The sequence below is a fragment of the Streptomyces sp. NPDC050422 genome (genome assembly GCF_044458665.1).
In the GTDB taxonomy this organism is placed as follows: domain Bacteria; phylum Actinomycetota; class Actinomycetes; order Streptomycetales; family Streptomycetaceae; genus Streptomyces.
This window is the reverse complement of record NZ_JBITIE010000009.1, coordinates 1-56894: the sequence shown is the minus strand read 5'-3', so window position 1 is coordinate 56894 and position 56894 is coordinate 1. Positions and strand designations below refer to the sequence as shown.

Here is a 56894-nt window from a genome sequence, read left to right as displayed (position 1 = left end):
GGAGCAGGTCGAGTTCGACCTTCTCGTCGGGGGCGTGCCAGCCGTCGGACGGTACGGAGATGCCCAGGAAGAGGACGGGTGCGCCGAGCACGTCCTGCAGGTCGGCGGCGGGTCCCGAACCTCCTTCGCGGGTGAAGAGGATCTTCTGGCCGAAGGCCCGCCCCATCGCGCGGGCCACGGCCTGCAGCGCGGGGTGGTCCAGGGGCGTGAGACAGGGGCGGGTGGCCGGAAGGAAGGTGATCCGGTGGCGGATGCCGGCCGGGATACGGGCCTCGGCCCAGGCCTGGACGGCCTTCTGGATGTGGTCCGGGTCCTGGCCCGCGACCAGACGGAAACTGATCTTGGCCAGGGCGGAGGACGGGATGATCGTCTTGCTTCCGGCACCCTGGTAGCCGCCGCCGATGCCGTTGACCTCGGCGGTGGGGCGGGCCCAGATCCGCTCCAGCGTCGAGTAGCCGGCCTCGCCGGACGCGGCGCCGGACTTGGCGGTGCGCAGCCAGGTGGCCTCGTCGAAGGGCAGCTCGGCGAAGAGGGCGCGTTCGGTGTCGGTGAGTTCGGCCACGCCGTCGTAGAAGCCCGGGACGGCGACCCGGCCGTCGGAGTCGTGGAGCGCCGCGACGAGGCGGGCGATCTCCGTGGCGGGGTTGGGGACGGCGCCGCCGAACGATCCCGAGTGGATGTCCTGCTGCGGCCCGTGCAGCTCGATCTCGCACTCGGCGAGGCCACGCATGCCGGTGCAGACGGTCGGGGTGCTCTCGTCCCACATGCCGGTGTCGGAGACGATCACGGCGTCCGCGGTGAGGCGGTCGGCCCGCTGTTCCACCAGGGCGCGGAAGTGCGGCGAACCTGACTCCTCCTCGCCCTCGACCAGGAGCTTGAGGTGGACCGCGGGGGTGGTGCGGCCAGTAGTGGCGAGGTGGGCCCGGACGCCGAGGGTGTGGAAGAACACCTGTCCCTTGTCGTCGGCCGCGCCGCGCCCGTACATCCGGCCGTCGCGGATCACCGGTTCGAAGGGGTCGGTGTCCCAGCCGTCCTCGCGGGCGGCCGGCTGCACGTCGTGGTGTCCGTACACGAGGACCGTGGGGGCGTCCGGGTCCTCGGAGGGCCACTCGGCGAAGACGGCGGGCGCGCCGTCCGTCTCCCAGATCTCGGTGACCGGGAAGCCGGTCTCCTTCAGCTTGGCGGACAGCCATGCGGCGCTGCGCCGTACGTCTCCGTCGTGCTCCGGCTGCGCGGATACGGACGGGATGCGCAGCCACTCCGCGAGGTCGTCGAGGAAGGCTTCGCGGTGCTGCTCGGTGTACGTACGGACGGCGCTGTCCGGGGTGTCGCTCATGACCTTCAGCTTATCCGTCCGTAGGAGGTGGCTCGTCCAGGAGGATCCGCTCCAGCTCCGGACGGCCCGGGAGGCGGCTGGGGCGGACGCTCTCGCCGCTGCGTACGAAGAGGAAGGTGGCCGTGACGTCGCTGAGCGGCAGCCCGTGCAGTTCGGCCCAGGCCAGCCGGTAGACGGCGAGCTGGAGGGGGTCGGCGGTGTTGGTCCGGCTGGTCTTCCAGTCGACGATCTCGTACGTGTCCCCCGTGCGGTACACCGCGTCGATGCGGCCGCGGATCACCCGTCCGGCCAGGGTGATCTGGAACGGCGCCTCGACGCGGTAGGGGGTGCGGCGGGCGTACGGGGTGCGCTCGAAGGCCTCCTTGAGGTCGGCGAGATCGCGCTCGTCGGCGATGTCGGCGTCGCTCTCGTCGCCTCCGGGCAGCTCGTCGGGGCCGAGCATGGGCAGCGGCAGCTCCTCGAAGCGGGACTCGACCCAGGCGTGGAAGCGGGTGCCCCGGCGGGCGGCGGGCTGCGGGGGGCGGGGCATGGGGCGGGCCAGCTCCTGGGCGAAGCCGTCCGGGTCGTCGGCGAGGCGCAGCAGCTGGGTGGCGGAGAGCGAGGCGGGTACGAGGACGTCGCGCACGGTGGCGCGGGCACGCCGCAGCTCCCCGGCGAGCGCGTCGAGGTCGCGGTCCCAGGAGGCCAGGGTGCGGGATTCCTCGGGGGTGAGGCGTGCGGGCACCCGCTCGGGGGCGCGGGCCGCCGGGACGTGCGGGGCGACGGGGGCCCGGGGCACGCCGTCCTCATCGGGGAAGGGTGCGTCGTCCAGGAAGGGGTCGTCCTCGGGGAACAGCTCGTCGTCGGAGTAGGCATCCGTTGACGGCGGCGGCTCCGTCGCCACGTACGCGTCAGGCACCGGGCCCGCCGTGGCCAGCGCCTCCAGGTGGGCCAGCACCGTGTCCGCGGCGGCCCGGCGGCGGGCCAGCGCGGTGTCGTCCAGCGGCAGCGGCCAGGCGTGGTCGGCCGTGGCCTCGCCGAGGGCCGGGTTCTCCTCGTCCTCGGCCGGCTCGTCCGCCCACGCCTCGATCTCGCCGTACCCGGCCGCGCAGTGCTCGTACAGCGCGTGCAGGAACGCCGACGGGCCGCGCGGCTTCTTCTGGCTCGGGCCCCACCAGTGGCCGGAGCCGAGCAGCAGGGTGCGGGGCCGGGTGAAGGTGACGTAGCCGAGGCGGAGCTCCTCGGTGTGCTGGTGCTCCTTCATCTCCGCCTTGAAGTCCTTGAGCCCCTTGGCGTCGAAGGAGTGGAGGACGGGCAGCGTGGCCGTGTCGCCGCGCAGGGCGTGCGGGAGGACCTGGGACTGGGAGGTCCAGGCGTCACGGGACTGGCCGCTGGGGAACTGGCCGGTGACCAGGCCGGGCACGGCGACGACGTCCCATTCGAGGCCCTTGGACTTGTGGGCGGTGAGGACCTTGACGGTGTTCTCGCCGCCGGGCAGCGCGTTGTCCAGGCCCTTCTCGTACTGGGCGGCGGTCCGCAGGAAGCCGAGGAAGGCGAGCAGCGTGGCCTCCCCGTCGACGGCGGCGAACCGGGCGGCGACGTCGAGGAAGTTGGCGAGGGTCTCGCGGCGGCGGGCCGCCAGGGCCTGGGGCGAGGCGGAGAGCTCGACCTCCAGGCCGGTGGTGGAAAGGACCCGGTGCAGGACGTCCATCAGCGGGTCGGAGAGCGAGCGGCGCAGCTCGCGCAGTTCGGTGGCGAGGCGGGCGAAGCGGATGCGGGCCTCGGCGGAGAACGGCAGGCGGTCGTCCTGTTCACCGCCGGAGTCGAGGAAGGTGTCCAGGGCGTCCGCGAGGGAGATCACCTCGGCCGGGTCGATGCCCTCGACGGCCTCGGCGAGCCGGCGGTCGGGGTCGAAGTCGTCGTCGTCCGCGTGGGCTGCTCGGTGGACGAGGAGTCGGGCGCGGCGGCCGAGGAGCGCCAGGTCGCGGGGGCCGATCCGCCAGCGGGGGCCGGTGAGCAGCCGGACCAGGGAGGCGTTGGCCCCCGGGTCCTGGAGGACCTCGCAGACGGCGACGAGGTCGGCCACCTCGGGGAGGTGGAGCAGCCCGGAGAGGCCGACGACCTCGACCGGGATGTCCCGGGCGACGAGCGCGGCCTGGATCTCGGGGAAGTCGCCCGCGGTGCGGCACAGGACGGCGATCTCGCCGGGGGCCTTGCCAGTGCGTACGAGGTGGGCGATCGAGTCGCCGAGCCAGTCGATCTCCTCGGCGTGGGTACGCAGCAGGGCGCAGCGGACGAGGCCGTCGCGCTCGGCGCCCGGTGCGGGGCGCAATGCCTCGACGCCCTCGTGCATGGCGCGCAGAGGGGCGGCGAGCCCGTTGGCGAGGTGGAGGAGGCGGCCGCCGCTGCGACGGTTCTCGCTGAGGGAGTAGCGGGCGGCGGGGGTGCCGTCGGCGTGCGGGAAGTGGCTCGGGAAGTCGTCGAGGTTGGCGACGGAGGCGCCGCGCCAGCCGTAGATGGCCTGGCAGGGGTCGCCGACCGCGGTGACGGCGTGGCCGGACGCCGTGCCGTCGGGGCCGCTGCCGAAGAGGGCGGAGAGCAGGAGGCGCTGGGCGACGGAGGTGTCCTGGTACTCGTCGAGCAGAACGACCCGGTACTCCTCGCGCAGGATGGCGCCGACCTCGGGGCGGGTGAGGGCGAGCCGGGCGGAGAGGGCGATCTGGTCGCCGAAGTCGAGGAGGTCGCGGCTGCGCTTCGCCTCGCGGTAGCGCCGGGTCAGCGAGAGCAGCTCGCGGCGGGCCTCGGCGGTCTCGGGGATCTTGCGCAGTTCCGCGTTGCTGAGCTTGGCCGTCTCCAGGGTGCGGAGCAGCTCGGTGTCGTACTCCGCGAGCTGTTCGGGACGTACGAGGTGTTCGGCGAGCTCGGCGTCGAGGGCGAGGAGATCACTGACCAGGGTGGGGAACGACCTGGTCAGGGCCGGGTAGGGGCCGGGCGCCTCGCGCAGCACACGGGCGGCGAGCTGGTAGCGGGTGGCGTCGGCGAGGAGACGGGCGGTGGGTTCGAGTCCTATCCGCAGCCCGTGTTCGGTGAGGAGCCGGCCGGCGAAGGCGTGGTACGTGGAGATGCCGGGTTCGCCCGGGGGGTTGTCCGGGTCGATGACGTCCGCGTCGGTGACCCCGGCGGCGATCAGGGCCTTGCGGACGCGCTCGGCGAGCTCGCCCGCGGCCTTGTTGGTGAAGGTGAGCCCGAGGACCTGCTCGGGGGCGACCTGGCCGGTCCCGACCAGCCACACCACGCGGGCCGCCATCACCGTGGTCTTCCCCGACCCGGCTCCGGCGACGATCACCTGTGGGGCGGGCGGCGCGATGATGCACGCCGTCTGCTCCGGGGTGAAGGGGATCCCCAGCAGCTCCTTGAGCTGCTCGGGATCGGTGATACGTGAGGACACTCCACAGAGGCTAACCGGAGGCACCGACAACCCGCGAAGCCGTGAGGGGGCGGTGTGCGGGACCGCAGGAAAGCCGGGAAGTGCCTCGCCCCGGGCCCGATGACCGGTCTAGGTTGAAGCCGGTCACCACTGAACACATGAACAGCCTTACGAGGACGGTCACATGAGCGCCGACGCACCCGCCCCTGACGCCGCCGAGCTCAGGAAGCGCATCGACACCACGAGGGCGCACCCGGCCCGGGTCTACGACGTCTTCCTCGGGGGGAAGGACAACTACCCGGCCGACCGCGAGGCCGCGGCCATGGCCCTGGCCGCCAATCCGCGCGGGTACCTCACCGTGCGGCACAACCGGGACTTCATGCGGCGGGCGGTCACGCTCGCCGCGAAGAACGGCATCCGGCAGTTCCTGGATGTCGGGACCGGGCTGCCGACCCAGCAGAACGTGCACCAGATCGCCCAGGCGATCGCCCCCGACGCGCGTGTGGTGTACGTCGACAACGACCCGGTCGTCCTCGTCCACGCGCAGGCCCTGCTCACCAGCGGCCCCGAGGGCCACACCGCCTACATCGAGGCGGACCTGCGCGACCCCGCCAAGATCCTTGAAGCCGCCCGCCGCACCCTCGACCTCGACCGCCCCGTCGCCCTCGTCCTCGCCGCCGTCCTCCATTTCATCGAGGACGACGAGGCCTACCCCATCGTCGAGCAGCTCCTCGACGCGCTGGCGCCCGGCAGCTTCCTCGTACTGAGCAATGTCAGCTCGGACCTCAACCCCGAGCAGGTGGGCCAGGTGACGAAGGCGTTCAAGGAGCGCGGTTTCGCCATGGTCCGCCGCTCGCACGCGCAGGTCGAGCGATTCGTGACGGACAACGGTCTGGAGATGCTCGACCCCGGCGTCGTGGCGGTGCATCGTTGGCGGCCCGAGCCGGTCGTCGATCTGCCCGAGTCCAGGAACCCGGATCCGGAGTTCGTGGCGGGGCTGGACGAGCTGGACCGGACGCGCTACCAGGGGATCAACGACGTCACCGACGCCGACGTCAGCGTGTACGGAGTGATGGCCCGCAAGCCCTGACAGCTCCGGCGGACCGGGCAGCCCCGGCGGACCGGCTCACTCCAGGACGTGCCGCCCCTCCGGCTGTGCGCTGCACGAGGCCCTGAAGGTGCAGTGGGTGCAGTGCTGGCCGGTCGAGGGCGTGAACCGTTCGTCCAGGACCCTGCCCGCGGCGGTCGCCAGCAGATCGGAGACCCACTCGGTCTCCGGCGGCTGCTGGGCCTGCACCTTGGGGACGGCGTCGCCACCCTCCTTCTTGGGGGCGGGCTGGCGCAGCTGTACGAGTTCGGCGCCCCCGGATTCGGGGCGCGTGCCGTCGAAGACCTCGTCGACCGCGCCCTCCCGGACCGCCAGCTGGTACACGGCGAGCTGGGGGTGGCGGGCGACCTCGTCCTTCGTCGGGGACTGCTTGCCGGTCTTGAAGTCGACGACGTAGGCCCGGCCGTCGGCGTCGCGTTCGACGCGGTCCATGGAGCCGCGGATGCGCACCTCGTACTCACCCGCCTCCAGCGTCACGTCGAAGTCGTGCTCGCTGGCGGCCGGGGTGCGGCCGGTGCGGTCCATGACGTGCCAGCGCAGGAAGCGTTCGAGGGCGATGCGGGCCTGCTGCTTCTCCTGCTGCGACTTCCAGGGCGCGTCGAAGACCAGCCCGTCCCAGACCGAGTCGAGCCGCTCCATGAGGACGGCCAGATCGGCGGGCGTCCGGCCGGAGGCCACCTCGTCGGCCAGGACGTGGACTACATTGCCGAAGCCCTGGGCCGCGGTCGCCGGGGCATCGGCCTTCACCTCGCGGCCCAGGAACCACTGGAGCGCGCAGGTGTTGGCGAGCTGGTCGAGCGCGCTGCCGGACAGGGCGACGGGCTGGTCCCGGTCGCGCAGCGGGACGGCCGAGCGCGTCGGCTCGTACAGGCCCCACCACCGGAAGGGGTGGGCCGACGGTACGAGCGGCTGCCCCTCGTCGTCACTGAGGGCCGCCAGGCGGGCGAGGCGGTGGGCGGCCTCCTCCCGCAGCACGTCGGAGGCGCCGGGGTCGACGGTGGTGGCGCGCAGTTCGGCGACGAGGGCGGCGACGGCCAGGGGGCGGCGCGGGCGGCCGGTGACGTCGCGGGGTTCGACGCCGAGCTCGGCGAGGAAGCGCGACGGCTGGTCGCCGTCGTCGGCGGGCGCCTTGACCGCGGTGACGATCAGGCGTTCGCGGGCGCGGGTCGCCGCCACGTAGAAGAGCCGGCGCTCCTCGGCGAGGAGGGCGCCGGGCGTGAGGGGTTCGGCGAGGCCGTCGCGGCCGATCCGGTCCGCCTCGAGCAGCGAGCCGCGCCGGCGCAGGTCGGGCCAGAGGCCTTCCTGGACCCCGGCGACGACGACCAGGCGCCACTCCAGGCCCTTGGAACGGTGGGCGGTCATCAGACGTACGGCGTCGGGCCGCACGGAGCGCCGGGAGAGGGTGTCGGCGGCGATGTCCTGGGCGTCGACCTCCTCCAGGAAGTTGAGCGCGCCCCGGCCTCCGGTGCGCTCCTCCGCGCGGGCCGCGGTGTCGAAGAGGGCGCAGACGGCGTCGAGGTCGCGGTCGGCGTTGCGGCCACCCGCGCCTCCGCGCAGCGCGGCACGCTCCAGCCTGGCCGGCCAGGGGGTGCCGGACCACAGCGCCCACAGGGCCTCCTCGGCGGTGCCGCCGGCTTCGAGGAGCTCGCGCGCCGTGCGCAGCAGCGCGCCGAGGCGCTGGGCGCCGCGGGCGTACGCCGGATCGTGCGCCACCAGCCGCTCCGGCTCGGCGAGAGCACGGGCGAGCAGTTCGCCGGAGGGCGCGGGCACCCGGTTGCCGGCGGCGCGCTCCTCGTCGCGCAGGGCCCGGCCGAGCCGGCGCAGGTCGGCCGCGTCCATGGACCCGAGGGGGGAGGCGAGGAGGGTGAGCGCTGTCTCGGTGTCGAGCCAGGGGGCGGTGGCCAGGGTCTCGGGTTCCGCCTCGTCCTCGGCCGCCGCGTCCGCCACCCGGCGGAGCGCCGCCGCGGCCACCGTGCGCAGGGCGGTCAGCAGCGGGGCCACCGCCGGTTCGTGGCGCAGGGGCAGGTCGTCGCCGTCGACCTCCAGCGGCACCCCCGCCGAGGTCAGGGCCCGGCGCACCGCCGGGATCGTACGACCGCCGGCGCGGACCAGGACCGCCATCTCGTGCCATGGCACCCCGTCCTCCAGATGCGCCCGGCGCAGCAGGTCGGCGATGTTGTCGAGCTCGGTGGACGCGGTCGGGTAGGTGTACGTCTCGACGCTGCCGCCCTCGCGGACCGCGCCGAGTTCCCGGTGGGCGCGCACCTTCGCCGACGGCAGCCGGGTCAGCGGCATCCGGCGGGTGAGGAGACGGGTCGCGGCCAGCAGCCCTTCGCCGGAGCGGCGTGAGGTGGTGAGGACGCCGACCGGGGCCGGGTCGCCGTCAGCGCGCCGGAACACGTCCGGGAAGTCGAGGATGCCGTTCACATCGGCGCCGCGGAAGGCATAGATCGACTGGTCCGGGTCACCGAACGCGATCAGGTTCCGGCCCCCGCCGCCGCCCGGGGCGCTCCCCCGGTTCCCGGCCAGCGCGTGCAGCAGCCGCACCTGCGCCGGGTCGGTGTCCTGGTACTCGTCGACGAACACGGTGTCGTAGCTGCCGGCCAGCAGCCCCGACACCTCGGGGCGCTCCGCGAGCAGCACGGCGCGGTGGACCAGTTCCGCGTAGTCCAGCACGCCCTGGGCATCCAGGACGTCGAGGTACTCGGCGAGGAACGCGGCGGCCGCACCCCAGTCGGGCCGGCCGGTGCGCCGGGCGAAGTCGGCCAGGGCATCCGGGCCGAGGCCCAGCTCACGGCTGCGGGCGAGCACGGCGCGCACCTCGTCGGCGAAGCCGCGGGTGGTCAGGCAGGCCCGCAGTTCGTCGGGCCAGCGGATGTGGTCGTGGCCCTCCTTCTCCAGGTCGAGCTGGCCCGCCAGCAGATCGCGGACCGTGACGTCCTGCTCCGGTCCGGACAGCAGCCGCAGCGGGTCCGCGAAGAGGTCGGCGTCCTGATGGGCGCGCACCAGGGCGTAACAGAAGGAGTGGAACGTGGTGGCCTGCGGCCCTCTCACGGCCCCGAGCCGGGCGGCCATCCGGTCGCGCAGCTCGACGGCGGCCTTGCGGCTGAAAGTGAGGATCAGCATGCGGGCCGGGTCGGCGCCCCGGGCCACACGGGCGGCGACCGCCTCGACGAGCGTGGTGGTCTTGCCCGTCCCGGGCCCCGCGAGCACCAGCAGCGGCCCGCCGGCGTGGTCAACCACAGCCCGCTGCGCGGCGTCCAGGAGAGGGGGGTCCACGGAGCCCGGCAGGGTACGCACCAGCCGGTACGCGCCTGTGGTCCGACGCCGTGCCTGACGGTGCGGACTGTTCCGGGTGGTGAAGGAGGAGCTCACGTGGGGATCGCCGGTCCTGGTGGGTGTGCTGGAGGTGCTGCGGTGAAGGTGCGGCGCGGGCCGCGAACTGACGACGCTACTCCGGCGGGGCCGCCGATCGGGGCGGGACGGCTGCGTGGATCGTCACGTTCCGCCGGGCGGAAGAACCAAGCACGAGGGAAGGACCGGGCTCGGCGGAAGGACCGGGCGCGGCGGAAGGGCCGGGCTCGAGCGGAAGGCCGGGCTCGACGGAAGGGCCGGGCACGACCCCTTCACGCTTCCTGTACGTCGTACGGGCCCGGCTCCGCCCGATGTGCCGCCGGATGGCCGAAGCTGTCAGGTGTGAGATCCCCCGCCGTCGTCGCCCCCCGTGCCCGGCCCGCCGTCCGCCACGCCGTCCCACCGTGCGCGTCGCATGTCCAGCCGCGGGACATGTCCCTCCGCGGACCGCGAGACCTCGCGCAGCGGGGTGTTCTCCTCGCGGTAGTGATCCAGCGCACGCAGTTCGTGGCCGGGCAGCAGCGCACCGTCGGCGCGCACCACACGCCACCACGGCGCTGCTCCCCCGTACAAGGCCATGACCCGGCCGACCTGACGCGGTCCGCCGTCCCCCAGCCACTCCGCGATGTCGCCGTAGGTCATGACGCGGCCGGGCGGGATCAGGTCGGCGACGTCGAGCACGCGCTCCGCGTACTCCGGCAACGCGTCGCTCGTCGGGTGTTCGCTCATCCAGCCCATCCTGCCGTACGCCACCGACAGTCCGGTCCGTTGCGTGTTCATGCGCACACGGCGTGTGCGCACGAGGGGAAGGGGGCGTATCTTGCGCACCGCGCACTCCCGCATCGCACCCTGATGCCCCCCTCCGCCCGTCGGCCGTGCCACCATCATGCGGGCGGTGACCGGTGATACGAGAACACGAAGACCAATCAGAGGCGACGAAGGAGCAGGGCGTGCAGCCACCGAAGGCGGCCGACGCCTCTGATGCCGAGCCGCGCCCCGAGGGGGACGGGCAGCAGCCGGGCCCGGACCCCCAGACCCCTTCGGACCGTTTGGCCGGCTCGACGCTCTCGACCTCCGACGAGGCCCTGTCCGACCGCGTCTCGGGTGACGAACCCCTGCTCCCCGCCCGGGTGCACCGCCCTTCAGACCTGCTGCGGCTTCTCGTCGGGGTCCTGGCGATCGTCGTGGTGTTCGCCGTCGCCGCCTTCGCCCACGGCACGACGACCGGCCTCGAAGAGGACATCAACAAGGGCACCGGCCAGGCGCCCGATCTGCTCATCAAGCTCGCCGGTCTCGTCTCCAGCATCGCCGTGCTGCTCGTCCCGGTGGCCTTCGCCATCGAGCGGCTGATCAAACGCGACGGGCTGCGGATCGCGGACGGTGTCCTGGCCGCCGTGCTCGCGCACGGGGTGACGCTCGCCACGGACCTGTGGGTGTCCAATTCCGCGGCCGGCACCATTCAGGACGCCCTGACCCAGCCACAGCCCGGCAACGCGCTCACCGACCCCGTACACGGCTATCTCGCCCCGGTGATCGCCTATATGACGGCGGTCGGCATGGCGAGACGGCCGCGGTGGCGGGTCGTGCTGTGGGTGGTGCTGCTGCTCGACGCCTTCACCATGCTGGTGGGCGGGTACACGACCCCGCTCTCGATCATCCTCACGGTGCTCATCGGCTGGACGGTCGCGTACGGCACGCTGTACGCGGTCGGCTCGCCGAACGTCCGGCCGACCGGCCAGCACCTGATGGCCGGTCTGCGCCACGTCGGCTTCCGGCCGGTCACCGCGATGCGCGCCGACGACGCGCCCGACGCGGGTGGTGACCAGAGCGACCGCGGACGCCGCTACGTGGTCTCCCTGGAGGACGGACCACCGCTCGACGTGACGGTCGTGGACCGCGAACAGCAGGCGCAGGGCTTCTTCTACCGGCTGTGGCGCAGACTCACCCTGCGCGGCATCACCCAGCGGCGTTCCATCCAGTCGCTGCGCCAGGCCCTGGAGCAGGAGGCGCTGCTGGCGTACGCGGCGATCGCCGCCGGCGCCAACGCCCCCAAGCTGATCGCTACCTCCGAGCTCGGTCCGGACGCCGTGATGCTGGTGTACGAGCACATCGGCGGGCGCTCGCTCGACGCGCTGGAGGACTCCGAGATCACCGACGACCTGGTGCGGGGCGCCTGGCGTCAGGTGCGGGCGCTCCAGTCGCGGCGGATCGCGCACCGCAGGCTCACCGGTGACGCCATCCTGGTGGATCGTTCCGGCAAGGTGTTCGTCACGGATCTGCGCGGCGGCGAGATCGCGGCCGGTGACCTGGTCCTGCGGATGGACGTCGCCCAGCTGCTCACCACCACGGGCCTGCGGGTGGGGGCCGAGCGCGCGGTCGCGTCCGCGCTGGCGGTACTCGGCCCGGACGCCGTCGCGGACTGTCTGCCGCTGCTCCAGCCGATCGCGCTCAGCCGCTCCACCCGCGCCCATCTGCGCAGGCTCGCCCGGGAGCGGTCGCAGCGCCGGCGCGAGGCCGTGCTGGACGCGTCGGACGCGGCGAAGCGGGCCCGGTCGCAGGGTGCGGAGGCGGCCGACGACGCCGGCCGCAAGTCCGGCCGCAAGTCGCAGCGCACCGAGAAGCAGGCCGAGAAGCGAGCCATGGACGACGCGCTCGACGTCGCCCGCGAGGAGGACCTGCTCTCCCAGATCCGCCAGGAGGTGCTGCTGATCCGGCCGCAGGCCCCGGTCGAGCCGGTCCGTCTGGAGCGCATCAAACCGCGTACCCTGCTCAGCTTCATCGCCGGTGCCATCGCCGCGTACTTCCTGATCTCGCAGGTCACCGAGGCCGACTTCGGTGCGGTGGTCGAGCAGGCGGAGTGGGGCTGGGTGGCGGCCGCGCTCGGTTTCTCGGCACTCAGTTACATCGCGGCCGCGATGAGCCTGCTGGGCTTCGTGCCCGAGCGGGTGCCGTTCGGCAAGACGGTGCTGGCGCAGGTCGCCGGCTCGTTCGTGAAGATCGTGGCCCCGGCCGCGGTGGGCGGTGTCGCGCTGAACACCCGCTTCCTCCAGCGCTCCGGCGTACGCCCGGGGCTCGCGGTCGCGAGTGTCGGCGCCTCGCAGCTGTTCGGGCTGGGGTGCCACATCCTGCTGCTGGCCGCGTTCGGCTATCTGACCGGTACGGAGAAGACACCGTCCTCGCTCACCCCGTCCAGGACCGTGATCGCGGGACTGCTGACGGTCGCCGTGCTGGTGTTGGTGGTGACGGCGATCCCGTTCCTGCGCAAGTTCGTGGTGACCCGGGTGCGGTCGCTGTTCGCCGGGGTCGTCCCGCGCATGCTCGACGTCGTGCAGCGGCCCCAGAAGCTGTTCACCGGCATCGGCGGGATGCTGCTGCTGACCGGCCTGTTCGTGATGTGTCTGGACGCGTCGGTCCGGGCGTTCAGCGGCCCGGACACACCGCACCTCAGTTACGCGAGTATCGCGGTGGTCTTCCTCGCCGGCAACGCGCTGGGGTCGGCGGCGCCGACGCCGGGCGGGATGGGCGCGGTCGAGGGTGCGCTGACTCTCGGTCTGATCGCGGTCGGCCTGCCGAAAGAGGTCGCGGCGCCCGCGGTGCTGCTGTACCGGTTGATGACGCTGTGGCTGCCGGTGCTTCCCGGCTGGCTCGCCTTCAACCACCTGACGCGCAAGGGCGAGCTCTAGGGCGTGTTTCGAAAGTCCCGCCTGCCGGGAGGCGTCTGGCCCGCCCTCCGGGTGGACGGCGCTACTTTCGAAACACGCCCTAGAACGGGCTGTCCACCCGCTTGGACCGGCGCCCCGTGCACCCCGGGGGGCGCCGCCGCACGATGGAGTGATGAGGACCTCCCCTGCCCTGCGCGCCGCGGCCCTCGCCGCCACCGTGACCGTGCTGCTTCCGCTCACCGGCTGTTCGGACGGGGGTGACACGGACACGGCCGGCCGCGCGAAGAGCACGCCGCGGGCGGCCGAGGCCGCCGCGGCCAGCACCCCTGCGGGCCTCGCCTCCCAGCGGCTGAAGTGGTCCCCGTGTCCTGCCCCTTCCCAGGCACAGGGCGGCGGGGCCTCGCCCACCCCGCTGCCCGGCGGGGCCGTCTGGGAGTGCTCCTTCATGAATGTCCCGCTCGACTACGCCGAGCCGGAGGGCGACACCATCGAGCTGGCGCTCGTCCGCGCGAAGGCTATGGACCGGAAGAAGCGGATCGGCTCGCTCATCTTCAACTTCGGCGGCCCCGGCGCCTCCGGAGTCGCGACGCTGCCCGCGTTCGGTACGGAGTACGACAAGCTCCGCACGCGATACGACCTGGTGAGCTTCGACCCGCGCGGAGTCGGCCGCAGCGCAGGCGTGGAGTGCGAGGACGACGCGCAGCTGGACGCGCGGTACGAGGGTGACGGCACGCCCGACGACGCGGCGGAGGAGAAGCAGTTCACCGAGGACACCAAGACGTACGTGGCGGCCTGCGAGAAGAACTCGGGCAAGGAACTCCCCTTCGTGGGGACGACGAACGCCGCGCGCGACATGGACCTGATGCGCCAGGTCCTCGGCGACGACAGGCTGTACTACTTCGGCATCTCGTACGGAACCGAACTGGGCGGCGTCTACGCGCACTTGTTCCCCGAGCACGTCGGCAGGTCGGTCCTGGACGCGGTGGTCGACCCGACCGAGGACGCGGAACAGTCCTCCCTCGGCCAGGCCAAGGGGTTCCAGCTCGCACTGGACAACTTCGCCAAGGGCTGCGTGGACCGGGGAGACGCCTGCAAGCTGCCCGGTTCCACCGCCGAGGAGGTCGAGCAGGGGGTGTCCGATCTCCTCGACGGGCTGGAGAAGAAACCCATCGCGGGCATCGGTTCCCGCAAACTGACGCAGACGCAGGCCACCACCGGCATCGCGGCGGCGCTCTACTCCAAGGAGACCTGGCCCCTGCTGGAGCAGGGCGTCGACGAGGCCGACGGGGGCAACGGCGGGCTGCTCCTGGCTCTCGCGGACTCCCTCAACGGGCGCTCCGAGGACGGCCACTACGACAATTCCGCCGCGGCCAACACCGCGATCAACTGTGCCGACTCCAAGGAGCGGTTCACCCTCGACCGGACCAAGGAGAAGCTCCCCGCCTTCCACGACGCCTCACCGGTCTTCGGCGACTACCTCGGCTGGGGTCTGATGGCGTGCACCGGCTGGCCGGTACAGGGTGCCTGGGACACTCCGGACGTCAGCGCCGAGGGCGCGGCCCCGATTCTGGTCATCGGCAACACGGGCGACCCCGCGACCCCGTACGCGGGCGCGAAGGCGATGGCCGAGGAGCTGGGCGAGGGCGTCGGCGTGGGGATGACGTACAAGGGCGAGGGCCACGGCGCGTACAACAGCGGCAACGCCTGCGTGCAGAAAGCGGTGGGCGGCTACCTGCTGGACGGCAAGGTACCGGCGGACGGAACCGTCTGCGGCTAGGAGTCGGCGGACGGAACCGTCTGTGGCAAGGTGCCGGCGGACGGAACCGTCTGTGGCCAGGTGCCGGCGGACGGAACCGTCTGTGGCAAGGTGCCGGCGGACGGAACCGTCTGTGGCCAGGAGTCCGGCGGTACGTGCCTACCATGGGCGAACTGCCGGACGGGCAGGCACAACGGGGAGGGACGTACACGTGGTCGCATACGTACGGGCCGGGGCGCTGGCCGCCGCCGCACTGCTGCTGACGGGGGTGCTCACGGGCTGCGAGGACGATGCGGACGCCAAGCCGGCCACGCCGGCGGGTGGCACCACGGCTTCGGGCGCCTCGGAGTCCGCCGCCCCGTCGGCCGACACGGGCGCGAAGCCCCTGCCCGCCGCCCTCACCTCGCAGCGCCTGGACTGGAAGCGCTGCAAGGCCCCCGAGGGCAACGCCGCTCCGGGCTCGTCCTGGCGCTGTACGACGGTCAGGGTTCCGCTGGACTACGCGAAGCCGGCCGGCGACACGATCGGGATCGCGCTGATCCGCAAGGAGGCCCGGGACAAAGGCCGGCGGCTCGGCTCGATGCTGTTCAACTTCGGCGGCCCAGGCGGCTCGGGCGTCTCCATACTGCCGCGCGCCGCCGGTTCGTACGGGGCGCTCAACACCCGCTACGACCTGGTGGGGTTCGACCCGCGCGGGGTGGCACAGAGCGCCGGGGTGCGATGCCGCACCGACCAGGAGCAGGACAGCACCAACAAGAACATCGACATGACGCCGGACACGACTGCGGAGGAGGCGGCCTTCATGAAGGACGGCGCCGGCTTCGGCGCCGGCTGCGAGCACCGCTCGGGCAAGGTCCTGCCGTTCGTCGGCACGACCAACGCCGCCCGGGACATGGACCTGATCCGCGAAGTCCTCGGGGACAGGAAGCTGACGTACTTCGGCATGTCGTACGGCACCGAGCTGGGCGGAACCTACGCGCACCTCTTCCCGAAGAAGGTCGGGCGCACCGTCTTCGACGCCGTCGTCGACCCGACCGCGGACTCCACCGGTCACGCCCGTAACCAGACGACCGGCTTCCAGCGGGCGCTGGAGAACTACCTCAAGGACCGCGGCCAGGACCCGAAGGCAGGCACCCGGCGCATCGCCGCCCTGCTGAAGCGGATCGACGCCAAGCCGCTGCCGACCGGTACGGGACGCGAGCTCAACGAGTCACTGGCGATCACCGGCATCGTGCTGCCGCTCTACTCCAAGGACAGCTGGCCGACGCTCACCCAGGCCCTGGACGAGGCGGAGAGCGGCACCGGCTCCATGCTGCTGCAGCTCGCCGACTCGTACAACGGCCGTGACGAGAACGGTCATTACGACACCCAGAACCATTCGCAGCGGGCCATCTCCTGCGCGGACACCAAGGCCAGGCCGACGGCGGCCGACGCGAGGGCGCTGCTGCCCGAGTTCCGGAAGCTGTCCCCGGTCTTCGGCGCGTTCCTGGCCTGGGACACCGCCGGCTGGTGCTCCGACTGGCCGGTGGCGGGCGAGCACGACACCCCGGAGGCGAGCGCGCCGGGCGCCGGTCCGATCCTGGTCGTGGGGACGACCGGCGACCCGGCGACACCGTACGAGGGTGCGCGGAAGATGGCGGACGAACTGGGCGAGGGCGTCGGTGTCCTGTTCACCAACAAGGGCGAGGGGCACGGCGCCTACGGTGGCAACGCCTGTGTGACGTCGACGGTGAACGCGTACTTCCTGGACGGGAAGGTGCCGGCCGACGGCAAGACCTGCTCGTAGCGCAGGCGCACACACGACGAAGGGGGCCGGCCCGCAATGCGGACCGGCCCCCTTCACCACACGTTCTAGTACACCGGCTTCTCGGGCTCGATCTGGTTGACCCAGCCGACCACGCCGCCGCCGAGGTGCACCGAGTCGGCGAAGCCCGCCGACTTGAGGACCGCGAGGACCTCGGCACTGCGGACACCGGTCTTGCAGTGCAGCACGATGCGCTTGTCCTGCGGGAGGTCCTGGAGGGCGTTGCCCATCAGGAACTCGTTCTTCGGGATCAGCTTCGCGCCCGGGATCGAGACGATCTCGTACTCGTTCGGCTCACGGACGTCGATGATCTCGATCTTCTCGTCCGCGTCGATCCATTCCTTGAGCTGCTTGGGAGTGATCGTGGAGCCGAGCGCCGCCTCCTGGGCCTCCTCGGACACGACGCCGCAGAAGGCCTCGTAGTCGATGAGCTCGGTGACGGTCGGGTTCTCGCCGCAGACCGCGCAGTCGGGGTCCTTGCGGACCTTGACCTGGCGGTACTGCATCTCCAGCGCGTCGTAGATCATCAGACGGCCGACCAGCGGGTCGCCGATGCCGGCGAGCAGCTTGATGGCCTCGTTGACCTGGATGGAGCCGATGGACGCGCAGAGCACGCCCAGGACACCGCCCTCGGCGCAGGACGGAACCATGCCGGGGGGCGGCGGCTCCGGGTAGAGGCAGCGGTAGCAGGGACCGTGCTCGGACCAGAAGACGGACGCCTGGCCGTCGAACCGGTAGATCGAGCCCCAGACGTACGGCTTGTTCAGCAGGACCGCGGCGTCGTTGACGAGATAGCGGGTGGCGAAGTTGTCCGTGCCGTCCACGATCAGGTCGTACTGGGCGAAGATGTCCATCACGTTGTCGGCTTCGAGCCGCTCCTCGTGAAGGACCACGTTCACCAGGGGGTTGATCCCCTGCACGGTCTCCTTGGCCGACACGGCCTTGGACTTGCCGATGTCGGCCTGGCTGTGGATGACCTGGCGCTGCAGGTTCGACTCGTCGACCTCGTCGAACTCCACGATGCCGAGCGTGCCCACACCGGCCGCGGCCATGTACATCAGAGCCGGTGAGCCGAGGCCCCCGGCGCCCACACAGAGCACCTTCGCGTTCTTCAGCCGCTTCTGTCCGTCCATCCCGACATCCGGGATGATCAGGTGGCGGGAGTACCTGCGGACCTCGTCGACGGTGAGCTCAGCAGCTGGCTCGACCAGGGGTGGCAGCGACACAGGAACCTCAACAATGCAGGTGGTCGGTTTCTACGTACTTCGGCTACGTACGGTTGTTCTTGCGGTAACACTGCCACGCCCCCTCTCATTCCGAGATAGCAGGTCCGATCCGCGAGACGATTTCGTCCCAGTACCTGGGCAGTGTCGCAAATGGATCGCTTTGCCCACGCCCGTTTCCGGGGCCGGCCTCCCCCGTGCGGTCCGTGAAGAAGATCGTCCCGGCGCCCTGCCAGCGGGCGATGCGCATCGCCTCCTCCAGATGGGTGCGCGGAACGCCGTGGACGAAGTGGGCGAATCGGCCGGGCGGGTAGGCGGCGGTCCACTCCGCCACCTGCGACCAGCGGTAGTCGCTCCACGCGCCGCGGAAGGTGACGAGCTGGTCGGCTGCCTCCGCGTAGCCCGGATACGGGTGGGTGTCATGGCCGAGCACGAGGTGTCCGCCGTGCTGTGCGCTGTCGCTGTCCGCCAGGAGCGCGGAGAGGGTGCCGGTGAGACGGCGAACGGCCGGGAGGTCCGGGCGCCCGGCCGGGCAGTGGTCGAGGTGGAAGCCGTCGACGCGGTACCAGTCCAGGTAGGACCGCGCGTCGGCGACCAGCTCGCCGAAGGAACGGTTCCCGTAGGCCAGATCGAGCCGGCCGAGCAGCCGTCCGGCCGACGCCCGCACGGAGTCGCGCGGCTCCTCGCCGTGGACGGCTCTTTCGCGGGCGTTGCGGAGCCGGCCCGCGGCTTCCAGGCAGTGCGGGTCGGGGCGGGTGCCGGGGCCGTTGTCGATGTCGAGGACGGCCCAGTGCAGCGGGGTGCCGGGGCGGGCGAGTTCGGCCCATTCGGCCGGGGCGAGCAGCGGATGCGCGCAGCCGGGGACGCCGAAGCCGAGCTGGTCGGCGCCGCTGGTCCGGCGGACGGTGCCGGTACTGGTCAGATACGGCACGCCGCCTCCATCCAGATGTCGGCGAGGGACTCCTCCAGATTGATCCGGGGGCGCCAGCCGAGCCGGTCCCTGGCGGTGCGGACATCGGCCTGCTGCCAGGCGCCGCAGCCGTCGGGGTAGGGGGACGGGGTGACCGAGAGGTGCTCCATGACCGATTCGGCGGAGGTGCGCGGTGCGCCGATGGGCAGGCGTGCGGGGGGCGTGTCCAGCTCGTGGAGCGCGCCCGCGTACCCGGCGACCTTGGCGAGGACGGCCGCGGCGTCGCGCAGGCGCACGGCCCGGCCGGTGCCGATGTTGACGACGCCCTGGGCGGCGGAGAGCGAGGCGGCGTGCACGGCGCGCGCGACGTCGCGCACGTCGACGAAGTCGCGCTGCACGCCGAGGCCGCTGAGCTTCAGCTCGCCGTCGCCCGACTGCATGGCCCGGCGCATCGCCTCGGCGAGCCGGCCGAGCGGGGAGCCCGCCGGGGTGCCGGGGCCGACCGGCGAGAAGACCCGCAGCACGACCGCGTCGAGGCCGGAACCGAGGACGAGTTCGGTGGCGGCGAGCTTGCTGACGCCGTACGGGCCGCCGGGGCGCGGGATGGCGTCCTCGGCCGTGGACGAACCGGGCTGCGAGGGCCCGTACTCCGAGGAACAGCCGACCTGGACGAGCCGGGCGGTGCAGCCGCTGCGCCGCATCGCCTCGCAGACGGTGGCGACGGCGACGGTGTTGTGACGGGTCAGGTCGCGGGCCCCGCCCCGGGTGGCCCCGGCGCAGTTGACGACGACTCCGGGGTGGACGGCGTCCAGGAAGCGGGTGAGCGCTCCCGGGCTGCCGCCGGCGAGGTCGAACCGTACGTCGGCGTCGTCGCCGCGGCCGAGCGCCGTGAGGTGGACGGCGGGGTCGGCGAGCAGCCGGTCGGCCACGAACCGGCCGAGGAATCCGTTGGCTCCGAGCAGCAGCACCCTCATCGCGCGCCCCCTGAGTGCCGACGGCGGGCTGCCGGTGCGGGGGATTGGGGGGTCATGTCCGGTGTCTCCTTGAGGCAGTTGCGTACGGTGCGGGACGGGACCCGCGGCGTCGGCTCCGCGGGGCTGTGGAGTGCGTCAGGCGGCGGTGTGGGCGGATGCCCGGGAGAGAGCGACGGTGGCGGTGGTCAGCAGGCCGAGCGCGGCCGCGCCGCACGCGACGGCGGGTACGGCCCCGGTGCCGCCCGCCTCGATGAGCGCGTCGACGGGGCGGGCGAGGGCGTCGAGGCCGGGCAGCCGGCCGGCCAGGATGAGGGCGGGGGCGGCGACCTCGACGGCGCAGGCGGCGGCGAGGCCGGTGGCGGCCGGTTCGGGGAAGCCGTGGACGGTGAGGAGTCGCGCCAGCAGGAGGAGTACGCCGAGGGTGGCGGCCCCGAGCTCGGAGCCCCCCGGCCCGGCCCCGAGCCCTGCCAGGTACAACAGCCCGCCGAGGACGCAGACGAAGACCGCGACCGCGGCGAACAGCAGGGGGCGCACGCCCGCGGCGAACTCCTCCAGCGCGCGGCTGCCGTTGAGTTTGCGGTGCGCGTGTACGGAGAAGAGGTGGGCGCACCAGGCCGCGGGGGCGACCGCCACGGCGAGCCCGAGCAGGGGCGCCGGGGTGATGTCCCAGGGGCCTTCGGGGCCACCGCTGAGGAGCTGGTGGAGCAGGGCGTCGCCGTACAGGACGTAGCCGAGCAGCCAGCAGCCGAAGAGACCGGCGGCGCCGGATGAGCGGCCGTCGGCGCAGAGGGGGCCGGTACGAAGGGCGAGCGCGAGCCCGAGGAGCGCGAGGAGACCGCCACCGGTGCCGATGGCGAGCCGGGAGCCGCCGTCGAGCACCCCCTCGGTGAGCCGCAGCGTGACGAAGGTCGCGAGACAGGCGGCGCCCGGCAGCAGCGCCCGGAGCGACCATGCGGCGCGCGTCTCGACGTCGCGCGCAGGGGCGGAGGACGCCCCCACGGGCTCCCCCGCGACACCCGGTACCCGGGCGAACAGTTCCTCGGCCAACGAGAACACGTCGCGGTGCCGGTAGCGGGCGGCGGTGCGGTCGGTGACCCCGTGGGCCTCCAGTCCGGCGGCGATCTCCAGCGGGTCGACGGCGCGCTCACAGAGTTCGCGGTGCCGGTGCATGAGCGATTTCACGGGGTCGGCGGGCCCGCGCCGCCCCGTGGTGAGCTTGCGCGCCGGAGCGGTGTGGGCAACCTCGGGGGCCCGGGGGGCGGGGTGCGGTGCGGGGTCGTCGGGGGGTGTCGGGGCGTCGGCGGATGCCGGGTTCTCGGTGGGCCGGTCCTCGGCGGATGCCAGGTTCTCGGTGGGCACCGGGTCGTCGGCCGGTGCCGGGTCCACGGCGGCGGGCGGCGTGTCCTCGTCGCCTCCGGGGGGCGCGGGGGCGGCGGCCGGCGCGAAAGCCGGAACGGGCGCGGCGGCCGAAGCCGGCGCGGAAGCCTGCGCGGAGTCGTGGTCCGGCGTGGGGGCGAGCTCCGGGCGGGGCGCGCTCCCGGCCCCGTCCATCTGCGCACCCGCCAACCCGTCCGGTGATGCGGCGGAGGACCCCCAGGCCGGTTCGGAGGCGTCCGCGAGCAGGGTCGCGGACGCCGACGCCCGTGAGCGGTGGTCCCCGTTGCTGCTGGTCATCGGTGTGCCGAGCGCCTCGGGCACTTCGGTCGGGCGGCCCATCGTCGTTCCTCCGTGCTGGTCACCGAGTGCACCGGGTGCGCCGGACGCAACGGATGCACCGGGCGGTCCCGGTCGATTCGTACGGCCCGGCGTGGCCGCCTCCTGGTCACGCATCGCCATCCCCCGCGCCGCACGCTCCCGCGCCCACTTCCTGCACGGCCCAACTGGGCGTCCGCACGGCCGGACCCGGCCCGGGTCCGTCACCCGGCTCCGGCCACAGACCGAGGACGTGGGCCTCCGGCGGGGTGGCGAAGGGACGCGGCCCGCCGTCGGCGTCCGGCGCCGGCTGCCTGCGCACCGGCGCCTGCGCGATCAGTTCCAGGTAAATGCCGCGAAATGCCGCGAGGTTCTGTTCGACGGTGAAGAGCTCCAGTGCGCGGGCACGCGCCGCGGCCCCCAGGCGCGCACGGCGCTCCGGGTCGCGCAGCAGCGCCAGGCAGGCGTCCGCGAGCGCCCGTGGATTGCGCGGCGGCACCACGAGTCCCGTACCGCCGATGACCTCGACGACCGCGCCGACGTCCGTGGACACCGTCGCCCGGCCACAGAACATCGCCTCGACCAGGCTGATCGGGAAGCCCTCGACCACGCTGGACAGCACCACGACCCCGCCCGCCGCGTACGCCTGGGCGAGATCGGGGACCTCGGCCCCGCCGATGTCCTCGAAGGAGACGGGGCTGTCGCCGACGGCGTGGGCGTCCACGGCCTCGTCGGGGAACAACTGGTCGGCGAGCGCCCGGCAGTGTGCGAGGTAGGTGGCGCCCTCCGGCCCCTGGGCGGGGGCGCCGATGATCCGCAGCCGGGCGTCGGGCTCGGCCCTGCGCACCTCGGCGAAGGCGTGCAGCAGGCCGATCAGGTCCTTGGCCGGCTCGATCCGGCCGACCCACACCAGCGTGTCCGGGCCACCGTCGCCCTCGCTCTCGCCGAGGGCCGCGAAGCGGCCGGACTCCATGCCGGGATGGACCGTGCGTACCTTGGCGGGGTCGGCGCCGCAGCGCTCCTGCCAGCGGCGGGCGTGGGTGTTGCCGGGGGTGATGAGCGCGGCCTGCCGGTACACCTCGGTGGCGAGCTGCCCGTGGAAGTTGGCGAGCAGCGCGCGTACCGGCGCACTCACCGGCGTACCGGTGTCCGCGAGGTAGTGCGCGCGCAGTTGTACGGCGTGCTCGGTGACGAGCAGCGGCACCCCGAAGAAGCGTTTGGCCAGCAGGCCCGGCAGCGCGGCGGCGCCCCCGGACGCGGCGTGGCAGAGGTCGACGGCGCCGAGGCTCTCCTCGTCGTACCAGTCGAGGGACAGCGGGCGCAGCACCCGGTCGAGCTCTGCGGCGAAGGCGAGGAGATCGGGGACGGTGGCGGTCTGGACGGTGCGTCCGGTGCCGGGTGCGCGGCAGGCGGCCTCCAGGACCCGCACCGCGGTCTCGGAACGCAGGGCGGCGGGCAGCCCACCGTGTTCGCAGGCCAGTTCGGCAAGTCCGTAGAGGCCTTCGGTGAACTGCGCGCCCGTGAGCTGCGGATCGGCGAACCGCGCACCCGCGTCGCCGTCCTCCCGCTCACCACCGGACGCGCCCCCCACGCACACCGCGGTGGCGAGCGACGTGAAGTGGGTGAGGAAGCGCCGTCGTTCGCGCCGCCCGTACGTCCGCGCGCCCCCACCGGTCAGCAGCCGTGAGAGGAACCCCCTGGGCGCGTGGAGGCCGAGGGTGTCCTCGTCGGCGGTCCACAGCGGTGCGGTCCGCACCCGGCTGACCCGGTCCGGGAGCTGAACCCAGCCCTGCGCCTCCTGCTCGGCGCTGCGGCTGAGCGCGAAGAGATCGAACTCGTGCTGCGCGAGCCCGCGCACCAGACGGTCGCACCAGAGTCTGGACTCACCGGACGCATACGGATAACCACCGTCGGTGAGCAGTCCGATCCGCACGAGCACACCCCCGATCTCCCTTGTGAGCGGCCGCCGTTGGATCGGCGACTCGCAGCGGGACGACCGTAAGCGGATACGCCGGTGATGCGACGGACGGTTGTCCGTCGCACCACCGAAAGGGGTGAACCGTCGTAACTTTCCCGCCCCAGTAGCGTTCTGTCGCGCTATAGAAGCAGTGCGTCACACACGGTCAGGCTGCGGCCAGCTCCTTGCGGGCCGCGCGGCGCACCGCCGCGAGCGCCGGATCGAGGGCGGGGACGGCCGCCAGCAGCTGTCTGGTGTACGGATCGCGGGGCTCCGCGTACACCTGCTCCACCCGGCCCTCCTCGACGATCCGGCCCCCTCGCATGACGGCGACCCGGTCGCTGACCTGCCGTACGACGGCGAGGTCGTGGGCGATGAAGACCAGGGCGAGCCCCAGTTCCCGCTGGAGCTCCGCCAGCAGGGCGGTCACCTGGGCCTGGGTCGTCACGTCGAGGGCGGAGACCGCCTCGTCGCAGACGATGAGCTCCGGTTCGGCGGCCAGCGCCCGCGCGATGCCGACCCGCTGGCGCTGTCCACCGCTGAACTCGTGCGGATAGCGGTCGTACTGCTCGGGGTCGAGTCCGACGCGCCGCAGCAGATCCCGTACGCGCGCCCTGATCACGCTCTCGTCGCGCTCCCCGCGCGCCCGCAGCGGATCGGCGACCGACTCACCGACGGAACGGCGCGGGTTGAGCGAGGAGACCGGGTCCTGGAAGACCATCTGCACCCGGGCCGCCCGGTCGATCCGGCCGGACGTGGGCTCCAGCAGACCGACGAGCATCCGCCCGAGGGTGGTCTTGCCGCTGCCGCTCTCGCCGACGATGCCGAGCGTCTCGCCGCGGCGGACCGTGAGGGAGACCCCGTCGACGGCGGTCAGGGCGGACTTCCCCCGGCCGAACACCTGGCGTACGTCCTCGGCCTCGACCAGCACCTCACCCTCGGCAACGGTCCGCTCCGCCGCCGACGCCACCTGGGGCTCGATCCGCGGCACCGCTGCCAGCAGCGCCTTCGTGTACGGCTCGCGGGGCGCGCCGAGCACCTGGGCCACCGGTCCGCGTTCCACGGCGACCCCCGACCGCATGACGAGCACGTCGTCCACCGACTCCGCCGCCACGCCCACGTCATGGGTGACGAGCAGCAGTCCCATGCCCGTCTCGCGGCGCAGATCGTGCAGCAGGTCGAGGATCTGGGCCTGCACGGTGACGTCGAGCGCGGTCGTCGGCTCGTCGGCGATCAGCAGTTCCGGCTCGCAGGCCAGCGCCATCGCGATCAGCGCGCGCTGGCGCATCCCGCCGGAGAACTCGTGCGGCCGGGACCGGGAGCGGCGTACCGCGTCCGGAATCCCGACCCGGTCCAGCACGTCCACGGCCCGGGCGCGCGCCGCCCGCCGGGAGACGCGGTGGTGGACCCGGTACACCTGGCCGATCTGGTCGCCCACCGCGTAGTACGGGTCAAGCGAGGAGAGCGGGTCCTGGAACACCATCGCGGCCTTCGCCCCGCGCAGCCCGCGCAGTTCGGCGGCACCGGCGGCCTGGACGTCCACGCCCGCGACCGAGACCGAGCCGCCGACCTTGGCGCCGGTCCCCCGGTGCAGTCCGAGCAGGGCGTACGCCGAGGCACTCTTGCCGGAGCCTGACTCACCGACGACGCCGAGCGCGCCGCCGGCCTCCAGCGAGAACGACAGTCCGCGCACCGCGTGCACGTCGCCGAAGGAGATCGAGAGATCGGTGACCTCGACGAGACTCATGACAGCACCACCCGTCGGTCGGCCATCGCCTGGAGGATGTCCGCGACGGCATTGGCAAGGACGACGAAGAAGCCGGTGACGAGCACCAGTCCGACGACGACCGGGAGGTCCACCTGCTTGACGGCCTCGACGAGTTCGCGGCCGACACCGGGGATCCCGAAGAGGGACTCGGTGAGCACGGCGCCGCCGAACATCGAGCCGACGTCGAGTGCGCCGAGCGCGATCACCGGGGCGAGCGCGCCGCGCAGGGCATGCCGTCCGACGATCGTCCGCTCGCTGACGCCGTACGCCCTGAAGGTGCGCACATGGTCCTCGGCGAGCGTCTCCAGCATCGAGGCCCGTGTCATCCGGGCGTACGGGGCGGCCGAGATGAGCGCGAGCGAGATCCAGGGCAGCAGCAGGTTCCAGGCCCACTGTTCCGGGTTCTCGGTGAGGGGGACGTAGTCGGGGAACGGCAGGATCTGGAGCGCCGTGACGCAGATGATGATCAGCAGCAGCCCGATCACGAAGACGGGCGTGGCCATGCCGGCCAGGGTGATCCCGGTGAGGATGCGTTCGGTGACGCGGCCGCGCCGCCACACCGAGAGCAGTCCGGTGCCGACGCCGAGCAGCATCCACAGCACGAAGGCGCCGACGGCGAGCGAGGCGGTGGCGGGCAGCTTGGCGACGATCAGCTGGGTGACCTGCTGACCGCTCTGGTACGAGAGCCCCAGGCACGGGGCCTGGCAGTGCACCACACCGGTACCGGTGGAGTAGTCGCGGCCCGCGACCAGGCTCTGGAGGAAGTGCGCGTACTGCACGTACACCGGGTCACCGAGGTGCAGTTGCTCGCTGACCTGGGCGACCTGCACGGGCGAGCAGCGCGGCCCGCAGGCGATCTGCGCGACGTTGCCGGGGGCGACGTAGAAGGCGGCGTAGACGACGACGCTGAGGGCGAGGAGGACGAAGAGCGCCCCACCGAGGCGGCGCAGCAGGAACCCGCTCATGCTCCGGCCTCCTTCTTGCTCCCGGTGCCGATCCGCAGCCGGGAGGCGGCGCGGGGGTCGAGCGCGGTGCGCACGCCCTCGCCGAGGACGGTGAGCGCCAGCACGGTGACGAAGAGCAGCCCGGCCGGGATCAGCAGGTACGTGGGTGCCGCCTGGTACCAGGTGTCGGCGTCGCTGAGCATCTGTCCCCAGGACGGCGTGGGCGGCTTGATGCCGACGCCGAGGAAGGACAGGGCCGCCTCGACGACGATGTTGGCGGGGAAGAGCAGGACGGCGTACGTGATGACGGGTGCGGCCAGCGCGGGGAGCAGTTCGCGGCGGGCGATCTGCCAGGAGCCCCAGCCGCTGAGCCGGGCGGCCGCGACGTGGTCGCGCGACTTGAGGGACAGGGTCTGCGCGCGCACGATCTTCGAGATGCCGGACCAGCCGACCAGGCCGACGATCACGGCGATCAGCACGGGGCGGGGGAAGCCCGCCGGGACGACGGCGAGCGCGCCGAGCGCGGTCACCATGACCGGCAGTGCGACCACGACATCGGTGAGCCGGCTGAGCGCCTGGTCGACGAAGCGGTTGCCGAGACCGGCCGAGAGGCCGATGACGCCACCGATGGCCACCTGGAGCAGGGTCGCTCCGAGCGCGACGCCGAGGGAGACCCGGGCGCCGTACGCGACGCGGGCGAACAGGTCGCGGCCGGTGAGCGGTTCGACGCCGAGCCAGTGCTCGGCGCTGATCCCGCCGAAGGAACCGAGCGGGACCCCGCCGGTGGCGGAGTCGACGAGACCGGGGTGGTACGTGGTGGGGTTCTGGCCCTCGATGCCCGTCAGCAGGGGTGCGGCGAGCGCGAGGAGGACCAGCAGGGCGACGACGACGGCCGCGACGAGCGCGGAGCGCCTGGTCCGCAGCCGGCGCCAGAACGGATGGGCCCCGGAGGCGGGGGCCGCGACAGCCCCCGCCTCCTTGACCAGCAGTGCTTCGGCCATGGTTACTTGACCGCGACCTGCGAGATGTCGAGCACGCCGGTCCAGTCGCTGATCACGACGTTCTTGACGGACTCGCCGTACAGGCGCTTGTAGACGGGGTGGAACAGCGGCACGGTCAGTGCCTGCTCACCGACCTTCTTGTCGAGCGCGCCCCAGCGCTTGGCGGCGGCGCTCAGGTCGGTCAGCTTGTTGATCCCGTCGATCTCCTTGTTGACCGCGGGGTCGTCGAACTGGGCGGAGTTGAAGTTGTACCCGGCCTTGACGATCTGACGTCCGTCGAAGATCGGGGCGAAGAACGGACCGCCGGAGGGCCAGTCGGCACCCCAGCCGCCGAGGAAGATTCCGGGCTCGGTCTTCACGTTGTAGACCGTGTCCGAGTAGGCGTTGTCCTCCAGGCCCCGGAGCTTGACGGTGATGCCGGCCTTCTTCAGCGCCTCCTGGAGCGCGGTCGCGATCTCCGGGCTGGTCTCGAAGTTCTTGGCGTTGTTGTGCGTGAGGGTGACCGTCAGGCCCTTGGGATAACCGGCTTCCTTCAGCAGTTCCTTGGCCTTGGCCGCGTTGCCGTTCTTGCCGGCCGGGAAGGCGTCGTACGGCGTGTAGCCGAAGGACTCCTGGTCGGGCAGGAAGGTGGTGGCGGGCTCGGCGAGCGAGGAGCCACCGGCCGCGTTGACCACGGACGTGCGGTCGACGGCGTACGAAATGGCCTGGCGCACCTTCGGGTTGTCGAACGGCTTCACCTTCGGGTTGAAGGCGATGTAGTTCGTGTAGCCGAAGTGTCCGGTGCCGACGCGGGCGGCGAGCTTCTTGTCGCCACTGACCTTGGCGAGTTCGGCCGGGCCGAGGTTGGTGTCGGTGGTGACGGCCGCGGCGTCGGTGCCCTGGGAGGCGGAGAGCCGCTGGTTGATGACGGCGGAGTCGAGCCCGGAGCGGACATCGATCTTGTCGGGGTATGCCTTGCGCTCCTCGTCGGTCGCGGCCGACCAGTACGTGTTGCGCTCCAGGGTGAGGCGCTCGCCGTCGCCCTCGTTCTTGACGACCTTGTACGGGCCGGAGGAGAGCGGGTGCTCCTCGTACTTCGTACCGGTGTCCTTGGCCTTCGGCACCGGGGTGGTCTGGGTCTGGGTGGCCAGGTAGGGGAACTCGCCCTCGGGCTTGTTCAGGTGGAAGACGATGGTCTTCGCGTCGGGCGTCTCGATCGAGCCGAGGCCCTTCTTGTCCTTGTACGGGCCCTGGTAGTCGGCCCCGCCGATCAGCCAGTCACGCAGGTACGGCGCGCCGCCGGAGAGCTCGGCCGCGAAGGAGCGCTCGATGCCGTACTTGATGTCGGCGCTCGTGATGGCGCTGCCGTCCTCGTACTTGAGGCCGTCCTTGAGCGTGTACGTCCAGACCGTGGCGTTCTTGCTGGGCTTGCCCAGGTCGGTCGCCAGGTCGGGGACCACCTTCGAGCCCGCGGCGCCGTTCTCCCGGTTGCGGGTGGTGAGGGTGCGGAAGACGAGGGAGGGGACGTTGCCGCCGCCGGAGGTGTAGAGCCGCGCGGGGTCGAAGTCCTCCTGCGGCTTGCTGTTGAGGACGGTGAGCGTGCCGCCCTTCTTGGGGGCGCCCGCCGCGCCGGAGGTGTCGTCGCTGCCCTTGCTGCTGTCCTCGGGGCCGCAGGCCGCGGCTCCCGCGGCCACGGCGAGGACTGCGGCGGCCGCTGCTACGCGGCGCGATATGACGGACGGATGACGCATCGGAAGATGACCTCTCGGAGTACTGCCTGAATGAGGGAAACAGAGGGTGATTCCGTGCAGGCGGCGACGAGAGGTGGGTGCACACGACCGGTCAGGACAGGTGAAGGTGACCGGAACACTGGAACTGCCGCGCCTGCGGACGGAGTACGCCCGGGCGCGGCGGTCGGGGAAGTGCGGTCCGGGCCATCAGGGCTCGGACAGGGGGCCGACGTGCGCGCGGGCGGGCGTCAGCAACAGTCGATGTCGGCGACACTGTGCCCGGTCACACCGATGAGCGCCAGCTCGATGGCTGCGCGATCGGTGGTGACGGGGCTGCGTGACATGCCGAGAAATATGGGTGACCGCCTGCACGATGTCAACGCGATGTGAGACGACGGTCTCACCATGCGGACAACGCATTTCGGAAGGGACCACCCGGGCCGACCCCCGCGGGACCGCCGGAGCGGTCACCCGACCGCTCCGGAGGCAAGGCGCCGGGATCAACCCTCCGGGTACACCCAGGCGTTGGGGCGGCACTTGATGCCGTCGATGTCGAGCGACTTGGTCTGCTGCTGCATCACCGGGGCGAGGGCGCCCTTCGTGTCACAGCTCACATGGTTGTGGCCCAGCCGGTGACCGACCTCGTGGTTGATCAGCATCTGGCGGTAGGCGAAGAGCTTGTCCGGCCCGAAGGTGGACGAGCCCTGGGCCCAGCGGTAGGCGTTGATCATCACGCGCTCGGTGGCGGCGGAGTCGCAGGAGACGTTGTCCTCCGTCGTGTCCAGCCCCGACTTCTCGCACCATTCGCCCGTGGTCCCCGGGCTGGCCAGCGTGATGACGAAATCCGGCTTCCCCGTGGAAATCCGTTCGAAGGTCATATCGCCGTCGTGGGCCCAACTGCGGTCATCATTAAGGGTTTTCTGGACCGCCTGGGCGAAGAGCGCGGAGTCGAGCCCGAGCCCGGACTCGACATCGATCCGGTAGCGGTACTTATGCCCCTTGCCCGGCGCCTTCGCCGCGCCGGCGATCGTCTGGAATTTCCCCGATCCGGCGAGTTTCGGTGCCAGCGGATAGGCCTTGGCCATTTTCTGCTCGTACGAAAGGGGCTTGACCGCCGCCGCCTCGGGGCTGGGTGTCGTCCGGACGTCCGAACGGGAGGCATCGCCCTCGCCGTCCCGGTCCACGTCGGCGGCCTGCGTGGCGCCGGACCGGCTGCCGCTGTCGTGGGCGACCTGGCCCGCCACGACCACCGCGAGCACGGTCGTCACGGCGGCTGCGGCGATACCGGTGAAGGTGCGGCCCTTGCCGCCCTTGGCCTCTTTGGTCTCCTTGCCGTCCTTGGCGCCTCCGGCGGGAGGCGCCGCGCGGTCGTCCGTCTCCGGCGGCTGCTCGTCCCACTCGGTGACGGAGCGGTATGGATCGGCCGACTCGGAAGGGCCCGAAGGAGTGATGGCCTGGCGGCGGGGTGCGGGCGGGGCGGGCCGGCTGTCGAAGGCTTCGACGAACTCGCGCCGCGGTCCCGGTATCAGCGGCCTGGCGGGGGCCCCCGCCTGCGTGTTGCGCGGCTCCTGATGGTTCTGCTGGTTCCGTGCGTCCTGCGGCCCCTGCGGTCGTCCGGGTGCCTGGGTCTGGTTACCGATGCGGCCCGGTCCCGGTGCCGCGCCGTGCGGCGGGGCCGGCCGTTCGCCGTACCGCCCGACGGGGCCGGTCCCCCAGCCGCCGCCCGGTTCGCGCTGTTCGGGATGGCCGCCGCGCACCTGGGGCGCGCCCTGGAACGGGGTGTGGCCATCGGTGCCGGGAGCCGCTTCACCCGGCCGCCTGCGCCGGCCGCTGCCCGCTGCGGGCCGGGCGCCCTCGCGCTCCGCTTCCGCGTTCGCCTCGAAGGGCCCGGTCTCGGGCGCCCTGGGCGCAGGGCCCTTTCGGCTGTGTCGTCCCACGCCCCGGATCAGCTCCCGCCGCATTCGTCGAGCAGTTCCCGGAACGCCTGGGCGACCGCCTCCGGGTACTCCATCATCGCCACGTGCCCGGCGTCGGGCAGTGTCAGCAGTCGCGCATCGCGGAAGGCCGCGGACGCCCTGCGTGCCATCCGGTACGAGACAAGCCGGTCCCGTCCGCCGTACACGAGTTGGGTCGGTGCGAGCACCCGCTCGGCCTGACGCCAGAGCCCGTGCTGCCCGCCCAGTGTGTACGCGTCGACGATGCCACGTGCCGAGCGCGCCATCGCGTCCCAGAAGTACGGCAGCGCCAGCCGCCGCTCCATCTCGGCCACCGCGTCACGGAGGCCATCGGCGGAGACACGTGCCGGATCGCCGTAACAGAGTGCCATGACTCCGCGGGTGCGTTCTTCCGCGCTCCAGTCCCGGGTCATCCGGGCGAACAGGGACACGACTCCCGGAACCGCGAGCAGTGCGGTCGGCGCGGCCGACAGCTGCACCCGGATCTCGGGAAGCGCGGGTGAGACCAGGGTGAGGGTGCGCACCATGTCGGGGCGGACCGCCGCGACGCGGGTCGCCACCGCGCCGCCCAGCGAGTTGCCGAACAGGTGAACGGGGCCGCGCCCCCCGGCGTCGAGGAAGCGGATCACCGCGCGGGCGTGGCCGGTGACCGAGTAGTTCCCGTCGTCCGGCGGCGGGGAGTCCCCGAAACCGGGCAGGTCGACCGCCTCGCACTCCAGCACGTCCTGGAGGAGCGGCATCAGCGCCGTCCAGTTCTGCGAGGAGCCGCCGAGTCCGTGCACGAAGAGCGCGGGCGGCAGCCCGGTCCGCTCGGGCGGCCTCGAACGGACGGTCAGCGTCAGCCCGGGCAGCGTGACGGAGCGGAGTCTCTCCCCCTCCGCGACCCTGACGGCGCTCACCGTGGGGGCCACCGCTGCGGCGGCGGCACGGACTCCCGGCAGCTCGGTCGAAGACATGCGGCAATGTTACGAGACGATCACACGGTGGTTCATGTGTTCGCCGTCACAGACCGCATGGCGGCTTCGGGGGGTAGCTCCTAGGCTCGGAGCAAGGAAGGGAGTCACCATGACGGTAGACCCCGGTGACCCGGACAGCTTCGAGGACGTCCAGCCGGACGATCCCAGCCAGGAGGCACCCGACGCGGACGCCGCCGAGCAGCACGCGGATCTGCGTCCGGAGGACGACGAACCGCTGACGGACGTCGACCGGGACCGCGCGAACGAGGCGGATGCGGCAGAACAGGCCCGCATTGTCCCACAGGATGAGGACGATTACCGCTGATACGCCCCGCTATGTGGCAGGGGGTGCGGAAACTGTGGCTACCGCAGTCGTCCGGTCCGTGAAATTCTGCGTCCGCGCCGCGCATACCCGGGTTACCCAAAAGTACGATGTCGGTATGGCGCAGCGTGCACGGAACTGCTGGGTCCGATCACAATTTTGGGAGGCGGCGTGACAGCCATCGAGCAGACCGAGGCGGCGCGCCCGCGGGGCACTCGTTTGCCCCGCCGCGCCCGACGCAATCAGCTTCTGGGGGCTGCGCAGGAGGTCTTCGTCGCGCAGGGTTACCACTCCGCGGCGATGGACGACATCGCGGAGCGGGCCGGGGTCAGCAAGCCGGTGCTCTACCAGCATTTCCCGGGCAAGCTGGAGCTCTATCTGGCCCTGCTCGACCAGCACTGCGAGTCGCTCCTCCTCGCGGTGCGCACGGCGCTGGCGTCGACCACCGACAACAAGCTGCGCGTCGCCGCGACGATGGACGCCTACTTCGCGTACGTCGAGGACGAGGGCGGGGCCTTCCGGCTGGTCTTCGAGTCGGACCTGACCAACGAGCCCGCCGTGCGCGAGCGGGTCGACCGGGTCTCGCTCCAGTGCGCCGAGGCGATCTCCGACGTGATCGCGGGTGACACGGGGCTGTCCAAGGACGAGTCCATGCTGCTCGCGGTCGGGCTGGGCGGGGTGTCCCAGGTGGTCGCCCGCTACTGGCTCTCCAGCCGGTCCGCCATCCCGCGCGACACGGCGGTGCAGCTCCTCACCTCCCTGGCCTGGCGGGGCATCGCGGGCTTCCCGCTGCACGGCCTCGATCAGCACTGAGCGGGGTCCGCGGCGCCCGTGTTCGCTGCGGGCGTTGCCCGCGGAGCCCTGACGGGTCCCCTCAGCGGGCTAATGTGTGCTGCGTACGGCGCGGTTCACCGCGCAGGGACTGACCGTCGGAGGGACATAGCCGTGGAGGTCAAGATCGGGGTGCAGCACACGCCCCGGGAGATCGTTCTGGAGAGCGGGCTTTCCGCCGAAGAGGTCGAGAGCGCGGTTTCCGAGGCTCTCGCCGGCAAGGCGCAGTTGCTCAGCCTCACGGACGAGAAGGGCCGCAAGGTCCTGGTGCCGGCCGACCGGATCGCCTACGTGGAGATCGGCGAGCCCAGCACGCGACGGGTGGGGTTCGGCGCGCTGTAGCGGCGCCCGGACGCAGAGACCGTGGAAGCGGCCCGGTGGGGATTCTCCCCGCCGGGCCGCTTTCCGTCGTGCCACAAGGTGCGGACGGCGAGGTGCGGGCGGTGGAGTGCCGGCAGTGGAGTTGCCGGCGGCGGGGTGCGCGGGCGTCATTCCTGTGCGGCGGCTGAGCGAAGCCTGTCCGCGGGAGGGTTGCCCTCCGTCGCCCGGGGGTAGTACCGCCTACGACCGATTTGCCCGCCCTCCCACCTGCGAGGTGATCGTCTGTGATCTTGGAAACCCTGGGCTCCGTCGTGCTGGGACTCGCCCTCGCCTGGGCGGCCCTGCACACCCTGTCGCCCCGGCTCCCGTCCCGCCGCGCCGTGCTCGGCACCGGTGCGCTGGGAGCGCTGTTCGGCGCCTACCTCACCCACTCGGTGCTGGGATCGGGCCACGCGGCGGCCACGCTGGTGGGCTCGGTGCTGATCTCCGCGGTGACCCTGTCCCTGCTGCTGAGGCCGCGCAGCCGCCGGCTCAGCCGGTCAGCGGCGGCCTGACGCGCCGCGCGGTCGAGCCCTAAGCAGCCAGCCCCAGGGCGGCCATCCGCTTGGTGTGCGCCTCGGTGATCCGGGAGAACATCCGGCCGACCTCGGCCAGGTCGAATCCGTCGGCCACGCCGCCCACCAGCATGGTCGACAGCGCGTCGCGGTCGGCCACCACCCGCTGCGCCTGCGAGAGCGCCTCGCCCATCAGACGGCGTGCCCAGAGCGCGAGCCGTCCGCCGAGCCTCGGGTCCGCCTCAATCGCGGCGCGCACCTTCTCGACCGCGAAGTTGCCGTGCCCCGTGTCGTCGAGCACGGCGAGGACCAGGGACCGGGTGTCCGAGTCGAGCCGGGCCGCGACCTCGCGGTAGAAGTCACTGGCGATCGAGTCGCCGACGTAGGCCTTGACCAGGCCTTCCAGCCAGTCCGACGGTGCGGTCATGCGGTGGAAGTCGTCGAGGGCCTTCGCGAACGGCTCCATGGCGCCGGTCGGCTCCACCTCGACCGCGGTCAGCCGGTCCGTCAACCGCTCGAAGTGATGGAATTCCGCGGACGCCATCTTCGCCAGCTCCGCCTTGTCGGCCAGGGTCGGTGCGAGTTTCGCGTCCTCGGCGAGCCGCTCGAAGGCCGCCAGTTCCCCGTAGGCGAGTGCTCCCAGCAGGTCGACGACGGCGGCCCGGTACTGCGGCTCGGCGGATGCCGTGGCCCAGTCCTGGTCTGCGATTCTGGTGGATGCGGGGGCTTCAGTGGCGTTGTCAGGCGTCTCCATGAACCGCAGAATAGCCCGCCCGCCGAGGGGTGGAAGGGCCCGGCCGCCGACTGACGTCACACCGTTCCGATGAATTCGCCCAACACAGATGCGCGAATCCGGGGTACAGTGGTATTGCGCTTACTGAGCATTTTGCAACTGCTCGTTGCGCGAAATTGAATGAGGATGCCCGGTCGGTGGCCCGATCGGCTCCGACCCGACAGCCCTCCACGCGGGGCGTACGACACGTACGACCGCAGATGAGGGGCCCCCTCAGCGGCACGAGCGCTCGAGCGACGGCAGTGGTCCCGCGCCACCCGGCCCATCCACGGCCGGATGACCAACCCCGGCACGGTACGACCCCCTTCGTTCGCCTCGGACCGCGTTTCACAGAAGAGGCAGCACCCTGACTACGTTCCGAGACCTCGGGATCCTTTCCGAGACGGCCGAAGCCCTTGAGGCTGTCGGCATCACGTCCCCCTTCCCCATCCAGGAGATGACGCTCCCCGTAGCGCTCTCCGGCTCCGATGTCATCGGGCAGGCCAAGACCGGCACCGGCAAGACGCTCGGTTTCGGCCTCCCGCTGCTGGAGCGCGTCACCGTCCTCGCGGACGTGGAGGCCGGCCGGGCACAGCCCGAGAAGCTGACCGACGCCCCGCAGGCGCTGATCGTCGTCCCCACCCGCGAGCTCTGCCAGCAGGTCACCAACGACCTGCAGACCGCCGGCAAGGTGCGTAACGTCCGCGTTCTCGCCATCTACGGCGGCCGGGCGTACGAGCCCCAGGTCGAGGCCCTCAAGAAGGGCGTCGACGTGATCGTCGGCACCCCGGGCCGGCTGCTCGACCTGGCGGGCCAGCGCAAGCTCGACCTGTCGCAGATCCGCTCGCTCGTCCTCGACGAGGCCGACGAGATGCTCGACCTGGGCTTCCTGCCCGACGTCGAGCGCATCATCACGATGCTGCCGGCGAAGCGCCAGACGATGCTGTTCTCGGCGACCATGCCGGGCGCCGTCATCAGCCTCGCGCGCCGCTACATGTCGCAGCCGACGCACATCAACGCCACGTCGCCCGACGACGAGGGCACGACCGTCAAGAACACCGCGCAGTACGTCTACCGCGCGCACAACATGGACAAGCCCGAGATGGTCTCGCGCATCCTGCAGGCCAACGGCCGCGGACTCGCGATGATCTTCTGCCGCACCAAGCGCACCGCGGCCGACATCGCCGAGCAGCTGGAGAAGCGCGGTTTCGCCTCCGGCGCCGTCCACGGCGACCTCGGCCAGGGCGCCCGTGAGCAGGCGCTGCGCGCCTTCCGCAACGGCAAGGTCGACGTGCTCGTCTGTACCGACGTCGCGGCCCGCGGTATCGATGTCGAGGGTGTCACCCACGTCATCAACTACCAGTCGCCCGAGGACGAGAAGACCTATCTGCACCGGATCGGCCGCACCGGCCGTGCGGGTGCCAAGGGCATCGCGATCACGCTGGTCGACTGGGACGACATCCCGCGCTGGCAGCTGATCAACAAGGCCCTGGACCTGAAGTTCCCGGACCCGCCGGAGACGTACTCCACGTCCCCGCACCTGTACGAGGAGCTCGACATCCCGGCCGGCACCAAGGGTGTCCTGCCGCGCACCGAACGGACCCGTGCGGGTCTGCGGGCCGAGGAGGTCGAGGACCTCGGCGAGACGGGCGGCCGCGGCCGCAAGTCCGCCCCCGCGGCGGCCCCCGCGGTCCGCGAGGAGCGTCCCCCGCGCACGCCGCGTCAGCGTCGTCGCACCCGGGGCGGTTCCAGCGCGGAGGAGGGCGCCGTGACGGTGCCCGCACCGGCCACGGAGATCGTCGAGGCCCCCGAGGTCACCGACGGCCCGGCCGAGACGCGCACCCCGCGCCGCCGTCGGCGCGGCCGCGCCGGCGCCACGGAGATCGCCGCCGAGGCTGCGGTGGCCGTGGCCGAGGCTCCGGCCGTGGTCATCGACACCGAGCCCGTGGCCGAGCCCGAGCCGAAGAAGCGGACCAGGACCAAGGCCGCCAAGGCCGAGGTCGAGGTCGTCGTCGACGCCGAGCCCGACACCGAGACCCTGGCCGAGACGAAGCCGCGTCGTCGCCGCGCCCGGGTCGCCAAGCCGGTGACGGAGGAGGTCGACTTCCAGACCGCTCCCGTGGCCGAGCCCGCCGCCGAGGCGACGGTCACCAAGCCGCGCCGCCGCGCCCGGGTGATCAAGCCCGCCGAGGACGAGGTCGACTTCCAGATCGCGCCCATCGCCGAGCCCGAGCCGGACTCCAGGACGCGCCGTCGCCCCCGTGCGGCCGCGAAGCCGAAGACGGAGGCCGTGGCTCAGACGCCGGCCGCCGAGGGCGAGGCCAAGCCGCGCCGTCGCCGGGCCCCGCGCGCCGCTGCCGCGAAGTCCGAGGGCTGAGCGCACCACGTGTGACGACTGCCGGACGGGCCCGAGGATTCTTCCTCGGGCCCGTCCGGCGTTCCACGGCGCGGCGGCCTCGTCCAGCGGGCAAGGTCGTCCAGCGGGGCGTGGCCGTCCAGCCGGGCGGACTCGTCCAGCCGGGCGGGGTCGTAATCTCGTGCCATGAGCAGGCCACCCACCTTCACCCCGCCCCCCTGCGCCCGCCCCCGCGCGCTGCACACCGAGCGCGGGGACTTCGCCGTGCTGGACGCGGTGCCGCGTACGCAACCGCGGGGCACCGTCCTCCTGCTGCCCGGTTACACCGGCAGCAAGGAGGACTTCATCGCTCTGCTGCAACCGCTCGCCGACGCCGGCTACCGCGCCGTCACGGTCGACGGGCGCGGGCAGTACGAAAGCGACGGGACTGACCGCCAGGAGGCTTACGCCCAGGGCGAGTTGGCCCGTGACGTGCTGGCGCAGACGGCCGCACTCGGCCTCGGCGCCGGCGCGGTCGACCTGCTCGGCCACTCACTCGGCGGGCAGATCGCGCGCGCCGCCGTGCTCCTGGACCCCGCACCGTTCCGTTCGCTCACCCTGATGTCCTCCGGGCCCGCCGAGGTCGTCGAGGCCCAGCAGGTCAAGCTGAAGATCCTCGGTGACGCGCTCGCCACGATGAGCATGGACGACGTCTGGGCCGCCATGCGCGCCTTCGACCCGCCGGCCGAGGCGGAGACGGACGGCGAGGAACTGCGACGGCGCTGGCTGCGCCACCGCCCCGCGCAGCTGATCGCCACCGGCCGCCAACTGGCCGCGGAACCGGACCGGGTGGCCGAGCTCGCCGCCGCGGGACTGCCGGTCCATGTGATCTCCGGTGAGCGCGACGACGTCTGGCCGGTGCCCCTGCTCGACGAGATGGCGGTACGCCTCGGTGCGCGCCGGACCCGGGTCGAGGGCGCCGAGCACTCCCCCAACACGGACCGGCCGGGGCCGACGGCGGCCGCGCTCGTCGCCTTCTGGGACAGCCTGTAGGCGGCTGCGGGACGACGGGCGGCACTCCGGGGCGGCAGGCGTCAGTACTGCGCCTGGAGGTGCTGCCAGAAGCCGTCACGCAGCGCCCGGCGCAGATGGGCGTGGCCGCGCAGCGAGTGCTGGAGCAGTCGCTCGGCCTCGACCAGCAGGTCCTGGTCGACGGAGCCCGGCAGATACGGGTGCCCGGGCAGCAGGTCGGCCAGGGACTCTCGGCCACGGGCGGAGAGCCAGGTGGCGGCGATCTGCGCGCCGACGAAGCGGACGTCCTCGCGCGAGGGCGCGGGGGTGTCCTCCTCGTACGTGGTGACGGGGCGTCTGGTGACGTACGGGCGACAGAAGTCGAGGTCGAAGGTGCGCTGGCTGTCGACCTCCCAGAGCAGCGGTTCGGCCTGGTTGCGCCCTTCCCCGGCCTCGATGCCCCACAGGTGGACCCGGGCTCCGTACCCCTGCGCGGCCTCGACGGCCGACACCAGGTCCTCGTCGCCGCCGACCAGCGCGGCGTCGCTGATGGCGCGGTGGCGGGCGAGGGATTCGAGGTCGGTGCGGATGAGTGAGTCGACGCCCTTCTGCTGGTTGTTGGCGTTGAGGTTGCCCAGCCTGACCTTGACGTCGGGGAGTTCGGCGATGGACTGCTGCTCGACGGTGTGGGTCCGGCGCCTGGCGCCGTCGTACCAGTACACGCGCAGCAGCCTGCTGTCCGCGAAGATGGTGCGGGCCTTGTCGATGAAGGCCTCGATCAGCCCTTCGGAGTCGAGGTCGAAGGAGCGCCGGTCCTCGGTACCGGTGACGAGCAGCCCGGCCGCGGCGTACACATAGCCCGCGTCCACGAAGATCGCGTGGGTCGACGGGGTCTTCGACACCTCGGCGAGCACGCGCTGGAGCAGTTCGTTGGTGCGGTCCAGCCGCTCGCCGATCTCTGCCTCGCTCATACGGGCCTCGTCGCGGAAACCGTCGTCCACGCATGCTCGGTTACCTGCTGGTACTTAGACATCCAAAAAATTTCCTTAGCGTAGGGAATGATTGCAGGGAGCAAGTCGTTGTACACCCCGTGGGGCGCGAGACAGAGATGCCTGCGCTCCTCATCCTTGCGGACGGGCCACCCGTCCTCCCAGTAGTTCTCCAGCAGGAGGATCAGACGAAGGGAAGCCATATGCGCTTCGAGATCATGCGACTCGACGATGTCGACGGTACCGCCGTGGACAGCACCGTCGTGGACGCCGCCTCCGTCAACCGGATCGTGCAGCAGGCCGCAGCTATCGGCCAGCGCATCTACATCCGCCCGGCCGACACCTCGGCTTCGTAACGCATTGCCGACGTAAAAAAGACGCCGACGTATAAAGACGCGAAGCGCCCCCGTACGGAAGATCCGTACGGGGGCGCTGTGGTGTCCGGGGCCGGGTCAGGCGTTCTGGATGACCTGGGTGACGCCGTTGATGATCTGCTGGACGGCGATGGCGGAGAGCATCATGCCGGCGAGCCTGGTGACCAGCACGACGCCGCCGTCCTTGATGACCCGGATGATCAGCAGCGAGTAGCGCATGGTCAGCCAGAGCACGACGTGCATGGCGATGATGGCCGTCCACACCGAGATCTGGCTGCCGACGGAGTCGGCGTGCTGCACCGCGAGGATCACCGAGACGATCGCTCCGGGACCGGCGAGCAGCGGCATGCCGAGGGGGACGAGCGCCACGTTGACGTCCTTGGTCTGCGTGGGCTCGTCGGTCTTGCCGGTCAGCAGGTCGAGCGCGATCAGCAGCAGGAGCAGTCCGCCCGCGATCATCAGCGCGGGGACGGAGACATGCAGGTAGTCCAGGATCTGCTGGCCGAGCAGCCCGAAGACGGCGATCACGCCGAAGGCGACGGCGACCGCCTGCAGTGCCATCCTGCGCTGCATCCGAGCGGGGCGGCCCGCGGTGAGGGCGAGGAAGATCGGGGTGATTCCGGGCGGATCCATAATCACAAAAAGGGTGAGAAAAAGGGATCCGAAGACAGCGACGTCGAACACAGTGAGCCTTGCGAGGAGAGAGCGGACATGCGGCGGGGAGGAGCGCGCGCCGCGGTCCTGCCGCTGCGGGGCGCAGGGCGGGGACGAGCGGCGTCACGGGGGCGCGCGGCGGCGCGGACGTGAGCGTGGATGGAGGGGCGGCGTGTGGGCCGTTACGAGAGGGCGGGTCCGCCGGCCCCCGGCACCGGGAAGGCTCCCGTGGCGCGCCGGGTGATCTCGCCGTAGATCTCCGGGTCGGTGGTGTACTCGCCGAGCGCCACGGTCTTGCGGCTGCCGTGGTAGTCGCTGGACCCGGTCGTGAGCAGGCCGAGCTCGCGGGCGAGTCCGCGCAGCCGGGCCCTGGTGGGCTCGTCGTGGTCCATGTGGTCGACCTCGATGCCGTCGAGTCCCGCGGCGGCGAGCTTCGCGACCGACGACTCGGGGACCGTCTCGCCGCGCTTGAGGGCGGCCGGGTGGGCGAGGACGGTGACGCCCCCGGCGGCCTTGACCAGCCGGATCGCGTCGAAGGGGTCGAGTTCGTGCTTCTCGGCGTGCGCGCGCCCACCGTCGGCGAGCCACTCGGGCGTGAAGGCGTCGGAGACGGTCGCGACGACACCGAGTTCGACCAGCGCGGTGGCGATGTGCGGCCGTCCGACGGAACCGTCACCGGCGATCCGTGCGACCTGTTCCCACTCGACCGGGACGCCCAGCTCCCGGAGCTTGCGCACCATGGTCCGCGCGCGCGGCACCCGGTCGTCGCGCACCAGCTCGCGCTCGCGCGCCAGTTCGGGCTCGTCGGGATCGAAGAGGTACGCCAGCATGTGCAGCCCCACGCCGTCGATGCGGCAGGAGAGCTCGGCGCCGGTGACCAGTGTGAGGCCCTCGGGGAGCGCGGCCGTCGCCGCGGCGTGACCGCGGACGGTGTCGTGGTCGGTGAGGGCGACGACATCGAGCCCTGCGGCGGCTGCGTTGCGCACCAGCTCGGCGGGGGTGTCCGTACCGTCCGACGCGGTGGAGTGGGTGTGCAGGTCGATGCGCACGACACGTACTCCAGATGCTCGCGGCCGGGTGGGGGACGCTCAAGGATAACCGGCGAACGGGCTCGGTCCGGCCCGCTCAGGGCCCCGTCAGCAGGCGGGGCGTGAGGGCGCCGCAGGGCACCAGGTCGACCTCTCCCCCGGCGTCGCGCAGATCGGTCAGCACCAGCTCGTCGTACATCAGGAGCCCCGACTGCTCGGGCCAGACGATCGCCCAGAGCCAGAGCCCGCGCGCCTCACCGGCGAAGACGGCCCGGTCGGCGGGGGCGTCCTTCACGTGCCAGAGCGGGGTCGGCCGGCCGGCGGCGAGCACCTTGACGTCCGGCGGTCCGTCGACCCGCAGCAGCGGGCCCGGGTCCGGGCCGTCGATGCCCGCGTACCGCGCCCCCAGCCCGACGCCGAGTTCCTCGGCGACGAGCAGCAGCTCACCGATTCCGCCGAGGGGCCCCGGTCCGGAGCAGGCGACGGCGGTGGCCCGGCCACCGCTGCGGTCGTCCCCCGCGGCCGCGACGCCGGTGAACAGCCAGCCGACGGGCAGCGGCCAGGGCATCCACACGGGCACCTGGGCGCGGTGGACCACCACCCCAAGTCCTTCGACGCTGGGCGGGATGACCGGCTGCATCGGGTGCACGCTGCCGTGAGCGTCGCACTGCCAGGTGTCGTCGAAGAAACCGGGCGCCTTGACCCGGCCTCCGCACTTCGGGCAACTGGGTTCGCCCCTCATAGCGACCAACGGTCCTCCCCGGCCGCCGCTGCGTCAAGGACGATCACCCTTCCGCAGCGTGGCCCTCACCAGCACATTTAGATGTAGTTTGCATTTATTAGGCACTCTAACTTATTCTGTGCACAACACACCGATCCAGTGGAGAGCGAGAAGTCCCATGCAGGGAGAGGATCCTTTCGAACAAGGAACCGCGAGCATCCTGCGCCAGCCGAAGGCCGTCTGGGCCACAGCGGGCGCTTCCGTCGTCGCGTTCATGGGAATCGGCCTCGTGGACCCGATTCTTCCGTCCATCGCGAAGGGGCTGGAGGCGACACCGAGCCAGGTGTCCCTGCTGTTCACCTCGTACTTCCTGATCACGGCCGTCGCGATGCTCGTCACCGGCTTCGTCTCCAGCCGCATCGGCGGGCGCAAGACGCTGCTGGCCGGCCTCGCCCTCGTCGTGGTCTTCGCCGCCCTCTCCGGCACCTCGTCCTCCGTCGCGGAACTCGTCGGCTTCCGGGCCGGCTGGGGCCTGGGCAACGCCCTCTTCGTCTCGACGGCACTCGCCGTGATCGTGGGCGCCGCGGCCGGCGGCAGCTCGGCGGCGATCCTGCTGTACGAATCGGCGCTCGGCCTGGGCATGGCCTGCGGGCCGCTGCTCGGGGCGCTGCTCGGTGACGCCAGCTGGCGCTACCCGTTCTTCGGCACGGCCGCGCTGATGGCGATCGGCTTCGTCTGCATCACCGCGTTCCTCAAGGAACAGCCCAGGCCTGCGCGGAAGACGTCCCTGCTCGACCCGCTCAAGGCACTCGGCCACCGCGGACTCGCCTCCGTGGCGACCTCGGCCTTCTTCTACAACTACGCCTTCTTCACGATCCTGGCGTTCACTCCGTTCGTGCTGAACATGACCCCGTACAAGTCCGGCGCGGTCTTCTTCGCCTGGGGTCTGCTGCTGGCGGTCTTCTCGGTGCTCGTCGCGCCGCGACTGCAGAAGCGCTTCGGCTCGCTCAAAGTGGTCGGCGGCTCGCTGGTGCTGCTCGCTGCGGACCTGGTGATCCTCGGGTACGGCAACCACACGACGGCGATCGTCTGCACCATCGTCTCGGGCGCCTTCATCGGCATGAACAACACCGTCTACACGGAACTGGCGCTCGGCGTATCGGACGCGCCGCGCCCGGTGGCCAGCGCGGGCTACAACTTCGTCCGCTGGTTCGCGGCCGCCGCCGCGCCCTACCTGGCCCCGAAGATCGAGGAGTGGAGCAACATCCACATCCCGTTCGTGGTCGCCGCCGCCGCCGCGGTCGTCGGCGCTCTCGTCGTCTGGGTCCGGCGCTCGGCGCTGACACACGAGGCCGAGGAACTGGAGCCGAAGCACGCCACCGAGGACGGCGTCACGGTCTTCGCCAACTGACCGCTCGTGCAGCCCCGCCCGCGGCTCCCGGCCGCGCGGCGGGGCGTTCGTGTTCCGTTCGTCTCAGTCCAGAGCGACCGGGGCCCGCAGCGGATCCCGCAGATCCGTCCCCTGCGACAGCCAGCGCTCCTGGAGCTCCTGCCCGCCCCGGACCCGCTTCCAGGCCGCCTCGTTGTGCGTCATCGGCAGCAGCGGCAGGAACCGTACGGGCTCCAGCGGCTCATCCAGCTCCAGATCCTCCACCAGCCCCCCGGACTCGGCGACCAGCACGGAGCTGAACGGCGCCCCTGGCCACAGCGGTTCACCCACGTCCAGGGAGGCGCCCGGCGCCACGACGACCCCCTCCACCTGCGGCGAGGCCGCCAGCACGGCGAGCTTGCGCAGCACCTGGTCGGTGTCGGCGAGGCCGACCCGTACCGAGAGGACCAGTTCGGCGCGCGGGCCCCTGACCGGGTCGGCGAGCGCGGCGGTCGGATCGGCCATCGGCTGGGCGGACATGCCGAGCGTGGCGTACCTCACCACGTCGCCGTCGATGAACCGGAGTACCTCGATCCGGTCCGTCCCGAGAAACGTCACTGCCGCGCGTGCGTCCGGTTCACCCAGGGCCGTCCGCAGACGTGCCTCGACCAGAGCAAGAATTTCTGCCATGCCGCGAGCATAGGACGCGTATGGAACGGGCAAAGTAAGGGATTGACCCTGTACCGGCTGCTAGCCTGGGGTGCCGGTCGGGACAGCACGCAGAAGCGTCGCTCTCAAGTCCCGACGAAACGTCATCCCCCACGGGGGACCGACCGGAGGAGGTGGGGCTGCGGTGGATCCAAGTCGACCGTGCAGTACTAGCCGCTCTTCCGCTCGACACCTTTCTTCTGTGATCTGACGCCTTCTCGGTCAAGGCCCATGGCATTTCGCACGACGGAAGAGCACTCCTTTTTTGCCTGTCTGTAGCGAACGCCGTCGTCGTGCCTCCGCGGTGCCGCCCGCTTTGCGGACGTGAGCCCACGTCCCCATTCCGGGCTGTTCCACGCCTGCGCAGACGGCCCTCCGTGAAGGAGCCAGCCATGTCGATGATCCGTGACCTGCGCGCCGTGGTGCGCCCGTCCCTGCGCAAGGCCAACACCCTGCACAGCGGTTACGACGCCACACGTGACCCCTCCGCCTCCAGCGCCGTCGTCGACTGCGCGGTCTACCGCGACGGCCGCCGTATCGCCGAGGAGGACGGCACCTGCCGTACGCCGCACGAGGCGATGCTGCGCGTACGGGAGAAGGGCGGCTTCGCCTGGATCGGCCTCCACGAGCCGACCGAGGAGGAATTCGCGGGCATCGCCCGGGAGTTCGGACTGCACCCGCTCGCAGTGGAGGACGCCGTCCACGCCCACCAGCGGCCGAAGCTGGAGCGGTACGACGACACGCTGTTCACCGTCTTCAAGACGATCCACTACATCGAGCACGCCGAGCTGACCGCGACCAGCGAGGTCGTCGAGACCGGCGAGGTGATGTGCTTCACCGGCCGGGACTTCGTCATCACGGTGCGCCACGGCGGCCACGGCTCGCTGCGCGCTCTGCGCCACCGGCTGCAGGACGACCCCGAACTGCTCGCCAAGGGCCCGTCCGCGGTCCTGCACTCCATCGCCGACCATGTCGTCGACGGGTACATCGCGGTGGCGGGCGCGGTGCAGGACGACATCGACGAGGTGGAGATCGAGGTCTTCTCAACCCCGGACAAGGGCAGCCCGCGCGGTTCGGACGCCGGCCGGATCTACCAGCTCAAGCGCGAGGTGCTGGAGTTCAAGCGGGCCGTCTCGCCGCTGCTGCGCCCGATGCAGCTGCTCAGCGAGCGGCCGATGCGGCTGATCGACCCGGACATCCAGAAGTACTTCCGGGACGTCGCCGACCACCTGGTCCGGGTGCAGGAAGAGGTCATCGGCTTCGACGAACTGCTGAACTCGATCCTCCAGGCCAACCTGGCGCAGGCGACCGTCGCGCAGAACGAGGACATGCGCAAGATCACGTCCTGGGCGGCCATCATCGCCGTACCGACGATGATCTGCGGCGTCTACGGCATGAACTTCAAGCACATGCCGGAGCTCCGCTGGACGTACGGCTACCCGATGGTGCTGGGCTTCATCGGCGTGGTCTGTTTCTCCATCCACCGCATGCTCAAGCGCAACGGCTGGCTCTGAGACCACTGGAGCAGGACCCTCTAAGCTCTGCTCCATGACTGCTGCTGACGCGCTGCTCGGACCCGCCCTCGTCGAGGAGGCCACCAAGAAGTCGGGCCTCGTCTGGGTGCGCGGCACCGGGCCCGCGCGGGCGCTGTGGCACGTGTGGCACGACGGTGCGGCGCATCTCGTCGGGGACGGCCCCGGCGAGCAGCCGCTCCCGGCCGGTCTCACCGACGGCACCACCGCCGAGGTGACCGTCCGCAGCAAGGACAAGGGCGGCCGTCTCGTCGCCTGGTCGGCCTCGGTGACGCAGCTCGCGCCGCACTCCGAGGAGTGGGAGGCCGCGGTCGCCGAGCTCAAGGGCAAGCGGCTCAACGCACCGGACGCCGAGCAGATGCCCGAGCGATGGGCGCGCGAGTGCCGGATCATCACGCTGACGCCGCTCGACTCCCGTACGGAACTGCCCGCCACCTCGGGGGCGGCCGCCCCGCTGCCCACCACCGCGACCACGAGGCTGCCGGTGCCGGCCGGGCTGCCGCGGCTGCTGAAGCGGTCGCTGCGCAGGTCGTAGCTACGAGGAGGACGACTTCGGCAGCTGCTGCCCGTAGTCGACCGTCTCGTCCTCGGCGGGGGCCGCCAGCGCGAAGTCCTTGCCCCAGTCGGCGAGCTTGATGACTCCGCCACCGCCGCCGCGGGCGAAGCTCAGCGGGTACGGGGCGCCCTCCAGGGACACGTCGAGGGCGCCGCCCTCGCCCTTGCCGCCCAGGATCCGGATGGTGCGCACGCCGCCGACCTCGTCGCGGTCGCCCTTGCCGACCTCGCCGTGCAGGGTGAGCAGCCCGTCGAGCAGTACCTTCTTGTCCGTGAAGCCGCGCAGCTGCTTGTACGTGGGGTCGCCCTCGGGGACCTTCACGTACTTGTCCGACAGCTTGTCGGCGGCGGCGCCACCCGCGTCGCCCGGTTCCCCGGCGCCCGCCTTCTTGTCGTCGTGGCTCCAGAAGCCGGCGTCGGCCTTGAGGTAGAGCTCGTCGCCGATCCGCAGCAGCTCGAAGGTGCTGTTCTTCGAGGTGACGGAGCCCGCGCCGCCCTTGTCCTTCAGCTTCATGTCGATCTTGTACGTGCCGCCCTTGCTCACCAGCGTGCCGGCCAGCCGGACCGCGTCGGCGGAGTCCGCCGCGGTCTGTGCCTTCTTCTCGATCTCCGGCCCGGTCAGTTTGCCGATGCCGTTGGTCCCTTTGTCCGGATCCTCACCCGCGCACGCGGTCAGGGCCGCGGTCAGCCCGGCACAGAGCACGAGGGCGAGGGTGACGGTCCGGCGGCGGGTCCGGACGGGCGGGACAAAAGAGGTCACAGGCGCACTGCCTCTCATCTGCATGGCGGGGGTGGCAGACGGCAGCGTACCCGTGCTCCCTACGTCTTCCGACAGAGAGCCGTACGGACGGTTCACCGGGGCGTCCCGCAGCGGTACGGGCTAGCCTGATCACGTCATAAGGGTGCAATAACTGTCGGAACAGACCGGATGCGTAAGAGCGTCGGCGGAACGAGGAGGCGCACGCATGGCACCAGGCACGCCCCGCGTCTTCGTCTCGCACCTGTCCGGCGTACCCGTCTTCGATCCCAACGGTGACCAGGTGGGACGGGTCCGCGACCTGGTCGCGATGCTCCGGGTCGGCGGCCGGCCGCCCCGGCTGCTGGGCATCGTCGTCGAGGTGGTGAGCCGGCGCCGGATCTTCCTTCCGATGACCCGGGTGACGGGCATCGAGTCGGGTCAGGTCATCACCACAGGCGTGGTCAACATGCGGCGCTTCGAACAGCGGCCCACCGAACGTCTGGTGCTCGGAGAGTTCCTCGACCGGCGGGTCAGTCTGGTGGAGACCGGCGAGGAAGTCACCATCCTGGACGTGGCCATCCAGCAGCTGCCGGCCCGCCGCGACTGGGAGATCGACAAGTACTTCGTCCGCAAGGGCAGGGGCGGGGCGCTGCGCCGCAAGGGCGAGACCCTGACCGTCGAGTGGTCGGCGGTGAAGGGCTTCTCGCTGGAGGAGCACGGGCAGGGCGCGGAGTCGCTGGTGGCCACCTTCGAGAAGCTGCGTCCCACCGATGTGGCCAACGCCCTGCACCACCTGTCCCCGAAGCGTCGGGCGGAGGTCGCCGCCGCGTTGGACGACGACCGGCTCGCCGACGTCCTGGAGGAGCTCCCCGAGGACGACCAGGTGGAGATCATCGGCAAGCTCAAGGAGGAGCGCGCCGCGGACGTCCTGGAGGCCATGGACCCCGACGACGCGGCGGACCTGCTCTCCGAGCTGCCCGAGGCGGACAAGGAGCGGCTGCTGACGCTGATGCGTCCGGACGACGCGGCCGACGTGCGGCGCCTCATGTCGTACGAGGAGCGGACCGCGGGCGGTCTGATGACCACCGAGCCGATCATCCTGCGCCCGGACGCGACGGTGGCCGACGCGCTCGCCCGGGTCCGCCAGTCGGACCTGTCCCCGGCGCTCGCCGCGCAGGTGTACGTGTGCCGGTCGCCGGACGAGACACCCACGGGCAAGTACCTGGGCACGGTGCACTTCCAGCGGCTGCTGCGGGACCCGCCGTTCACCCTGGTCAGCTCGATCGTCGACAGCGACCTGGTGGCGCTGACCCCCCGGACCCCGCTGTCGGTGGTGACCAGCTATCTGGCGGCGTACAACCTGGTCTCGGTGCCCGTGGTGGACGAGAGCGGCTCGCTGCTGGGCGCGGTGACAGTCGACGACGTCCTGGACCACCTGCTGCCCGACGACTGGCGGGAGACCGACTTCCACGGCCGCGAGGGGGTGCTCCGTGACCGGTGAGGACCGCTCCAGGGCCTCGAACGGCTCGACGGCGCTGACCCGCACCCCCAGGGCCCGGCTCGACCAGCCCAAGGACCCGCGCCGCCGGCTGCTGCCGGAGTACGACCCCGAGGCGTTCGGCCGGTTCTCGGAACGCATCGCACGTTTCCTGGGCACCGGACGGTTCATCGTCTGGATGACGCTGATCATCATCCTGTGGGTGGTCTGGAACATCTTCGCGCCCGAGCCGCTGCGGTTCGACGAGTACCCGTTCATCTTTCTGACTCTGATGCTCTCGCTCCAGGCTTCGTACGCAGCCCCGCTGATCCTCCTCGCACAGAACCGGCAGGACGACCGCGACCGGGTCACCCACGAACAGGACCGTAAGCAGAACGAGCGCTCCATCGCCGACACCGAGTACCTGACCAGGGAGATCGCCGCACTGCGGATGGGCCTCGGGGAGGTCGCCACGCGCGACTGGATCCGCTCCGAACTGGAGGACCTGGTGAAGGACCTGGACGACCGGCGGGCGCTGCAGCCCGCCGAGAGTGACGAAGACCGCTGACGGGGCTACCCGCGCGTAGCGACCGGCGCCGTACCATCGTCCGTATGGCTACGGAAGACGCGGTGCTTGAGGCACTGGCGACAGTGAACGACCCGGAGATCCACCGCCCGATCACCGAGCTCGGCATGGTGAAATCGGTCGAGATCGATCCTGACGGTGTGGTCGCTGTCACGGTGTATCTCACCGTCTCCGGCTGCCCGATGCGCGAGACGATCACCAAGAACGTGACGGACGCGGTGGCCCGCGTCGAGGGAGTGTCACGGGTCGAGGTCACGCTCGACGTGATGAGCGACGAGCAGCGCAAGGAGCTCGCGACCTCGCTGCGCGGCGGCACGGCGGAGCGTGAGGTGCCGTTCGCCAAGCCCGGCTCGCTGACCCGGGTGTACGCGGTCGCCTCCGGCAAGGGCGGTGTCGGCAAGTCCTCGGTGACGGTGAACCTCGCTGCGGCGATGGCGGCCGACGGGCTCAAGGTCGGTGTCGTGGACGCGGACATCTACGGGCACAGCGTGCCCCGGATGCTCGGCGCGGACGGCAAGCCGACGCAGGTCGAGAACATGATCATGCCGCCGTCCGCGCACGGGGTGAAGGTCATCTCCATCGGCATGTTCACCCCGGGCAACGCCCCGGTGGTGTGGCGCGGGCCGATGCTGCACCGCGCGCTCCAGCAGTTCCTCGCCGACGTGTACTGGGGCGACCTGGACGTCCTGCTGCTCGACCTGCCGCCGGGCACGGGTGACATCGCGATCTCCGTGGCCCAGCTGGTGCCGAACGCGGAGATCCTGGTCGTCACAACCCCGCAGCAGGCCGCGGCCGAGGTGGCCGAGCGGGCCGGTTCGATCGCCGTGCAGACCCACCAGAAGATCGTCGGTGTCGTCGAGAACATGTCGGGCATGCCGTGCCCGCACTGCGACGAGATGGTCGACGTGTTCGGCTCGGGCGGTGGCGCGCGGGTGGCCGAGGGGCTGACGAAGACGGTCGGCGCGGAGGTGCCGGTGCTCGGCTCCATCCCGATCGACGTACGGCTGCGCGAGGGTGGCGACGAGGGCGTGCCCATCGTCCTGTCCGACCCCGACTCCCCGGCCGGCAAGGCCCTGCGCTCCATCGCGGACAAGCTGGGCGGCCGTCAGCGCGGCCTGTCCGGCATGTCGCTCGGCATCACCCCGCGCAACAAGTTCTGACCGCGGGCACGACACGCGGAAGGTGCCGGGACCCTTCGGGGTCCCGGCACCTTCCGCGTTGTTCGTGGAGCGCCTCCGGCTACGCGTACGAGGTGATGTCCTCGACGACCGAGAAACCCAGCCCGTACGCGCTCATCCCCCGCCCGTACGCCCCGATGTGCACGCCCTGCGCCGACCCCGCGAGCACCCAGCCGAATTCGGACTCGCGGTAGTGGAAGGGCACCGGCACACCGTCGACCGGCAGCGACAGCGCCGACCACGCGGGGCCGTCCAGGTCGTCGGCGAGCTCGAACGCCGTCTCCGTCTGCTGGTCCAGCCAGTCGTCGCGCAGGGTGTGGTCCATCTGCGGGGGCCAGGTGTAGGCGAGCAGGCCGGAGCCGGCCAGCCAGGCCGCGGAGGAGACCGTCGTCGCGTCCAGGACCCCCGTACCGTCGCCGCTGCGCCGCACCGGGCTGCTGGCCACGGTCACGACCACCGCGAAGCGCTGCTTGTCCGCGCCGGCCTCGCCCCGTACCGAAGGCTCGTCACCGTGACCGGTGGAGCCGTGCTGGACCGTGCCGTCCGCCGCGGTGCCCACCTGCATCAGCCAGCGGCGTCCGGTGAAGGCCTCGTCCAGTCCGTACCAGGGGAACGGCGCCTGCAGATAGCCGTCGACCGTGAGCCGGGCCGCCGGCACCCCTTCTGCCGTGACTGTGTCCGGCGCACCATCCGCGCCCACCCGACTTGTTGTCGTCATCTGTCCGGCCGCCTCCTCGATCGTCAAGGTCCGGAGCGGCCCGCCCCCCGCGGGCGTACTCACAACCGGACAGATGGAGAATAGCCATACCGTCCGGACGAGCCGGGATTGACGGGTGTCAGGTGGCGTCTGCGTCGAACGGCGGGTGGTCGGCCTTCGTGGGCTGCTCACGCTTCTTGAGCAGGTCGGGAGCGCCCGCCGAGCCGTTCGCCGCGGTGATCGCGGAAGCGCCCGACACGCCGCTCTTCGCCTCCACGGCAGAGGTCTCGCGCCCGTTCACCGCGTCGGTGACCTCGGCGACCTCCTTGCGCAGGTCGAAGCTCTCCCGGATCTCCTTCAGCCCCAGATCGTCCTTGCCGTCCATGAGCTGCTTGCGGAGATACGTCTTCGGGTTGAGGTCCTCGAAATCGAAGTCCTTGAACTCCGGGCCGAGCTCCGTCCGGATGTCTTCCTTGGCGCTCTCCGAGAACTCACGGATCTTGCGGATGAAGCGCGAGGCGTCCTGGATGACCTTGGGGAGCTTGTCCGGGCCGAAGACGAGCACGCCGATGATTGCGAGCGTCACCAGCTCGAGTGCGCCTATGTCATTGAACACCTTGCGGCTCCTCGTGTTCTCCGCGACCAGGTCGGATGGTGGGGTCCGGACTCGGCCCACGGTACCCGGCGAAACTGTCCGGGCGGTAGCTTCTCGTGGCCCTCACGTGCCCGTTGCCGAACCGAGCGTCAAAGTCATGGACAGGTCTTTACCACCGCGGGTCAGCGTGAGCTTCAGCCGGTCGCCCGGCCGGTGCGAGCGGATCTTCACTATCAGCTCCTCGCCGCTGTGCACACGCCTGCCGTCCACCTCGGTGATGACGTCACCTGGCTGGATGCCCGCCTTCGCTCCGGGCCCGCCCTCGGTGACGGAGGACTTGCCGTCGGCGCCCTTGGGCCCGACCTTGGCACCGTCCCCCGTGTACTTCATGTCGAGGCTCACACCGATCACCGGGTGGGTGGCCTTCCCGGTGTTGATGAGTTCCTCGGCGACGCGCTTGCCCTGGTTGATCGGGATGGCGAAGCCGAGACCGATGGAACCGGCCTGGCCGCCCTCCGTCGTCGAACCGCTGTCGGCGGCGCGGATGGCGCTGTTGATCCCGATCACGTGCGCGTCGGTGTCGACCAGCGGGCCGCCGGAGTTGCCCGGGTTGATCGGGGCATCGGTCTGGAGCGCGTCGACGTAACTGATGTCACTGCCGTCGCCCTTCTCGCCGCCCGCGGTGATCGGCCGGTCCTTGGCGCTGATGATGCCGGACGTGACGGTGTTGGACAGGTCGAACGGTGCGCCGATGGCCACCACCGGGTCCCCGACCTGCACGTTGTCGGAGTTGCCCAGGGGCAGGGGCTTCAGCCCCGAGACGCCGCTCACCTTGACCACGGCCAGGTCGTAGCCGCTGTCCTTGCCGATGATCTCGGCGCTTGCCGTCTCGCCGCCGCTGAACGTCACGGTGATCTCGCCGGAGGAGCCCGCCGGGGCGACCACGTGGTTGTTGGTCAGGATGTGGCCCTCGCCGTCCAGGACGAAGCCGGTGCCGGTGCCCGACTCGGTGGAGCCGCTGACGTGCAGGGTGACCACGCTGGGCAGGGCGCTCGCCGCTATCCCCGCGACGCTGTCGGGGGCGCGACCGCCGCCGTTCCGCTCGTCCTGGGGGAGTTCGACCTGGGTGAGGCCGCCGTTGCGCTCGATGTAGGCGCCGATGCCGCCACCGATGCCGCCCGCCACCAGGGCGAGGAGCAGCGCGCCGATGACGACCGGGCCGCGCCGGTTCTTCCGGCGGCCGTCGGGGCCGAGCGGCGGCCCGGGGCGGGTGGTGAGGAGCGGCTGCCGGGGCGCACCCCAGGGGTCGTACTGGAGCCACTGGGGCGACGGGGGGTGCGGCTGAGGGTGGGCGTGCGCCTGGGGCTGCGGGGGCGGGGGCATCTGGGGCGGCGGGGCCTGGAAGGCGGGCGCGGGGGCGGGCGGGACCGTCATGCCGGAGCCGTTCGTTCCCGCGTACGGCGGGGGCACGGGGGTGCCGTGTGCCGGGGTCGGTCGCTGCACGGGCGGTGCGGGCGCCCAGGGGCCGGGGCCGCCGTAGGGCGGGGTGCTGTACTGGTCGGGCTCGTGCAGCGGCCGCGGGGACTGCGGCGCGGGGGCTTCAGGCGCGGGGGCCTCGGGGGCCGGGGTCCCGGCTGTCGCCGGCTCGGGTGCGGCGGCCTCGTGCGGGGCGTCCCGAGGTGCTCCGCTCGCGTCCGGCACAACGGCCGGGGGTCTCGCGTCCTCGACGGGCGGCGGCTCCTGAGGCGCTGTGCGCGTACTGCGCCCCGGCGTGGGCCGGCTCCACCACTTCGCCTTCGGCTCGGTGGTCTTCCCGTCGTCCATGCTCTCCCCGCAACTGCCGTGACCGGCCTCTGCACGCCCCGGCAGGGGCGTCCCTCCGGAAATCCTGCCGGAATTCAACCAGGTTTACGGATGCCCTGCGCAGCCCCGTACCGCGACCTTCATCAGCGACGGGGCGAGAGCGGCAGGCCGTGACCGGCGGGGGCCGGTGCTCCGGCGGCCGAGGTGGGCGTCCGGGAGGGCTCGGCGGAGGGCGCCGGGGTGGCCGGGGCGAGCCCGCTGCCGAGGGCCCGGGCGAACAGGGGGTTGCTCGCGTCGGGGCGTATCAGAGACGGCGCGGACGTGCCGGCCTGGGCGGGTAGCGCGAACGGGTTCCCGTGGAGACCGCTGCCGAGCAGGGAGGGTGCCGAGGAGAACGCCAGCGGCGCCGCGTTCACCGCGAGCGAGAACGGGCGGTCGGTGCCGGACGCGGCGAGGGTGCCGTGGCTGCCGCTTCCGCGGCGGCCGGCGGTGCCCCTTTCCGCGCGGGCGTCGGCGTCGATCGGGGCCGCGGCCCTGCCCGGGCCCTCGGCGCGCGTGGGGGTCTCGGTGCCGGCGTCCGTCGGCAGGGAGCCGCCGAGCGCGATGGCGGCCAGCGAGACGGCGCTGGCGGCGGCGAAGGCGAACCGGCGCCCGCGCCACGGTGACCGCTCGCCCTCACGGCCGACCTCGTGGATCCGGAAGACGGAACCGGCCGGGGCGGCGGGCATCACCGCTGTCGAGCCGTGCAGCGTCGGGAGGTATCCGAAGGCGGCCGGCGGGGAGCCGTCCGCGGGCGATTCCGCACGGCTGCCGGAGGGATGCATCACGGGAAAGACCCCGTCGCGGAAGCGCCCCGGGTCACCCATGGGTCTTCCCCGACTGTCGTCGTCACCACCGGGTCCGCCGGGAAGGCCCTGGAGCCGGGCAAGGAACCCCTCGGAGGGCGAGGGCGGGGCCGACTGCGCGAAGACGCTCTTCAGGCGCCGCTGGGCGGCAGCCTCGGCCTTGCACTTGGCGCAGGTCGCAAGGTGGGCGAGCACCCGGTCGCGGGCGTCGTGTTTCAGCTCGCCGTCGACAAGCGCGGCGAGGCGATCCCCCAGGTGCTGCTCGGCGGAGGTCGGACCTGTGCCGCTCACGCCGTTCCGCCCTCCCCCGATACGAGGGCACCCGCCAGCGAGCGCTGCTCGGCACGGGCCTCGGGCGAACGGTGCTGCAGCGCCTTGCGCAGGTGCGAGCGCCCGCGGTGGATACGGCTGCGCACGGTGCCGAGCTTCACGCCGAGTGTCGCGGCGATCTCCTCGTAGGAAAGTCCCTCGATGTCACACAGCACGACCGCCGCACGGAATTCCGGCGCGAGGGTGTCCAGCGCCTGCTGGACGTCCGCGTCGAAGTGGGTGTCGTTGAAGATCTGCTGCGGCGACGGCTCACGGCTCGGGAGCCGCTCGGCGGCGTCGTCCCCGAGGGAGTCGAAGCGGATGCGCTGCTTGCGACGGACCATGTCCAGGAACAGATTGGTCGTGATGCGGTGCAGCCAGCCCTCGAAGGTGCCGGGCGTGTACGTCGACAGCGAACGGAACACCCGGACGAAGACCTCCTGGGTGAGGTCCTCGGCGTCGTGCTGGTTACCCGTCAGTCGGTAGGCAAGGCGGTAGACACGACCGCTGTGCGTGCTGACGATCTCTTCCCATGAGGGCGGCGTCCACGCCTGGGAGTCCGCATCTGAGGCGAAGGTCGCGGTCGGTGCGGAGTCGTTGGAAGAACGGTCAGCAATGTTGGTCACGGATTTCGGCTCACCCGCCGACCTGAGAAAGCGCCACAGCACTCCTCCCCGATCCACAGGCGCAGCCGCACCTCCCCTGTCGGCTCTGGTGGTGTCCAGTGGAGCCCCTACCATAGCCACCTCGCCCGTTAGCTCCGGATAAGCCTTTTTCCTGCTGGGGCCCGGGGTCCGCCCCGGGAACGTCCGCCCACCGGTCCGGGGCCCGGTCTGCGGGCCCGATCCAGGTGCTTTCCCCTGTCCTTCCCTAACGCCCGGTCCCATCTGCGGGTTCCCGGGTGCAGCGGATACAGTCACCGTTGCGCCAACTACGGGGACAGGAGAGGGTCATCACCGCCAACCGGCAGACGAGCTGGGCGTTCGCCGACGCCTTTGTCGCCGAGGACGAAGCAATGCGCTGGGCCCGGGACCGGGCACGGGACGCGGGGCTCCGCTCGGTGTCACCAGGCACCGGCGCTGCGCTGCGCCTGCTTGCTGCCACCACGGACGCGAAAGCGGTGGCCGAGATCGGCACCGGGACGGGCGTGTCCGGCCTCTATCTGCTGCACGGCATGCGCCCCGACGGGGTGCTGACGACGGTCGATCCGGAACCCGAGCGCCAGCAGTTCGCCCGTGAGGCCTTCCGCGCTGCGGGCTTCGCCGCCAATCGGGCCCGCTTCATCCCCGGCCGCGCCCTCGACGTACTCCCCCGTCTGGCGGACGGCGGTTACGACCTCGTGTTCTGCGACGGCGACCGGATGGAGAGCCTGGACTGCCTCGCTGAATCGTTGCGCCTGCTGCGACCTGGTGGTCTGGTCTGCTTCGAGGGCGTCTTCGCGGACGGCCGCACGGTCGACTCCGCCGCCCAGCCCGCGGAGGTGCTGCGCCTGCGCGAGCTGCTGCGCGCGGTCCGCGAGAGCCAGGAGCTGATGGCTACGCTGTTGCCGGTGGGCGACGGCCTCCTCTGCGCGGTACGGCGGGGCTGAGCCTCACCCGCACAGCATCCGGAACGCACCACTGCCCCGACACGGAATCCGTGCCGGGGCAGTGGTGAAGTGTGGGCGTCTCTGCTCAGCCGACGACCTTCTTGAGGGCATCGCCGAGGGCATCGGCCTCGTCCGGAGTCAGCTCCACAACAAGCCGACCGCCGCCTTCGAGCGGAACGCGCATGACGATGCCCCGCCCCTCCTTTGTCACCTCGAGCGGGCCGTCGCCCGTCCGCGGCTTCATGGCCGCCATGCTCGTTCCCCTTCCTGAAACCAGCTCATCGCAACCGGCGGCCCCATGACAGGCGCTGCCTCACCGGCATCGAACACATTGCTTCCAGGCCATTATCCCGCATCACAGACCCCGATGACCAACATCGCTCTGCATCGCTTGCGCAACGCGCTCTCTCAAAACCACCCAATTCGGCGATCTGACTGCGATACTCCGTCCCCTTCCACCCCTCATCGGGGCAGAATTGTTAGACGCAGGTCACATGTTCGCCCTCGCGCAAGTCGGCCATGCTTGCCTGGACAGGCATTTCGACGAGGCGAAAAGGGGACCGCACATGGCCGATCACGACGACTCCGTGCTCTACGAAGTGAGCGACGGGCTCGCGACGATCACGATCAACCGTCCCGACGCGATGAACGCCATGAACACCGCGGCCAAGGTGGCACTGCGCGACGCCGTGCAGTCGGCCGGCGCCGACACCGCCGTGCGGGCGGTTCTGCTGACCGCGGCCGGCGGGCGTGCCTTCTGTGTCGGCCAGGACCTCAAGGAACACCTCTCCAAGTTGTCCGAGGTCCGCGCGTCGGGCGGCGGCAACGCGCTCAGCACGGTGCGGGAGCACTACAACCCCATCGTGCGGGCGCTCACCGAGATGCCGAAGCCGGTCGTCGCCGGCGTCAACGGCGCCGCGGCCGGTGCGGGCTTCGGTTTCGCGCTCGCCTGCGACTACCGGGTCGCCGCCGACACCGCCTCGTTCAACACCTCGTTCGCCGGGGTCGCTCTCACGGCGGACTCGGGTGTCTCCTGGACGCTGCCCCGGCTGATCGGCCACAGCCGCGCCGCCGACCTGCTGCTCTTCCCGCGCTCGATCTCCGCCAAGGACGCCCACGACCTGGGCATCGTGAACAGGCTGGTGCCCGCCGCCGACCTCGCCGCCGAGGCCGCCGCGGTGGCCCGCGCCCTGGCGGACGGCCCGACGGTGGCGTACGCGGCGCTCAAGGAGTCCCTCGCGTACGGCGCCGGTCACACCCTGGGCGAGGCCCTGGAGAAGGAGGACGAACTCCAGACGAGGGCGGGCGCGTCGCAGGACCACACGATCGCGGTGCAGGCGTTCCTCGACAAGGAGAAGCCGAAGTACCTCGGGCGGTAGTGCCCCTCCTACGGCGTGTTTCGAAAGTAGCGCCGTCCGCCCGGAGGGCGGGCCGGGCGGCGTCTGGTGCGTGCGATCGCAAGGCGCCGGGAAGTCCTCGTAGCGGA

Annotated in this window: 48 protein-coding genes (1 of these 48 running past the window's edge); 19 read left to right on the top strand and 29 right to left on the bottom strand. The window is 71.7% G+C overall.

Annotated features, from left to right (window positions below; all coding sequences use genetic code 11):
• A protein-coding gene (locus tag ACIBJG_RS15465) for a dipeptidase (RefSeq protein WP_399308008.1) crosses the window boundary here: on the bottom strand, positions 1-1336 show its 5' portion. Its footprint begins 59 nt before the window's first position; 1336 of the gene's 1395 nt are visible here — the first part of the coding sequence; its start codon is at positions 1334-1336; its stop codon lies off the left edge, out of view.
• A 10-nt stretch (positions 1337-1346) separates the two neighbouring features.
• A complete protein-coding gene (locus ACIBJG_RS15460) occupies positions 1347-4763 on the bottom strand; it encodes a UvrD-helicase domain-containing protein (RefSeq protein WP_399308007.1) in 3417 nt (1138 codons plus the stop codon).
• 163 nt (positions 4764-4926) lie between these two features.
• Between ACIBJG_RS15460 and ACIBJG_RS15455 the strand changes: the two genes are divergently transcribed.
• Positions 4927-5832 carry an SAM-dependent methyltransferase gene (locus ACIBJG_RS15455; protein ID WP_399308006.1) on the top strand — a complete coding sequence of 302 codons (906 nt, stop codon included), beginning with the start codon at positions 4927-4929 and terminating at the stop codon, positions 5830-5832.
• Positions 5833-5868: 36 nt separating this feature from the next.
• Here ACIBJG_RS15455 and ACIBJG_RS15450 read toward each other — a convergent pair whose 3' ends face one another.
• Together ACIBJG_RS15450 and ACIBJG_RS15445 are read right to left on the bottom strand one after the other, a co-directional pair.
• Entirely contained in the window at positions 5869-9225 is a 3357-nt protein-coding gene (locus tag ACIBJG_RS15450) for an ATP-dependent helicase (protein ID WP_399308005.1), read from the bottom strand.
• 315 nt (positions 9226-9540) lie between these two features.
• Positions 9541-9933 carry an MGMT family protein gene (locus tag ACIBJG_RS15445; protein WP_399308271.1) on the bottom strand — a complete coding sequence of 131 codons (393 nt, stop codon included), beginning with the start codon at positions 9931-9933 and terminating at the stop codon, positions 9541-9543.
• A gap of 221 nt (positions 9934-10154) precedes the next feature.
• Between ACIBJG_RS15445 and ACIBJG_RS15440 the strand changes: the two genes are divergently transcribed.
• The 3 genes from ACIBJG_RS15440 to ACIBJG_RS15430 all read left to right on the top strand — a co-directional run bounded on the left by ACIBJG_RS15440 (position 10155) and on the right by ACIBJG_RS15430 (position 16408).
• Complete coding sequence (locus tag ACIBJG_RS15440) at positions 10155-12887, top strand: YbhN family protein (protein ID WP_399308004.1); 2733 nt, start codon at positions 10155-10157, stop codon at positions 12885-12887.
• 151 nt (positions 12888-13038) lie between these two features.
• Positions 13039-14643, top strand: a complete 1605-nt coding sequence (locus tag ACIBJG_RS15435; protein ID WP_399308003.1) for an alpha/beta hydrolase — start codon at positions 13039-13041, stop codon at positions 14641-14643.
• Between the two features lie 190 nt (positions 14644-14833).
• Positions 14834-16408, top strand: a complete 1575-nt coding sequence (locus ACIBJG_RS15430; protein ID WP_399308002.1) for an alpha/beta hydrolase — start codon at positions 14834-14836, stop codon at positions 16406-16408.
• Between the two features lie 65 nt (positions 16409-16473).
• Here ACIBJG_RS15430 and moeZ read toward each other — a convergent pair whose 3' ends face one another.
• The 12 genes from moeZ to ACIBJG_RS15370 all read right to left on the bottom strand — a co-directional run bounded on the left by moeZ (position 16474) and on the right by ACIBJG_RS15370 (position 31515).
• Complete coding sequence (moeZ, locus tag ACIBJG_RS15425) at positions 16474-17652, bottom strand: adenylyltransferase/sulfurtransferase MoeZ (RefSeq protein ID WP_399308001.1); 1179 nt, start codon at positions 17650-17652, stop codon at positions 16474-16476.
• 85 nt (positions 17653-17737) lie between these two features.
• On the bottom strand, positions 17738-18580 hold the full coding sequence (locus ACIBJG_RS15420) for a spherulation-specific family 4 protein (protein WP_399308000.1): 843 nt from the start codon (positions 18578-18580) through the stop codon (positions 17738-17740).
• On the bottom strand, positions 18568-19533 hold the full coding sequence (locus tag ACIBJG_RS15415) for an NAD(P)-dependent oxidoreductase (protein WP_136329483.1): 966 nt from the start codon (positions 19531-19533) through the stop codon (positions 18568-18570). The genes ACIBJG_RS15420 and ACIBJG_RS15415 overlap by 13 nt, the downstream gene beginning before the upstream one ends.
• A gap of 135 nt (positions 19534-19668) precedes the next feature.
• On the bottom strand, positions 19669-20892 hold the full coding sequence (locus ACIBJG_RS15410; protein ID WP_399308270.1) for a hypothetical protein: 1224 nt from the start codon (positions 20890-20892) through the stop codon (positions 19669-19671).
• A 463-nt stretch (positions 20893-21355) separates the two neighbouring features.
• Positions 21356-23158 (bottom strand): DUF3492 domain-containing protein, encoded by a 1803-nt coding sequence (locus ACIBJG_RS15405; protein ID WP_399308269.1) that lies wholly within the window; start codon positions 23156-23158, stop codon positions 21356-21358.
• Positions 23159-23348: 190 nt separating this feature from the next.
• Complete coding sequence (locus ACIBJG_RS15400) at positions 23349-24929, bottom strand: dipeptide ABC transporter ATP-binding protein (protein WP_399307999.1); 1581 nt, start codon at positions 24927-24929, stop codon at positions 23349-23351.
• Positions 24926-25915, bottom strand: coding sequence for an ABC transporter permease (locus ACIBJG_RS15395; RefSeq protein WP_399307998.1), 990 nt, complete (start codon positions 25913-25915; stop codon positions 24926-24928). The genes ACIBJG_RS15400 and ACIBJG_RS15395 overlap by 4 nt, the downstream gene beginning before the upstream one ends.
• Positions 25912-26895 carry an ABC transporter permease gene (locus ACIBJG_RS15390; RefSeq protein ID WP_399307997.1) on the bottom strand — a complete coding sequence of 328 codons (984 nt, stop codon included), beginning with the start codon at positions 26893-26895 and terminating at the stop codon, positions 25912-25914. The genes ACIBJG_RS15395 and ACIBJG_RS15390 overlap by 4 nt, the downstream gene beginning before the upstream one ends.
• A gap of 2 nt (positions 26896-26897) precedes the next feature.
• Positions 26898-28625 carry an ABC transporter substrate-binding protein gene (locus ACIBJG_RS15385; RefSeq protein WP_399307996.1) on the bottom strand — a complete coding sequence of 576 codons (1728 nt, stop codon included), beginning with the start codon at positions 28623-28625 and terminating at the stop codon, positions 26898-26900.
• Positions 28626-28852: 227 nt separating this feature from the next.
• On the bottom strand, positions 28853-28948 hold the full coding sequence (locus tag ACIBJG_RS15380; RefSeq protein ID WP_399307995.1) for an Ms4533A family Cys-rich leader peptide: 96 nt from the start codon (positions 28946-28948) through the stop codon (positions 28853-28855).
• A gap of 156 nt (positions 28949-29104) precedes the next feature.
• The gene (locus ACIBJG_RS15375; protein WP_399307994.1) at positions 29105-30565 is read right to left on the bottom strand and encodes a DUF3152 domain-containing protein; all 1461 of its coding nucleotides are present in this window, start codon (positions 30563-30565) and stop codon (positions 29105-29107) included.
• A complete protein-coding gene (locus tag ACIBJG_RS15370) occupies positions 30550-31515 on the bottom strand; it encodes an alpha/beta fold hydrolase (RefSeq protein ID WP_399307993.1) in 966 nt (321 codons plus the stop codon). Before ACIBJG_RS15370 ends, ACIBJG_RS15375 begins: the two co-directional genes overlap by 16 nt.
• 109 nt (positions 31516-31624) lie before the next feature.
• Here ACIBJG_RS15370 and ACIBJG_RS15365 point away from each other — a divergent pair, with 109 nt between their 5' ends.
• The 4 genes from ACIBJG_RS15365 to ACIBJG_RS15350 all read left to right on the top strand — a co-directional run bounded on the left by ACIBJG_RS15365 (position 31625) and on the right by ACIBJG_RS15350 (position 33543).
• Complete coding sequence (locus ACIBJG_RS15365; protein ID WP_399307992.1) at positions 31625-31840, top strand: hypothetical protein; 216 nt, start codon at positions 31625-31627, stop codon at positions 31838-31840.
• A gap of 168 nt (positions 31841-32008) precedes the next feature.
• Positions 32009-32650 (top strand): TetR/AcrR family transcriptional regulator, encoded by a 642-nt coding sequence (locus ACIBJG_RS15360; protein ID WP_136329491.1) that lies wholly within the window; start codon positions 32009-32011, stop codon positions 32648-32650.
• Positions 32651-32782: 132 nt separating this feature from the next.
• Positions 32783-33010: a DUF3107 domain-containing protein gene (locus ACIBJG_RS15355; RefSeq protein WP_024490505.1), complete on the top strand. Its 228-nt coding sequence runs from the start codon at positions 32783-32785 to the stop codon at positions 33008-33010.
• Positions 33011-33273: 263 nt separating this feature from the next.
• Positions 33274-33543, top strand: a complete 270-nt coding sequence (locus ACIBJG_RS15350; protein ID WP_399307991.1) for a hypothetical protein — start codon at positions 33274-33276, stop codon at positions 33541-33543.
• A 19-nt stretch (positions 33544-33562) separates the two neighbouring features.
• On the opposite strand, the gene ACIBJG_RS15345 is transcribed toward ACIBJG_RS15350, so the two are convergent.
• Positions 33563-34297 (bottom strand): ferritin-like fold-containing protein, encoded by a 735-nt coding sequence (locus ACIBJG_RS15345; protein WP_399307990.1) that lies wholly within the window; start codon positions 34295-34297, stop codon positions 33563-33565.
• Positions 34298-34772: 475 nt separating this feature from the next.
• Here ACIBJG_RS15345 and ACIBJG_RS15340 point away from each other — a divergent pair, with 475 nt between their 5' ends.
• Together ACIBJG_RS15340 and ACIBJG_RS15335 are read left to right on the top strand one after the other, a co-directional pair.
• Positions 34773-36692: a DEAD/DEAH box helicase gene (locus ACIBJG_RS15340; RefSeq protein ID WP_399307989.1), complete on the top strand. Its 1920-nt coding sequence runs from the start codon at positions 34773-34775 to the stop codon at positions 36690-36692.
• Between the two features lie 165 nt (positions 36693-36857).
• Positions 36858-37703 (top strand): alpha/beta fold hydrolase, encoded by an 846-nt coding sequence (locus ACIBJG_RS15335; RefSeq protein WP_399307988.1) that lies wholly within the window; start codon positions 36858-36860, stop codon positions 37701-37703.
• Positions 37704-37744: 41 nt separating this feature from the next.
• Here ACIBJG_RS15335 and ACIBJG_RS15330 read toward each other — a convergent pair whose 3' ends face one another.
• Positions 37745-38632 (bottom strand): NYN domain-containing protein, encoded by an 888-nt coding sequence (locus ACIBJG_RS15330; RefSeq protein WP_399307987.1) that lies wholly within the window; start codon positions 38630-38632, stop codon positions 37745-37747.
• A 221-nt stretch (positions 38633-38853) separates the two neighbouring features.
• On the opposite strand from ACIBJG_RS15330, the gene ACIBJG_RS15325 reads away from it, so the two are divergent.
• Positions 38854-39006 carry a hypothetical protein gene (locus ACIBJG_RS15325; protein ID WP_167359504.1) on the top strand — a complete coding sequence of 51 codons (153 nt, stop codon included), beginning with the start codon at positions 38854-38856 and terminating at the stop codon, positions 39004-39006.
• Between the two features lie 96 nt (positions 39007-39102).
• Here ACIBJG_RS15325 and ACIBJG_RS15320 read toward each other — a convergent pair whose 3' ends face one another.
• From ACIBJG_RS15320 to ACIBJG_RS15310, 3 genes are all read right to left on the bottom strand, one after another.
• Complete coding sequence (locus ACIBJG_RS15320; RefSeq protein ID WP_399307986.1) at positions 39103-39708, bottom strand: MarC family protein; 606 nt, start codon at positions 39706-39708, stop codon at positions 39103-39105.
• Positions 39709-39860: 152 nt separating this feature from the next.
• Positions 39861-40727, bottom strand: coding sequence for a PHP domain-containing protein (locus ACIBJG_RS15315; protein ID WP_399307985.1), 867 nt, complete (start codon positions 40725-40727; stop codon positions 39861-39863).
• A 76-nt stretch (positions 40728-40803) separates the two neighbouring features.
• On the bottom strand, positions 40804-41448 hold the full coding sequence (locus ACIBJG_RS15310; RefSeq protein ID WP_399307984.1) for a DUF6758 family protein: 645 nt from the start codon (positions 41446-41448) through the stop codon (positions 40804-40806).
• Positions 41449-41605: 157 nt separating this feature from the next.
• On the opposite strand from ACIBJG_RS15310, the gene ACIBJG_RS15305 reads away from it, so the two are divergent.
• Positions 41606-42838, top strand: a complete 1233-nt coding sequence (locus ACIBJG_RS15305; protein WP_399307983.1) for an MFS transporter — start codon at positions 41606-41608, stop codon at positions 42836-42838.
• Between the two features lie 63 nt (positions 42839-42901).
• Here the strand turns inward: ACIBJG_RS15305 and ACIBJG_RS15300 are convergent, their stop codons facing one another.
• Positions 42902-43486: a suppressor of fused domain protein gene (locus ACIBJG_RS15300; protein WP_399307982.1), complete on the bottom strand. Its 585-nt coding sequence runs from the start codon at positions 43484-43486 to the stop codon at positions 42902-42904.
• 410 nt (positions 43487-43896) lie between these two features.
• On the opposite strand from ACIBJG_RS15300, the gene ACIBJG_RS15295 reads away from it, so the two are divergent.
• Together ACIBJG_RS15295 and ACIBJG_RS15290 are read left to right on the top strand one after the other, a co-directional pair.
• Positions 43897-45018 (top strand): magnesium and cobalt transport protein CorA, encoded by a 1122-nt coding sequence (locus tag ACIBJG_RS15295; protein WP_399307981.1) that lies wholly within the window; start codon positions 43897-43899, stop codon positions 45016-45018.
• Between the two features lie 34 nt (positions 45019-45052).
• Positions 45053-45571 carry a hypothetical protein gene (locus ACIBJG_RS15290; protein ID WP_399307980.1) on the top strand — a complete coding sequence of 173 codons (519 nt, stop codon included), beginning with the start codon at positions 45053-45055 and terminating at the stop codon, positions 45569-45571.
• On the opposite strand, the gene ACIBJG_RS15285 is transcribed toward ACIBJG_RS15290, so the two are convergent.
• A complete protein-coding gene (locus ACIBJG_RS15285; protein WP_399307979.1) occupies positions 45572-46351 on the bottom strand; it encodes a hypothetical protein in 780 nt (259 codons plus the stop codon).
• A gap of 205 nt (positions 46352-46556) precedes the next feature.
• On the opposite strand from ACIBJG_RS15285, the gene ACIBJG_RS15280 reads away from it, so the two are divergent.
• Genes ACIBJG_RS15280 through ACIBJG_RS15270 form a run of 3 tightly spaced genes read left to right on the top strand, consistent with a single transcriptional unit; the run spans position 46557 to position 49553 of the window.
• Positions 46557-47831: a magnesium transporter MgtE N-terminal domain-containing protein gene (locus ACIBJG_RS15280; protein ID WP_399307978.1), complete on the top strand. Its 1275-nt coding sequence runs from the start codon at positions 46557-46559 to the stop codon at positions 47829-47831.
• On the top strand, positions 47821-48375 hold the full coding sequence (locus tag ACIBJG_RS15275; protein WP_399307977.1) for a DUF1003 domain-containing protein: 555 nt from the start codon (positions 47821-47823) through the stop codon (positions 48373-48375). The genes ACIBJG_RS15280 and ACIBJG_RS15275 overlap by 11 nt, the downstream gene beginning before the upstream one ends.
• 44 nt (positions 48376-48419) lie before the next feature.
• Positions 48420-49553, top strand: coding sequence for an Mrp/NBP35 family ATP-binding protein (locus ACIBJG_RS15270; RefSeq protein WP_399307976.1), 1134 nt, complete (start codon positions 48420-48422; stop codon positions 49551-49553).
• A 79-nt stretch (positions 49554-49632) separates the two neighbouring features.
• Here the strand turns inward: ACIBJG_RS15270 and ACIBJG_RS15265 are convergent, their stop codons facing one another.
• From ACIBJG_RS15265 to sigE, 5 genes are all read right to left on the bottom strand, one after another.
• Entirely contained in the window at positions 49633-50289 is a 657-nt protein-coding gene (locus tag ACIBJG_RS15265; protein ID WP_399307975.1) for a hypothetical protein, read from the bottom strand.
• Between the two features lie 118 nt (positions 50290-50407).
• Positions 50408-50884, bottom strand: coding sequence for a sec-independent translocase (locus tag ACIBJG_RS15260; RefSeq protein WP_399307974.1), 477 nt, complete (start codon positions 50882-50884; stop codon positions 50408-50410).
• A 102-nt stretch (positions 50885-50986) separates the two neighbouring features.
• Positions 50987-52687: a S1C family serine protease gene (locus ACIBJG_RS15255; RefSeq protein ID WP_399307973.1), complete on the bottom strand. Its 1701-nt coding sequence runs from the start codon at positions 52685-52687 to the stop codon at positions 50987-50989.
• Positions 52688-52809: 122 nt separating this feature from the next.
• Positions 52810-53802: a zf-HC2 domain-containing protein gene (locus ACIBJG_RS15250; RefSeq protein ID WP_399307972.1), complete on the bottom strand. Its 993-nt coding sequence runs from the start codon at positions 53800-53802 to the stop codon at positions 52810-52812.
• On the bottom strand, positions 53799-54560 hold the full coding sequence (gene sigE / locus ACIBJG_RS15245) for an RNA polymerase sigma factor SigE (protein WP_399307971.1): 762 nt from the start codon (positions 54558-54560) through the stop codon (positions 53799-53801). The genes ACIBJG_RS15250 and sigE overlap by 4 nt, the downstream gene beginning before the upstream one ends.
• 182 nt (positions 54561-54742) lie before the next feature.
• Between sigE and ACIBJG_RS15240 the strand changes: the two genes are divergently transcribed.
• Positions 54743-55408, top strand: a complete 666-nt coding sequence (locus ACIBJG_RS15240) for an O-methyltransferase (RefSeq protein WP_399307970.1) — start codon at positions 54743-54745, stop codon at positions 55406-55408.
• A gap of 85 nt (positions 55409-55493) precedes the next feature.
• On the opposite strand, the gene ACIBJG_RS15235 is transcribed toward ACIBJG_RS15240, so the two are convergent.
• On the bottom strand, positions 55494-55661 hold the full coding sequence (locus ACIBJG_RS15235) for a DUF3117 domain-containing protein (RefSeq protein WP_003966491.1): 168 nt from the start codon (positions 55659-55661) through the stop codon (positions 55494-55496).
• Between the two features lie 313 nt (positions 55662-55974).
• On the opposite strand from ACIBJG_RS15235, the gene ACIBJG_RS15230 reads away from it, so the two are divergent.
• Positions 55975-56787, top strand: a complete 813-nt coding sequence (locus ACIBJG_RS15230) for an enoyl-CoA hydratase/isomerase family protein (RefSeq protein ID WP_399307969.1) — start codon at positions 55975-55977, stop codon at positions 56785-56787.
• The last annotated feature ends 107 nt before the right edge of the window (positions 56788-56894 follow it).

What these genes read in the sequence shown, in the direction of transcription:
- ACIBJG_RS15305 (WP_399307983.1), top strand. Translation starts at nt 41,606, where the DNA reads ATGCAGGGAGAGGATCCTTTCGAACAAGGAACCGCGAGCATCCTGCGC.
- ACIBJG_RS15435 (WP_399308003.1), top strand. Translation starts at nt 13,039, where the DNA reads ATGAGGACCTCCCCTGCCCTGCGCGCCGCGGCCCTCGCCGCCACCGTG.
- ACIBJG_RS15230 (WP_399307969.1), top strand. Translation starts at nt 55,975, where the DNA reads ATGGCCGATCACGACGACTCCGTGCTCTACGAAGTGAGCGACGGGCTC.
- ACIBJG_RS15445 (WP_399308271.1), bottom strand. Translation starts at nt 9,933, where the DNA reads ATGAGCGAACACCCGACGAGCGACGCGTTGCCGGAGTACGCGGAGCGC.
- ACIBJG_RS15400 (WP_399307999.1), bottom strand. Translation starts at nt 24,929, where the DNA reads ATGAGTCTCGTCGAGGTCACCGATCTCTCGATCTCCTTCGGCGACGTG.
- ACIBJG_RS15255 (WP_399307973.1), bottom strand. Translation starts at nt 52,687, where the DNA reads ATGGACGACGGGAAGACCACCGAGCCGAAGGCGAAGTGGTGGAGCCGG.
- ACIBJG_RS15265 (WP_399307975.1), bottom strand. Translation starts at nt 50,289, where the DNA reads ATGACGACAACAAGTCGGGTGGGCGCGGATGGTGCGCCGGACACAGTC.
- ACIBJG_RS15295 (WP_399307981.1), top strand. Translation starts at nt 43,897, where the DNA reads ATGTCGATGATCCGTGACCTGCGCGCCGTGGTGCGCCCGTCCCTGCGC.
- ACIBJG_RS15345 (WP_399307990.1), bottom strand. Translation starts at nt 34,297, where the DNA reads ATGGAGACGCCTGACAACGCCACTGAAGCCCCCGCATCCACCAGAATC.
- ACIBJG_RS15380 (WP_399307995.1), bottom strand. Translation starts at nt 28,948, where the DNA reads ATGTCACGCAGCCCCGTCACCACCGATCGCGCAGCCATCGAGCTGGCG.
- ACIBJG_RS15340 (WP_399307989.1), top strand. Translation starts at nt 34,773, where the DNA reads ATGACGCTCCCCGTAGCGCTCTCCGGCTCCGATGTCATCGGGCAGGCC.
- ACIBJG_RS15300 (WP_399307982.1), bottom strand. Translation starts at nt 43,486, where the DNA reads ATGGCAGAAATTCTTGCTCTGGTCGAGGCACGTCTGCGGACGGCCCTG.
- ACIBJG_RS15385 (WP_399307996.1), bottom strand. Translation starts at nt 28,625, where the DNA reads ATGCGTCATCCGTCCGTCATATCGCGCCGCGTAGCAGCGGCCGCCGCA.
- ACIBJG_RS15325 (WP_167359504.1), top strand. Translation starts at nt 38,854, where the DNA reads ATGCGCTTCGAGATCATGCGACTCGACGATGTCGACGGTACCGCCGTG.
- ACIBJG_RS15310 (WP_399307984.1), bottom strand. Translation starts at nt 41,448, where the DNA reads ATGAGGGGCGAACCCAGTTGCCCGAAGTGCGGAGGCCGGGTCAAGGCG.
- ACIBJG_RS15270 (WP_399307976.1), top strand. Translation starts at nt 48,420, where the DNA reads ATGGCTACGGAAGACGCGGTGCTTGAGGCACTGGCGACAGTGAACGAC.
- sigE (WP_399307971.1), bottom strand. Translation starts at nt 54,560, where the DNA reads ATGGTAGGGGCTCCACTGGACACCACCAGAGCCGACAGGGGAGGTGCG.
- ACIBJG_RS15390 (WP_399307997.1), bottom strand. Translation starts at nt 26,895, where the DNA reads ATGGCCGAAGCACTGCTGGTCAAGGAGGCGGGGGCTGTCGCGGCCCCC.
- ACIBJG_RS15395 (WP_399307998.1), bottom strand. Translation starts at nt 25,915, where the DNA reads ATGAGCGGGTTCCTGCTGCGCCGCCTCGGTGGGGCGCTCTTCGTCCTC.
- ACIBJG_RS15415 (WP_136329483.1), bottom strand. Translation starts at nt 19,533, where the DNA reads ATGAGGGTGCTGCTGCTCGGAGCCAACGGATTCCTCGGCCGGTTCGTG.
- ACIBJG_RS15370 (WP_399307993.1), bottom strand. Translation starts at nt 31,515, where the DNA reads ATGTCTTCGACCGAGCTGCCGGGAGTCCGTGCCGCCGCCGCAGCGGTG.
- ACIBJG_RS15365 (WP_399307992.1), top strand. Translation starts at nt 31,625, where the DNA reads ATGACGGTAGACCCCGGTGACCCGGACAGCTTCGAGGACGTCCAGCCG.
- ACIBJG_RS15330 (WP_399307987.1), bottom strand. Translation starts at nt 38,632, where the DNA reads ATGAGCGAGGCAGAGATCGGCGAGCGGCTGGACCGCACCAACGAACTG.
- ACIBJG_RS15335 (WP_399307988.1), top strand. Translation starts at nt 36,858, where the DNA reads ATGAGCAGGCCACCCACCTTCACCCCGCCCCCCTGCGCCCGCCCCCGC.
- ACIBJG_RS15375 (WP_399307994.1), bottom strand. Translation starts at nt 30,565, where the DNA reads ATGCGGCGGGAGCTGATCCGGGGCGTGGGACGACACAGCCGAAAGGGC.
- ACIBJG_RS15455 (WP_399308006.1), top strand. Translation starts at nt 4,927, where the DNA reads ATGAGCGCCGACGCACCCGCCCCTGACGCCGCCGAGCTCAGGAAGCGC.
- ACIBJG_RS15290 (WP_399307980.1), top strand. Translation starts at nt 45,053, where the DNA reads ATGACTGCTGCTGACGCGCTGCTCGGACCCGCCCTCGTCGAGGAGGCC.
- ACIBJG_RS15235 (WP_003966491.1), bottom strand. Translation starts at nt 55,661, where the DNA reads ATGGCGGCCATGAAGCCGCGGACGGGCGACGGCCCGCTCGAGGTGACA.
- ACIBJG_RS15280 (WP_399307978.1), top strand. Translation starts at nt 46,557, where the DNA reads ATGGCACCAGGCACGCCCCGCGTCTTCGTCTCGCACCTGTCCGGCGTA.